At 66.0% G+C, this 57,352-nt stretch carries 53 protein-coding genes (1 of these 53 cut by a window edge); 34 read left to right on the top strand and 19 right to left on the bottom strand.

What is annotated here, in order from left to right:
- The 3 genes from ACIBG0_RS37430 to ACIBG0_RS37420 all read right to left on the bottom strand — a co-directional run.
- Positions 1-422, bottom strand: the 5' portion of a protein-coding gene (locus ACIBG0_RS37430; protein ID WP_397039553.1) for a Cmx/CmrA family chloramphenicol efflux MFS transporter. 778 nt of this gene lie to the left of the window's left edge; the window shows 422 of its 1,200 coding nt (coding positions 1-422); it begins with the start codon at positions 420-422; the stop codon falls past the left edge of the window.
- A 193-nt stretch (positions 423-615) separates the two neighbouring features.
- Complete coding sequence (locus ACIBG0_RS37425; protein ID WP_397039550.1) at positions 616-1,188, bottom strand: TetR/AcrR family transcriptional regulator; 573 nt, start codon at positions 1,186-1,188, stop codon at positions 616-618.
- A 48-nt stretch (positions 1,189-1,236) separates the two neighbouring features.
- The gene (locus ACIBG0_RS37420; protein WP_397039548.1) at positions 1,237-1,851 is read right to left on the bottom strand and encodes a class I SAM-dependent methyltransferase; all 615 of its coding nucleotides are present in this window, start codon (positions 1,849-1,851) and stop codon (positions 1,237-1,239) included.
- A 109-nt stretch (positions 1,852-1,960) separates the two neighbouring features.
- On the opposite strand from ACIBG0_RS37420, the gene treZ reads away from it, so the two are divergent.
- Entirely contained in the window at positions 1,961-3,685 is a 1,725-nt protein-coding gene (treZ, locus tag ACIBG0_RS37415) for a malto-oligosyltrehalose trehalohydrolase (RefSeq protein WP_397039546.1), read from the top strand.
- 99 nt (positions 3,686-3,784) lie between these two features.
- A complete protein-coding gene (locus ACIBG0_RS37410) occupies positions 3,785-5,035 on the top strand; it encodes a serine hydrolase domain-containing protein (protein ID WP_397039544.1) in 1,251 nt (416 codons plus the stop codon).
- A gap of 185 nt (positions 5,036-5,220) precedes the next feature.
- Here the strand turns inward: ACIBG0_RS37410 and ilvA are convergent, their stop codons facing one another.
- The gene (ilvA, locus tag ACIBG0_RS37405; protein ID WP_397039542.1) at positions 5,221-6,579 is read right to left on the bottom strand and encodes a threonine ammonia-lyase IlvA; all 1,359 of its coding nucleotides are present in this window, start codon (positions 6,577-6,579) and stop codon (positions 5,221-5,223) included.
- Between the two features lie 75 nt (positions 6,580-6,654).
- A complete protein-coding gene (locus ACIBG0_RS37400) occupies positions 6,655-7,089 on the bottom strand; it encodes a nitroreductase family deazaflavin-dependent oxidoreductase (RefSeq protein WP_397039540.1) in 435 nt (144 codons plus the stop codon).
- 85 nt (positions 7,090-7,174) lie between these two features.
- Here ACIBG0_RS37400 and ACIBG0_RS37395 point away from each other — a divergent pair, with 85 nt between their 5' ends.
- A complete protein-coding gene (locus ACIBG0_RS37395; protein WP_397039539.1) occupies positions 7,175-7,417 on the top strand; it encodes a hypothetical protein in 243 nt (80 codons plus the stop codon).
- A 377-nt stretch (positions 7,418-7,794) separates the two neighbouring features.
- Here the strand turns inward: ACIBG0_RS37395 and ACIBG0_RS37390 are convergent, their stop codons facing one another.
- A complete protein-coding gene (locus ACIBG0_RS37390; RefSeq protein ID WP_397039537.1) occupies positions 7,795-10,488 on the bottom strand; it encodes a helix-turn-helix transcriptional regulator in 2,694 nt (897 codons plus the stop codon).
- 342 nt (positions 10,489-10,830) lie between these two features.
- Here ACIBG0_RS37390 and ACIBG0_RS37385 point away from each other — a divergent pair, with 342 nt between their 5' ends.
- Entirely contained in the window at positions 10,831-12,015 is a 1,185-nt protein-coding gene (locus ACIBG0_RS37385) for a DUF2235 domain-containing protein (RefSeq protein WP_397039535.1), read from the top strand.
- Here ACIBG0_RS37385 and treY read toward each other — a convergent pair.
- The 4 genes from treY to ACIBG0_RS37365 form a co-directional block, all read right to left on the bottom strand.
- Entirely contained in the window at positions 12,001-14,415 is a 2,415-nt protein-coding gene (gene treY, locus ACIBG0_RS37380; RefSeq protein WP_397039599.1) for a malto-oligosyltrehalose synthase, read from the bottom strand. The genes ACIBG0_RS37385 and treY overlap by 15 nt on opposite strands.
- Before the next feature lie 51 nt (positions 14,416-14,466).
- Positions 14,467-16,587, bottom strand: coding sequence for a glycogen debranching protein GlgX (gene glgX, locus ACIBG0_RS37375; protein WP_397039533.1), 2,121 nt, complete (start codon positions 16,585-16,587; stop codon positions 14,467-14,469).
- A gap of 59 nt (positions 16,588-16,646) precedes the next feature.
- Complete coding sequence (locus ACIBG0_RS37370; protein ID WP_397039531.1) at positions 16,647-16,814, bottom strand: hypothetical protein; 168 nt, start codon at positions 16,812-16,814, stop codon at positions 16,647-16,649.
- A gap of 277 nt (positions 16,815-17,091) precedes the next feature.
- Complete coding sequence (locus ACIBG0_RS37365) at positions 17,092-18,018, bottom strand: GNAT family N-acetyltransferase (RefSeq protein WP_397039529.1); 927 nt, start codon at positions 18,016-18,018, stop codon at positions 17,092-17,094.
- A 151-nt stretch (positions 18,019-18,169) separates the two neighbouring features.
- On the opposite strand from ACIBG0_RS37365, the gene ACIBG0_RS37360 reads away from it, so the two are divergent.
- On the top strand, positions 18,170-19,438 hold the full coding sequence (locus ACIBG0_RS37360; protein ID WP_397039527.1) for an adenosylmethionine--8-amino-7-oxononanoate transaminase: 1,269 nt from the start codon (positions 18,170-18,172) through the stop codon (positions 19,436-19,438).
- A gap of 4 nt (positions 19,439-19,442) precedes the next feature.
- On the opposite strand, the gene ACIBG0_RS37355 is transcribed toward ACIBG0_RS37360, so the two are convergent.
- Positions 19,443-19,763 (bottom strand): hypothetical protein, encoded by a 321-nt coding sequence (locus ACIBG0_RS37355; RefSeq protein WP_397039525.1) that lies wholly within the window; start codon positions 19,761-19,763, stop codon positions 19,443-19,445.
- Between the two features lie 134 nt (positions 19,764-19,897).
- Between ACIBG0_RS37355 and ACIBG0_RS37350 the strand changes: the two genes are divergently transcribed.
- From ACIBG0_RS37350 to ACIBG0_RS37310, 9 genes are all read left to right on the top strand, one after another.
- Positions 19,898-21,046: an 8-amino-7-oxononanoate synthase gene (locus tag ACIBG0_RS37350; RefSeq protein WP_397039522.1), complete on the top strand. Its 1,149-nt coding sequence runs from the start codon at positions 19,898-19,900 to the stop codon at positions 21,044-21,046.
- The gene (bioD, locus tag ACIBG0_RS37345) at positions 21,043-21,720 is read left to right on the top strand and encodes a dethiobiotin synthase (protein WP_397039520.1); all 678 of its coding nucleotides are present in this window, start codon (positions 21,043-21,045) and stop codon (positions 21,718-21,720) included. Before ACIBG0_RS37350 ends, bioD begins: the two co-directional genes overlap by 4 nt.
- 60 nt (positions 21,721-21,780) lie before the next feature.
- Positions 21,781-22,092 carry a hypothetical protein gene (locus ACIBG0_RS37340; RefSeq protein WP_397039518.1) on the top strand — a complete coding sequence of 104 codons (312 nt, stop codon included), beginning with the start codon at positions 21,781-21,783 and terminating at the stop codon, positions 22,090-22,092.
- A 4-nt stretch (positions 22,093-22,096) separates the two neighbouring features.
- Positions 22,097-23,263 (top strand): alpha/beta fold hydrolase, encoded by a 1,167-nt coding sequence (locus tag ACIBG0_RS37335; RefSeq protein WP_397039516.1) that lies wholly within the window; start codon positions 22,097-22,099, stop codon positions 23,261-23,263.
- 80 nt (positions 23,264-23,343) lie between these two features.
- Positions 23,344-24,432 carry an ABC transporter substrate-binding protein gene (locus ACIBG0_RS37330; protein WP_397039515.1) on the top strand — a complete coding sequence of 363 codons (1,089 nt, stop codon included), beginning with the start codon at positions 23,344-23,346 and terminating at the stop codon, positions 24,430-24,432.
- Between the two features lie 2 nt (positions 24,433-24,434).
- On the top strand, positions 24,435-25,301 hold the full coding sequence (locus ACIBG0_RS37325; protein WP_397039512.1) for an ABC transporter permease: 867 nt from the start codon (positions 24,435-24,437) through the stop codon (positions 25,299-25,301).
- On the top strand, positions 25,277-26,026 hold the full coding sequence (locus ACIBG0_RS37320; RefSeq protein WP_397039509.1) for an ABC transporter ATP-binding protein: 750 nt from the start codon (positions 25,277-25,279) through the stop codon (positions 26,024-26,026). The genes ACIBG0_RS37325 and ACIBG0_RS37320 overlap by 25 nt, the downstream gene beginning before the upstream one ends.
- The gene (locus ACIBG0_RS37315; protein WP_397039508.1) at positions 26,023-27,363 is read left to right on the top strand and encodes an LLM class flavin-dependent oxidoreductase; all 1,341 of its coding nucleotides are present in this window, start codon (positions 26,023-26,025) and stop codon (positions 27,361-27,363) included. Before ACIBG0_RS37320 ends, ACIBG0_RS37315 begins: the two co-directional genes overlap by 4 nt.
- A gap of 360 nt (positions 27,364-27,723) precedes the next feature.
- Entirely contained in the window at positions 27,724-28,935 is a 1,212-nt protein-coding gene (locus ACIBG0_RS37310; protein ID WP_397039506.1) for an MFS transporter, read from the top strand.
- Positions 28,936-29,047: 112 nt separating this feature from the next.
- Here the strand turns inward: ACIBG0_RS37310 and ACIBG0_RS37305 are convergent, their stop codons facing one another.
- Together ACIBG0_RS37305 and ACIBG0_RS37300 are read right to left on the bottom strand one after the other, a co-directional pair.
- Entirely contained in the window at positions 29,048-29,596 is a 549-nt protein-coding gene (locus ACIBG0_RS37305; protein WP_397039503.1) for a maleylpyruvate isomerase family mycothiol-dependent enzyme, read from the bottom strand.
- Entirely contained in the window at positions 29,593-30,567 is a 975-nt protein-coding gene (locus ACIBG0_RS37300; RefSeq protein WP_397039501.1) for a sigma-70 family RNA polymerase sigma factor, read from the bottom strand. The genes ACIBG0_RS37305 and ACIBG0_RS37300 overlap by 4 nt, the downstream gene beginning before the upstream one ends.
- 155 nt (positions 30,568-30,722) lie before the next feature.
- On the opposite strand from ACIBG0_RS37300, the gene ACIBG0_RS37295 reads away from it, so the two are divergent.
- On the top strand, positions 30,723-32,144 hold the full coding sequence (locus ACIBG0_RS37295) for a DHA2 family efflux MFS transporter permease subunit (protein WP_397039499.1): 1,422 nt from the start codon (positions 30,723-30,725) through the stop codon (positions 32,142-32,144).
- Positions 32,145-32,252: 108 nt separating this feature from the next.
- Here the strand turns inward: ACIBG0_RS37295 and ACIBG0_RS37290 are convergent, their stop codons facing one another.
- Together ACIBG0_RS37290 and ACIBG0_RS37285 are read right to left on the bottom strand one after the other, a co-directional pair.
- Positions 32,253-32,900, bottom strand: a complete 648-nt coding sequence (locus ACIBG0_RS37290; RefSeq protein WP_397039497.1) for a nucleotidyltransferase domain-containing protein — start codon at positions 32,898-32,900, stop codon at positions 32,253-32,255.
- A gap of 38 nt (positions 32,901-32,938) precedes the next feature.
- Complete coding sequence (locus tag ACIBG0_RS37285; protein WP_397039494.1) at positions 32,939-33,523, bottom strand: TetR/AcrR family transcriptional regulator C-terminal domain-containing protein; 585 nt, start codon at positions 33,521-33,523, stop codon at positions 32,939-32,941.
- 179 nt (positions 33,524-33,702) lie between these two features.
- Between ACIBG0_RS37285 and bioB the strand changes: the two genes are divergently transcribed.
- From bioB to ACIBG0_RS37260, 5 genes are all read left to right on the top strand, one after another.
- Complete coding sequence (gene bioB / locus ACIBG0_RS37280; RefSeq protein WP_397039492.1) at positions 33,703-34,716, top strand: biotin synthase BioB; 1,014 nt, start codon at positions 33,703-33,705, stop codon at positions 34,714-34,716.
- A 37-nt stretch (positions 34,717-34,753) separates the two neighbouring features.
- Positions 34,754-34,969: a hypothetical protein gene (locus tag ACIBG0_RS37275; RefSeq protein ID WP_397039596.1), complete on the top strand. Its 216-nt coding sequence runs from the start codon at positions 34,754-34,756 to the stop codon at positions 34,967-34,969.
- Positions 34,970-34,971: 2 nt separating this feature from the next.
- On the top strand, positions 34,972-35,694 hold the full coding sequence (locus tag ACIBG0_RS37270; protein ID WP_397039490.1) for a DUF2567 domain-containing protein: 723 nt from the start codon (positions 34,972-34,974) through the stop codon (positions 35,692-35,694).
- Positions 35,695-35,786: 92 nt separating this feature from the next.
- The gene (locus ACIBG0_RS37265) at positions 35,787-36,320 is read left to right on the top strand and encodes a DUF1353 domain-containing protein (protein WP_397039488.1); all 534 of its coding nucleotides are present in this window, start codon (positions 35,787-35,789) and stop codon (positions 36,318-36,320) included.
- A gap of 158 nt (positions 36,321-36,478) precedes the next feature.
- Positions 36,479-36,670 carry a hypothetical protein gene (locus ACIBG0_RS37260; protein ID WP_397039486.1) on the top strand — a complete coding sequence of 64 codons (192 nt, stop codon included), beginning with the start codon at positions 36,479-36,481 and terminating at the stop codon, positions 36,668-36,670.
- 884 nt (positions 36,671-37,554) lie between these two features.
- Here the strand turns inward: ACIBG0_RS37260 and ACIBG0_RS37255 are convergent.
- On the bottom strand, positions 37,555-38,313 hold the full coding sequence (locus ACIBG0_RS37255) for an NUDIX hydrolase (protein WP_397039483.1): 759 nt from the start codon (positions 38,311-38,313) through the stop codon (positions 37,555-37,557).
- Between the two features lie 94 nt (positions 38,314-38,407).
- Between ACIBG0_RS37255 and nadA the strand changes: the two genes are divergently transcribed.
- From nadA to nadC, 3 genes are all read left to right on the top strand, one after another.
- Entirely contained in the window at positions 38,408-39,451 is a 1,044-nt protein-coding gene (gene nadA, locus ACIBG0_RS37250) for a quinolinate synthase NadA (RefSeq protein ID WP_397039480.1), read from the top strand.
- Positions 39,452-39,553: 102 nt separating this feature from the next.
- The gene (locus ACIBG0_RS37245; protein ID WP_397039478.1) at positions 39,554-41,299 is read left to right on the top strand and encodes an L-aspartate oxidase; all 1,746 of its coding nucleotides are present in this window, start codon (positions 39,554-39,556) and stop codon (positions 41,297-41,299) included.
- Between the two features lie 37 nt (positions 41,300-41,336).
- Positions 41,337-42,197: a carboxylating nicotinate-nucleotide diphosphorylase gene (gene nadC, locus ACIBG0_RS37240; protein WP_397039475.1), complete on the top strand. Its 861-nt coding sequence runs from the start codon at positions 41,337-41,339 to the stop codon at positions 42,195-42,197.
- Positions 42,198-42,200: 3 nt separating this feature from the next.
- Here nadC and ACIBG0_RS37235 read toward each other — a convergent pair whose 3' ends face one another.
- Entirely contained in the window at positions 42,201-43,379 is a 1,179-nt protein-coding gene (locus ACIBG0_RS37235) for a winged helix DNA-binding domain-containing protein (RefSeq protein ID WP_397039473.1), read from the bottom strand.
- A gap of 103 nt (positions 43,380-43,482) precedes the next feature.
- Positions 43,483-43,818, bottom strand: coding sequence for an ArsR/SmtB family transcription factor (locus ACIBG0_RS37230; RefSeq protein WP_397039471.1), 336 nt, complete (start codon positions 43,816-43,818; stop codon positions 43,483-43,485).
- Between the two features lie 106 nt (positions 43,819-43,924).
- On the opposite strand from ACIBG0_RS37230, the gene ACIBG0_RS37225 reads away from it, so the two are divergent.
- The 5 genes from ACIBG0_RS37225 (at position 43,925) to ACIBG0_RS37205 (ending at position 50,703) form a co-directional block, all read left to right on the top strand.
- On the top strand, positions 43,925-45,136 hold the full coding sequence (locus ACIBG0_RS37225; RefSeq protein ID WP_397039469.1) for an MFS transporter: 1,212 nt from the start codon (positions 43,925-43,927) through the stop codon (positions 45,134-45,136).
- Between the two features lie 20 nt (positions 45,137-45,156).
- Positions 45,157-46,152 carry an alpha/beta hydrolase family protein gene (locus ACIBG0_RS37220; RefSeq protein ID WP_397039467.1) on the top strand — a complete coding sequence of 332 codons (996 nt, stop codon included), beginning with the start codon at positions 45,157-45,159 and terminating at the stop codon, positions 46,150-46,152.
- Between the two features lie 60 nt (positions 46,153-46,212).
- Entirely contained in the window at positions 46,213-47,070 is an 858-nt protein-coding gene (locus ACIBG0_RS37215) for an arylamine N-acetyltransferase (RefSeq protein WP_397039465.1), read from the top strand.
- Between the two features lie 108 nt (positions 47,071-47,178).
- Complete coding sequence (locus ACIBG0_RS37210) at positions 47,179-48,927, top strand: penicillin-binding transpeptidase domain-containing protein (RefSeq protein ID WP_397039463.1); 1,749 nt, start codon at positions 47,179-47,181, stop codon at positions 48,925-48,927.
- 117 nt (positions 48,928-49,044) lie between these two features.
- Entirely contained in the window at positions 49,045-50,703 is a 1,659-nt protein-coding gene (locus tag ACIBG0_RS37205) for a serine/threonine-protein kinase (protein WP_397039461.1), read from the top strand.
- A gap of 27 nt (positions 50,704-50,730) precedes the next feature.
- Here the strand turns inward: ACIBG0_RS37205 and ACIBG0_RS37200 are convergent, their stop codons facing one another.
- A complete protein-coding gene (locus ACIBG0_RS37200) occupies positions 50,731-51,588 on the bottom strand; it encodes a helix-turn-helix transcriptional regulator (protein WP_397039458.1) in 858 nt (285 codons plus the stop codon).
- Positions 51,589-51,731: 143 nt separating this feature from the next.
- On the opposite strand from ACIBG0_RS37200, the gene ACIBG0_RS37195 reads away from it, so the two are divergent.
- The 6 genes from ACIBG0_RS37195 (at position 51,732) to hisH (ending at position 57,003) form a co-directional block, all read left to right on the top strand.
- Positions 51,732-52,772, top strand: coding sequence for an aldo/keto reductase (locus ACIBG0_RS37195; protein WP_397039456.1), 1,041 nt, complete (start codon positions 51,732-51,734; stop codon positions 52,770-52,772).
- 16 nt (positions 52,773-52,788) lie between these two features.
- Positions 52,789-53,076: a putative quinol monooxygenase gene (locus tag ACIBG0_RS37190; protein WP_397039453.1), complete on the top strand. Its 288-nt coding sequence runs from the start codon at positions 52,789-52,791 to the stop codon at positions 53,074-53,076.
- A gap of 189 nt (positions 53,077-53,265) precedes the next feature.
- The gene (gene hisD / locus ACIBG0_RS37185; protein WP_397039451.1) at positions 53,266-54,603 is read left to right on the top strand and encodes a histidinol dehydrogenase; all 1,338 of its coding nucleotides are present in this window, start codon (positions 53,266-53,268) and stop codon (positions 54,601-54,603) included.
- Complete coding sequence (locus ACIBG0_RS37180; protein ID WP_397039449.1) at positions 54,600-55,733, top strand: histidinol-phosphate transaminase; 1,134 nt, start codon at positions 54,600-54,602, stop codon at positions 55,731-55,733. The genes hisD and ACIBG0_RS37180 overlap by 4 nt, the downstream gene beginning before the upstream one ends.
- A 23-nt stretch (positions 55,734-55,756) precedes the next feature.
- On the top strand, positions 55,757-56,371 hold the full coding sequence (gene hisB / locus ACIBG0_RS37175) for an imidazoleglycerol-phosphate dehydratase HisB (protein WP_397039446.1): 615 nt from the start codon (positions 55,757-55,759) through the stop codon (positions 56,369-56,371).
- Positions 56,368-57,003 carry an imidazole glycerol phosphate synthase subunit HisH gene (hisH, locus tag ACIBG0_RS37170; protein ID WP_397039444.1) on the top strand — a complete coding sequence of 212 codons (636 nt, stop codon included), beginning with the start codon at positions 56,368-56,370 and terminating at the stop codon, positions 57,001-57,003. The genes hisB and hisH overlap by 4 nt, the downstream gene beginning before the upstream one ends.
- Positions 57,004-57,352 lie beyond the last annotated feature (349 nt).

The raw sequence follows: 57,352 nt of genomic DNA, 5'->3' as shown, positions 1-57,352 counted from the left end.
ATAGTGGCCACGGTCAGCCCGCCCGCGACAATACTCATTGCCCGACCGCGCGTGTTCTCCGCTACCAGACTCAGCGCCGTGGTCGCGGCGACCGCCCAGAATCCCGCGTAGACGAATGCGCCGATCACCCTTGTTCCGAAGAGCACCCAGTAGCCCGGGGTCAGCGCGGCCACCACATGCGCGGCGATGAACACCCCGAGGAAGGTCAGCAGTGCGGTGCGGCGTGGCCAGCGCAGGGTGATTACGGCCAGCGCTGGCGCGCCCACCAGCATGCCCAGTGCGAATGCCGAAATCAGTAGGCCCGCTTGCGGGATCGAGACGCCGAGGTCGGCGGCCATTTGGGTGAGCAGGCCGGAGAGCATCAGCTCCGAGGTGCCCTGGGCGAATATCGATAGCCCGAGTACGTAGACGGCGAGCGGCATGAGACCCTCTCTTGTTTTGGATTGATCAGTTCAAAATTGCGGCATGGAAATGCGGCGCTTGCGTCGGCGTGCTGGAAACATCGGGGTCCGTGCTATTGCCCCACGTTCGCGCGAAAGAGTACGTTGCGGCGGTAGCGCTAGTGGGCGGCTACCTCACCAGATCTGTGAATGTCGGTGGTGGCCGATATTGGTGTCAGAGCACGCACAATGCGGTCGTGGCGATGGCCTCCAGAGTGTCCTTATCGGCTCCCCCGCGCGCTGCGACGCGCATACCGCTGATCGTGGTGATCACGAAATGGGCCAGCGTGCGAGCGTCTTTGCCCGCATCGATCTCGCCGGACCGCTGACCCGCTCGGATAACCGCGGTCAATGCTTCGAGCCTGCGCTCCAAGTCGGCGCGCAATGTCGCCGCCACAGCTGGATCGCGCGGTGCCAACTCGACCGTCGAGTTGACCACCAGGCAGCCGATGGGGTCGTCGGCCGGTGCGTCGATGGCCTGACGTAATAGCGTCCGGATCTTCGCCCGTGCGGGCAGGTCGCCGTCGAGCACTTCGAAGATCGAGGCGTTCTTGCTGTTCATGTACCGCCGCAGTGCCCGGTCGAACAGTTCGTGCTTGCTAGTGAAGGTATTGTAGATACTGCTGCGGCCCAAACCTGTTGCATCGCAGAGGTCTTGGGTCGAGGTGCCCTCGTAGCCCGTGGACCAGAAGGTACGCATGGCCGCGTCCACCGCCCGGTCCTCGTCGAATGCCCTGGGTCGTGCCATGGGTTCACGCTAGCATGTTATGAACTAATCAGTCCAATATCGGCTTGGCTACGGCGAGACCGCTGTTCCGAGCGAAAGCGCCGCGAGAAACTTGGGTCCGTCCGCGTAGAACTCGTCGAGTTCGCGGATCTCGAATCCGGCGCTCTCGACCGTGCCGCGGATATCGCGATCGAGATTGCAGCCGCCCGCGATCGCCTTCTCGATGGGATTCAACCGGTGCTGCCACGCCTGGACGCCCGGATCCGGCGCGAGCCCGTGTTCGACGAAATGCAGGGTCCCGCCGGGGACGAGCACCCTGCGCACCTCGGCCAGCGCGGCCGCGATATTCGGAATGGTGCACATCGTCCAAGTCGAGAGTGCGGAGTCGAAGCTGTTATCGGCGAATGGCAGCGACTGACCGTCGAGCCCGGCGCGTTCGATCGGCACGGTGGCCTCGGCCAAGCGCTTACCCGCCATACGCCAGCCGAGGTCGGCGGGCTCTACGGCGCTGACCGACTCGACCGCGGCCGGATAGAAGGGGATATTCAGGCCCGATCCGAAGCCGATTTCCATTACACGCCCGTGCAGCCCCGCGCACGCGCGTTCACGCTGCGGATTGTTCATTTTGGCCCCGCAGACCAGATTCACCAGCCGCGGCACGACCTGATCGTTGTAGATGCCCATCCCATCACTCTGTCAGGGGCCGCGCGCCACAGGCAATGGCCAGCTGGTCGAAAAGGGCGCCTTCCGATGTCGACGGGCCGCATGACCGGCGACATGCGATGCTGGCTCGGTGACCTTGTTCGAGGTGTGGGCCCCGAGACCGGAACGGGTGCGTATCGAGGTCGATGGCGCCGTACATCCGATGACCAGTTCCGGCGACGGTTGGTGGCGGGCCGAAGTGCTCGCCGTACCTGGCACGCGCTACGGCTTCCTGCTCGACGACGATCCGACCGTCTTGCCCGACCCGCGCTCGGCGCGCCAGCCCGACGGCGTGCACGGCCGCTCGGCGGTACACGCCCTCGATCCGGCCGGATGGACCGATGCGCACTGGACCGGTCGCCCGCTGGCGGGTGCGATCATCTACGAACTGCATCTGGGCACCTTCACCCCCGAGGGCACCTTCGACGCGGCCGTCGAGCGCCTGGACCACCTCGTCGAACTCGGCATAACCATGGTCGAGTTGATGCCGGTCAATGCCTTCGACGGCAGTCACAATTGGGGTTACGACGGTGTGCTCTGGTATGCGGTGCACGAGCCCTACGGCGGACCCGATGGTTTGCAGCGCTTCGTGAATGCCTGCCACGCAAAGGGTTTGGCGGTCGCCCTCGATGTCGTCTACAACCATCTCGGCCCTTCCGGCAACTACCTGCCGCGGTTCGCGCCCTACCTGACCGAGGGGCGCAATACCTGGGGGCAGAGTCTCAATCTCGACGGGCCCGCCTCGGATCCGGTGCGCCGCTTCATCATCGAGAACGCCCTGCGCTGGCTGCGCGATTTCCATATCGACGCACTGCGCCTGGATGCGGTGCACGCACTCGTCGATCGCACCGCTACCCATCTGCTCGCCGAATTGGCCGCCGACACCGAATCCCTCGCCGCACATGTGCGTAGGCCGCTGACGTTGATCGCGGAGAGTGACCTCAACGATCCGCGGCTCATCACTGCGCGCGCGGCGGGTGGTTACGGCCTGACCGGCCAATGGAACGACGACCTGCACCACGCGGTGCACACCGCGGTGTCCGGTGAACGTCAGGGCTACTATGCCGATTTCGGTTCGCTGCGCTGTCTTGCCCAGACACTGACGCGCGGATTCTTCCACGCCGGAACGTATTCCAGCTTCCGTGGTCGTATCCACGGCCGTCCGATCGACACTCGACTCATCCCGGCGAGCGCCTTGCTCGCCTACACCTGCACCCACGATCAGATCGGCAACAGGGCGATCGGTGACCGTCCCAGCGCCTACCTAACCGACGGACAGCTGGCGATCAAGGCCGCGTTGGTGCTGTTCTCGGCGTACACGCCCATGCTGTTCATGGGAGAGGAGTGGGGCGCGCGCACCCCGTTCCAGTTCTTCACCTCGCATACCGATCCGGTGATCGCGGCCGCGACCGCCACCGGCCGCAAGGAGGAATTCGCCGAACACGGCTGGGACAGTGACGAGATTCCGGACCCGCAGGACCCCGAAACGTTCCTCCGATCCCAGCTGGATTGGTCGGAACTCGAAGTGGATCGCCACGCGCGGCTGCTGTCCTGTTATAGAAAGCTGATCGGTTTGCGACGCGAGCGGCCCGAAATAACGGACCCGTGGCTCACCCATCTTTCTGTCGACTTCGACGAGAATGCCCGCTGGATCGCGGTGCGCCGCGGCTCGCTGATTTTGCTGTGTAATCTCGCCGAAGACCAGGTCAGCGTGCCGATTGTTGGTCTTTCGCTGCTGTCGTGGGAACCCGCGACCGAAGGCGTTTCCGCGACGCAGATACCCGGCCATTCGTTCGTGATACTCGCGGGCGCATAGTCGAACCCCAGGTCGGACCGCGGTGGCCGAAAACCCGCCGAATGTTACTGTCCGAGACACAATATTGCCGAGTGTGACCAGCGCCATTACCTTGGGAATATGAGCAACGTGGCTTCACCCGGGGATCTAGCGAATCTCCCCGATGGGATGGGTGGCAGCGCCGCCGCCGAATTCGCACCATTGGTACGCGCATTCGCGAAGGTTTTCGGGCGCCGTCGGGGGGCGGGCGGCGCGTTGGCCGTACATCTGCATGGTGAGCCGCTGGTCGATATCTGGACCGGCAGCGCGGGTGACAAGCCATGGAGCCACGACACCGGCGCGATCATCTTCTCCGCCACCAAGGGCATCACCGCGACGGTCATCCACCGGCTGGCCGATCGCGGTCTGCTCGACTATGAAGCGCCGATGGCCGAGTACTGGCCGGAGTTCGGCCAGAACGGCAAGGGCGGCATCACCATTCGTCAAGTGATGACGCACAGTGCCGGACTCGGTGGCCTCAATCCGATCGCGGCCGGACTGGAGGATGTGCTCGACCACCAGTTGATGGAGCAGCGGCTAGCCGCCGCGAAACCCGATCGTCTGCTCGGCACCCCGGCCTATCACGCACTCACCTTCGGTTGGCTGCTGGCCGGATTGGCCCGCGCGATTACCGGACAGGGGATGGCGGAGCTGTTCCGCACCGAGGTCGCCGAGCCGCTCGGCATCGACGGACTGCACCTGGGCAGGCCGTCAGCGCAATCGTCGACCGCCTATGCGCCACTGGCTGGTTCCCAGCTCAGTCTGATCGGAAAGCCGGTCAGCACAAGGGTTTTGGGGCGCAGCTATGGCCTGCCCGGTGCGTTAGGTGCGGCCGCGCGCTGCCTTTTCCTGCCCGGACTGGAGACCATACTGGAGGGCGAACTCCCGCGGATCCTCGATACCGAACTCGGTGCGGGCAATGGCGTCTGCACCGCGCCCGCCCTGGCCACCATGTACGGTGCGCTGGCCAACGGCGGTGTGGCGGGCGGCGTACCGTACCTGTCGCCACAAACCATCAAGGCACTCAGTCGAATTCGGAGCTACCGGCTCGACCGCGCCCTGTTCTATGCCCCTATGCTCTGGCGCCTCGGTTACCATTCCCTGCCGATGCCGGGTGCATACGGCGGCTTCGGTCATATCGGCCTCGGCGGCTGCTTCGGCTGGGCCGAGCCTCGCCTCGGCCTCTCCGTCGGATTCGTGCACAATCGCCTATCGGCCGCGCAGCTGAGCTTCGACCAGGCCGCGGCGGGTTGGCTGTTGCCAATGGTCATGACGGGCCTGCGCGCTACCCGCCGGATGGCTCCCGTGATCGAGACGCCTGAAGCCGCGTAATCCACGATCCGCCAGCACTTGCCAGCGCCGGGATTTCGGCGGCTGGCACTGGCTATTCTCTCGGCACTGTGATTCTGCCTATGTGGCGATTCCGGCGGTTGTTCGAGGGTTCCGGATGGCTGGAATTCTGCACAAACCGGCCGCGCGGACAGCGTCCGCGCGGCCGGTTCGGATCAAGGTGGCGCTCAGGTGAGGTAGCGGTAGGCCGGGGAATCGGGTTCCAACCGCTCGCACTGGATCGGCGACTCTTCCATCCGCTGCAGCAGTGCGCCGAGTCCCTCCCGCGCACCGAGTTCGATACCGACCAGCGCGGCGCCGGTTTCCCGGTTATTGCGCTTGACGTATTCGAACAGGGTGATGTCGTCGTCGGGACCGAGCACCTCGTTGAGGAAGCGCCGCAGTGCGCCCGGCTCCTGCGGGAAATCCACCAGGAAGTAGTGCTTGAGACCGCGGTGCACCAGCGAGCGCTCGATGATCTCGCCGTAGCGGGAGACATCGTTATTGCCACCGGATACCAGGCACACCACCGTCGAACCGGGTTCGATGGCGATTTCGGCCAGAGCCGTCGCCGACAGCGCGCCCGCGGGTTCGGCGATGATGCCCTCGTTCTGGTACAGCTCGAGCATCGTGGTGCAGATCGCGCCCTCGTCGACCTGCATCATGCGGAAAGCGCCCGCGCCCCTTGGTGATTCGGTCGCGGTCAGCAGCGGCAGCGAGCCGTGTGAGACCACCCGGCTGCCGAATCCGGCGACCGCCGCATAGGGCAGCTGGCCGATCCGGCGCACCGCGGCGCCGTCGACGAAGGGATCGATCTCCGGCAGCGTCACCGGGCCGCCTGCGACCAGTGCGGCGGTCATGGAGGCCGCACCCGCCGGTTCCACACCGAGGATGCCGGTGCTCGGCGAGCGCTCGCGCAGGTAGGTGCCGATGCCCGCTAGACAACCACCGCCGCCGACCGGGATCACCACCAGATCGGGGGTCCTGCCGCCGAGCTGTTCCAGGAATTCGGGCGCGATGGTGCCCTGTCCCGCCGCGGTGCGCGGATCGTCGAACGGCGCCACCATGGTCGCGCCGGTGCGCTCGACGTCCTCGACGGCGGCCGCGGCGGCGGCGTCATAGGTTTCCCCGATCGCGATCAGCTCGACGAACTCGCCGCCGTGCACCCGGATGCGGTCGCGCTTCTGCTTCGGCGTGGTGGTCGGTACGTAGATGCGGCCCTTGATCCCCATCGCATTGCAGGCGAAGGCCACGCCCTGGGCATGATTGCCGGCGCTGGCCGCGACCACGCCTGCGGCCCGCTCGGAATCGTTGAGCTGCACGATCAGGTTATAGGCGCCGCGCAGCTTGTAGGAGCGCACGGCGGTGAGGTCTTCGCGCTTGAGGTAGACCTGCGCTCCGGTCAGCGCGGATAGCCGGGGACTGTGCTGCAGCGGGGTGGGCTCGATAATGTCGGCAATTCGCTTGGCGGCGGCGTCGATCTCGTCCGCGGTCAGCGCGGGACGAGAGGTGGACTGATCGTCGAGAAGCTCGAGCGGCTTGGACACGCGAGTTATGGTGCCACCCGCCGCGTCGGGCGGACGCGTCGGGTGGGCTTCGGACGAGCGATTTCCCGGCCGGAGCTACCGCGGAGTCAGGACGAAAACCGGAATCTCACGGGTCGTCTTGGTCTGGTAGTTCGCGTAATCGGGCCAGACCTCGACCGCCCGCGCCCACCACAGGGCCTTCTCCTCGCCGAAGACCTCGCGCGCGGTGTAGTCCTTGGTCACGGTGCCGTCACGCAGCTCGACATGCGGCTCCGCCTTGATATTCCAGTACCAGACGGGATGCTTCGGCGCGCCGCCCAGTGAGGCGACGACCGCGTATTCCCCGTCGTGCTCGACCCGCATGAGCGCGGTCTTGCGCAGCAGCCCGGTCTTCGCGCCCTTGGTGGTCAGGACGATGACGGGCTTGCCCTGCAAGGTAAGGCCCTCGGTGCCGCCGGAATTCTCGATCAGTTCGGCCTGCTCACGGGCCCAATCGGATGTGCTCGGTGCGTACTCACCTGTCAATGGCATGACAACCGCAACAACGCGAAGCCCGCCTCTGTTCCCGCGCAAGTGTTAGGTACTCCGAACTTCGTGATCCGTGTACCCTGACAACATGGCAGTGGTCCCCCTTCCGGCCCGCCGCACGGTGATAGATATCGCTGGCAGCGCGTGGCCGATATACAAACTCGAGGCGATCGCCCTCGCTCTGGTCATCTGCCTGCTCCTCGCGCTGATCATCGGGTCGCTGCAGATCGCGGTCCTGGTCGCCGCCGGGGTCGGAACCGGCCGCTGGGTTTTCGGGCAAGTCGGCGCGCACCACCGGGCGCAGACAGTGCGCACTTTGCCGTCGAGCTGAGGTGAGTGGCACTTGGCGGCCGAGCTGAGTGAGGTGAGGTGAGTGGCTCTTACCCAAATAGTTGCTCGAAACCAATTCGACTCCCCTCGACAAAGTACGCCCAAACGCAACCACAGCCAGTCCACACGCTGGAAGCCGCAGGCCAGTCCACCTGACCGCGGAAGGTAAGCCGGGTACGGCACTCAACGCACCCACCATCACCCCGGCGAAATCACAGGCCGCCAAACCACCCCAGGCACCGAACCCGATGAGTCGGTGCCCAACCACACGCCCCAGCGTGGGCCACGGACGGCGCCCCCATTTCAAGATCAGGTGGAATCTATGGCGGCATCGACTGAGAAGCCCCGCCACCAGCGCCACCTGATCTTGATCGAGGTCTAGGCGATGTCGAGGGGGAGGGTGGGGAGTTCGGTGCGGGAGAGGACGCCGAGCTTGGGGTAGGCCTTGTAGAGGTGGTGGCCTACGGTGCGGGGGCTGAGGAAGAGTTGGGCGGCGATGTCGCGGTTGGACATGCCCTGTGCGGCGAGGCGGACGATCTGGAGTTCCTGCGGGGTGAGGCGGGCGAGAACACCGGTGGTGGGGCGGCTTGTGGTGCCGACGCCGAGAGCGGCCAGTTCGGTGCGGGTGCGGTCGGCCCATGGCGTTGCGTCGAGGCGGTCGAAGGTTTCCATGGCGGGTTGGAGTTGGTTGCGTGCCTCGGACTTTCGACGGTTGCGGCGTAGCCATTCACCGAAAAGCAATTGGGTTCTGGCCTGTTCGAAGGGACGTCCGCCGCGGTCGAGTGCGGCTTGAAAATGGGCCTGCGCCTTGGCTTCCGGGCCGGTCAATGCCAGACAGCGCTCGACGAGCGCGCTGACCCAATCCTGTTGCGAGGCCGTGGCCCAGCCGCGAAGTCGGTCCAGTGCGTCACCCGCTCGCTCCGGGCTGCCTATGCGCACCGCCGCCTCGATCAGGTCCGGTAGCGCGCGCAGACCGATTACGTGGTGGCGGGCGGGTTCCACGGTCAGCGGTTCCAACCGGGACAGTGCGCTGTCCACCTTGCCGAGCCCGAGATCGAGCACGCCGAGCGCCGCCAGCGTCCACGGTGCTCCTGGCGCGGCCGCACCACCGAGTTCTTCGGCAAGAGCACGGTCGACCAACTCCCGGCATTCCTGTTCGCGCCCCTCCAATGCCGCCAGATAGGCGAGGTAGCTCGACATCTGGCTGATCCAATGCTGCTGCCCGATATCCTCGGCGATCCGCAGCCCTTCGAGCGCGGCGATGCGACCCTCGCGTGGTCGGCCGAGGAACAGTTCGGTCTCGGCGCGGAAGAACAGCAGTGTCGGCAGCAACCCGATGCGGCCCTGGTCGCGGCATTCGGCAATGAGGGTCTGCGCCAGTTCCGCGGCCTGCTCGTCCTGCCCGACGACCAGCCCGACGCCGCACATCTGCACTAGATCGCGTGGGCTATCCGCACCGTTGCGGCGAGCGGCGGCGGCCGCATCGCGCAGGTGGATGCTGAACCGCCCGTCGATGCCCGCGACCGTGTAGCGAGCGATGGGTGTCATCGGTTCGGCGTCGGGTAGGTCCAAAGCATTGATATGCGCGGCGATCTCCGCCAGTTCCGATGCGCCGAGATACCAGGCCGTGTGCACCGCCTGCATGAGGATGCGCGCGGCACGCGCCGGATCGTCGGTGCGCACCAGCTCGGCTCCCGCGAGCAGCAGCTGGTGCGCCGAGAGTGGTTTGCCAGCACCGAACTCCGCGGTGGCGCGAACCAGATCCAGTCGTGCCGCGAGCATTCGGTCGGTGCTCAATCCGGCTGCGCGGTCGGCCAGTCGGCTCGCATGTTCCAATTGTCCGGCCTCACTGGCGGTTTCGGCAGCCGCCACCAGCCGCCGGACACGGGCGATGGCGTCGGTACTCAAGCCCGCGGCGCGCTCGTAGGCGGCCACGGCACCGGAATAGCCGCTGCGCCGCCGCGCCCGATCGGCGGTGTCCTCGAGCGCTGCGGCAATGGTCTCATCCGGTCCGGTCGCCGCCGAGGCCAGATGCCAGGCGCGCAGGTCGGCCTTCTCGGGCTCGGTCAGTGCCGCGGCGAGGGCGGCATGCGCGGCGAGCCGCTGTGTCAGCGGCGCACCCTGGTAGACGGCCGAGCGCAGCAGGGGGTGCCGGAAATTCACGCTCACGCCATCGCTACCGACCAACCCGGCATCCGCGGCGGCTTGCAAGTCCGGCAGTCGCGCCCCGAGCTCGTCGGCGGCGCGCAGCACCGTGGTGAGGTCGTTGGTGCCCGCCGCGGCGGCAATCAGGAGCAATGTCCTGGTCGCCGCGGGCAGCCTGGTCACTTGGCCGTGAAATGCCACCTGGAGCCGCTGGGTCAGCGGCAGTGGATTCGGCCCGCTGGACTCCGTGCGCTCGGCCGCCAATACCGCGGGCAACTCCAGCAGCGCGAGCGGATTGCCACCCGCCTCGGCGAGCAACCGGTACCGGACGGCGGGCGAAAGATCCGGACCACGACTGTCCACCAGCGCGGCCGCCGACTCTGGCGCCAAGCCGGTCAGCGTGAGTTCGGGCAGGCCGGGTGCGGGAAAATCCTGCGCGCCGGTGCGCGTCGCGAAGATGATCACCACGCCCTCGGCATCGAGGCGCCGCGCCGCGAACAGCAGCGTTTCCGCCGTCGCCCGATCCAGCCAGTGCGCGTCATCGATCAAACACAGCAGCGGTCCCTCGGCGCTCTCCTCGGCCAGCAGTGACAGCACCGCCAAACCGATCAACATCCGATCCGCCGGATTGTGCTGCGCCAGACCGAACGCCCCGCGCAGCGCATCCCGCTGTGGTGCGGGCAACCCGTCCACCAGCGCCATCCCCGGCTTGATCAGCAGGTGCAGCCCCGCGAACGGCAACTCCGCCTCGGACTCGATTCCAGCACTGCGCACCGCCGGAATCCCCTGCGCCGCCGCATAATCCAACAGCGCCGTCTTTCCGATCCCCGGCTCTCCGCGCACTACGAGCGACCCGCTGCGGCCCGCACGAGCCGCCTCGAGAAGCCGATCGATCCGAGCTTGTTCGACTTCTCTTCCGTGCAGCATCTGCTCACCGTAACCGCCGACCGAACCCGAGGGACCGACACCCGTTTCGTCGACGTTGCGATGGGATCCGCACCGGCTGGGGTCATCGTGGTTGCACCGCCTGAGGACTTCGCTTCGCAATCGGCGGCAACATCATCGGCAACAGGGATGAGACCATCGAGCGCACTCCGCTGGTGAATATGGTCGGCGGTTGTAGCTGCGACAAGTACGCGCGAAAATCCCGCTCGGCGCTGCCTTTCCGTTGAAAGACAACATTTTCATTAACATTTCCCGCCGACGCCTCGATGATTCGAGTAGTCGAGTACGCAGGTTTCGACGGTAATCGGGGCGGAGGATTTACCCATGAAACGACTGGTGGTCTGCTGCGACGGCACCTGGAAGGCCGAATCCAGCAGCACGGTATCGAATATCATCAAGATCGCGCAGACGATCCGGTACGAGGCGTCGAAACCGTCGGGGGAACCGATCCAGCAGTGGGTCAGCTATGTATCGGGGCCGGGTGCCCGCGGCTTCCTGGCCGACCGCCTGATGGGTGGTGCGTTCGGACTCGGCCTCGAGGCGAATCTGTCCTCGGCGTACTGGCATCTGGCGCTGAATTGGCAACCGGGGGATGAGATCTACATCTTCGGTTTCAGCCGTGGTGCGTTCACCGCGCGTAGTCTGGCCGGTCTGATCGGGCGCATCGGGATCATGACGCCCGATGCGATGATCGAGGGCAAGTACCCGGACGCCTTGCGGATTCACCATCAGCCCGCGCCGCCGCGGACACCGGAGAATCCGGATCCGAAGGAGCCGCAGGAGTGGATCGACTTCCGCAAGCGGAACTGCTGGGATGCTCCGGCCAAGATCGACTTCATCGGCGTCTTCGACACCGTTGGCGCACTCGGCGTGCCCGGACTGACTTCCCTGCGGCACCGGTTCCACGATGTGAAGCTCGGACGCAATGTCTACTGCGCGCGACAGGCACTGGCCCTCGATGAGCGGCGTCGCAATTTCGAACCGTGCCTCTGGGAGGTGCCGATCGAGCCGGATGTGAAGTATTCCCGCGTCTACGACCGGGTGAAGCAGGTCTGGTTCGAGGGCGTGCACAGCGATATCGGCGGCGGCTACCAGGAGTGCGGACTCTCCGATATCACGCTGCGCTGGATGGTCGAACAGGCCGAGGCGGTCGGGCTCGTCTTCGACCGCGACCGGCTGGAGGGGCTGTCTCAGCGGTGCGCGGCCTCGGGCGCGAAGCATATGGAATTGCATCGCTCGCTCGGCCTCGGATACCGAATCCTCAATGTGCTGCGCACCATTCGCCAGCCGCGCAACCCGCGGTTCTACTGGGACTCCTGGCGGCGGCTGTACACCGATGGGGACCGCGGCGTGCGCCTGGCCTCCACCGTGCACGACGCCACCGACTACCGACCCGCGAATCTCGTGCGCTGGCTGAAGGACAACGACGGAATAGTGCCCGAGACGCTGATCGAGAAAACCGGCACGGTCACGGTCCTGACATCGGAGGAGCCCTCAGCGCACCAGTAGCGCCACCGGCAGCCGGGCGAAGAGCTTTTCCAATCGGGCCCGGCCCTGGAAGGTGTGGCCGGTCAGCCGGTCGGTCCAGTTGCCCTGCGGCAGTTCCAAAGTGGTATCGCCCCATCCGGTTTCGGCCAATCCGAGGCTGTGCCGGGTGGCGGCCACGATCACCTCGGGCGTCTCACCGGCCCGGCCGCGCGCATAGGCGACCAGTCTGCTCTCCTGCTCGCCCGTGGCGAACAGCGGCAGGTAGGTGCCGCCGACGAAACAGTCCGGACGTTCGCGACGCAACCACAGCGCGTAGGCGACAATCCACATCTTCGCCGCGCCGGTGGTATCCAGAGCCGGTGTGCCGGTCAGTGATTGCAGCAGTCCCGCGCGGGCCGCGAAGTCCACCGGGCGGCGGTTGTCCGGATCGACGAGTGTGTCCTCCCAGAGCTCGCAGCCCTGATAGATATCGGGAATTCCGGGACCGCACAGCTGCAGCAACTTCTGTGACAGCGAATCCGACCAGGCGTGCGGAGCGAGTTCGTGTACCAGATCACCGATTTCGGAGCCGACCGGGCCGTCGATCACCGCATCCAGCCACCCGTGCACCTTCGTCTCGAATTCGGCATCCGGCTCCTCCCAAGAGGTATGGACACCGGCCTCGCGAATCGCCTTCTCGGCGAATAGATGCAGTCGCTCGCGCAGTCCGGGCACCGAGGAGGCCGGACGGCCGTCGGCGGGCCAGACGCCGAACATGTTCTGCAACAGGAACAAGGTCGTCGCACCGTCGGGACCCGGGGTGATTTCCTGCCAGGATTCGACGGCACGCGCCCAGGTCTCCGCGGCCTGGGACAGCACGCCGATCCGAGCTCGCACATCCTCACCGCGTTTGGTGTCGTGTGTCGACAGTGTGGTCATGGTGGCGGGCCAGCGTTGTGCGCGTTCGCTATTGGAGAGGTGGAATTCGTTGAGCGAATGGCCGAATCGGGCCGGATTGCCGCCCACCTCCTGCAGCGATACCAGTCGAGCGGCCTGATAGAACATGGTGTCCTCGACGGCCTTGGCGGTGATCGCACCGCAGACCTGACTGAATCGAACCGCCGCCTCGCCGTCGGATGCCAGCGCCGCCACCAGCACGCTCAACGGCACGGTCAGTTCGCTATTGCGTTTCTCCACCTCGGCGACCACTGCGCCGGTCATACCGGCCAGCGGCGTGTAATCCACTCGGTACACCGGCATGAAGGCAAGCACCTCGATGGTGGCATTGGTCAATGCCATGGTGTCGAAGCTTTCGGCATGCGCGTCGCGTTTGATCGCGGCGACCAGGCGCCGGATCTCCGGGGCCAGAATGTTCTCCGCCACCGCGCGTTTGATGCGGTGTTCGGTCTCGCCGATCCAGGCGCGGTCGCTGCCGTGTCCGGCGAGTTTGCGCGACAGTTCGGTCAGCGTCTGTTCGCCGTCCGGGTCGATCAGTACGCCGCCGTAGTCGGACAGGGCGTCGTAGCCGGTGGTGCCGTCGACCGGCAGCGTCGCATCCAGCGGTTCGCGGTTGGCGAGGATCTTTTCCACAAGTAGAAGCCGGTGCGGGCCGATGAGCCGACGCAGCTTCGTCAAATACGCGGTGGGATAGGACAATCCGTCCGGATGGTCGACTCGCACGCCGTCGATCAGATCGTGTTCGCACCACGCGGCCAGCTCGCGGTGGGTGATCTCGAAGACCTCGGGATCCTCCTGGCGCACCGCGGCCAGGCTGCTGACCGCGAAAAATCGCCGGTAGGTGCACAGCCCGGCCTTCCAGCTGACCAGCCGGTAGTGCTGTTTATCGTGGATGCGAAGCGCATTGTCGCCGTCGGTGCCCGCCGCGATGGGAAAGCGCAGATCGTGCAGTGCCAGCATCGGTTCCGCACCGGACCGGTCCACCGTCAGTGCGGCCGGATCGTTTTCGCTCTGCAGCACCGGCAGTGCCAGCCGACCGCCCGCGCCATTGCCCGCGCTCCAGTCGATATCGAAGAAATGCGCGAACTGCGATTCGCGGCCGTTGCGCAGCACATCCCACCACCACGGGTTCTGCCGCGGATCGGCCACACCGACGTGGTTGGGCACCAGATCGACGATCAAACCCATACCGCGGCTGCGTACTTCGTCCGCGAGCGCTTTGAGTCCGGCCGGGCCGCCGAGGCCCGCCGAAACCGTGGTGGGATCGGTGACGTCGTAACCGTGCGTCGAACCGATCGTCGCGGTGAGAATCGGTGACAGGTACAGATGCGAAATCCCCAGCTGCTGTAGGTATTCCGCGATCGCGCGGGCATCGGTGAAGGTCAACGCGTCCGGGCGCAGCTGGAGTCGGTAGGTGCTGCGGACCGTTGTCTGCCTGGCTGGGGTGCGGCCGCGGGAGATGGGATCGGTGTGGTGGGTCTGCATATCGGACTTGCGCGTCTCGATCTTCGGTATATCGGTCATGGGCGGTTTCGGTTATGCGGGGCAGTTGAGGACTAGCAGACAGCGGGCGGGGACGGCGATGGTGCTCCCCGCCGGATAGGTGGCATCGGCGCCGCCGTCGGGTACCGAACAATCCAGTGCGACAGTCCATTGCGCGCCGTAGTCGGAGTTCGGCAGCGCGAAGTCCAAGCCGCTGTCGTGGGCGTTGAAGCACAGCAGAAATGAATCGTCGGTAATGCGCTCGCCGCGCGGGCCGGGTTCGTTGATGCCGAGGCCGTTGAGGTATACCGTCAGCGACTTGCCGAAACCGCTGTCCCAGTCCGCGGGGGTCATTTCCTCACCCGCAGGCGTGAGCCATGCGATATCGCGGGCATGATCTTTCGAGCGGATCGGCCGACCCGCGAGGAAGCGGCGGCGTCGGAATATCGGGTGCGCGGTGCGCAGCGCGATCACCCGCTTGGTGAATTCGAACAGGTCCGCATTCGTCTGCATCAGCGACCAGTCCATCCAGGCCAGCGGTGAATCCTGGCAGTAGACATTGTTATTGCCGTGCTGGGTGCGGCCCATCTCGTCACCGTGCGCGAGCATCGGGGTGCCCTGACTGAGCACCAGCGTGGCCAGCAGATTGCGACTCTGCTTGGCGCGCAATGCGAGTATGTCGGGATCGTCGGTAGGTCCCTCCACCCCGCAGTTCCACGAGCGGTTGTAGCTCTCGCCGTCGCGATTGCCCTCCCCGTTGGCCTGGTTGTGTTTGTCGTTGTAGGACACCAGATCCCGCAGGGTGAAGCCGTCGTGCGCGGTGATGAAGTTGATGCTCGCGCTCGGCCTGCGCCCAGTGGCCTCGTACAGATCCGAGGATCCGGTGAGCCGGGAGGCGAATTCGCCGAGGGTGGCTGGTTCACCGCGCCAGTAGTCGCGCACGGTGTCGCGGTACTTACCATTCCATTCGGTCCACTGGCCAGGGAAGTTGCCGACCTGGTAGCCGCCCTCGCCGACATCCCACGGCTCCGCGATGAGTTTCACCTGGCTGACCACCGGATCCTGTTGCACCAGATCGAAGAAGGTGGAGAGCCGGTCCACATCGTGCAGTTCCCGGGCCAGCGTGGCGGCGAGGTCGAAGCGGAAGCCGTCGACGTGCATGTCCAGGATCCAGTACCGCAGCGAGTCCATGATCAGCTGCAGCGTATGCGGATGGCGCACGTTCAGGCTGTTACCGGTGCCGGTGTAGTCCATGTAGTGCGATGGGTCCTCGTCGACCAGGCGATAGTAGGCGGCATTGTCGATACCGCGGAAGGCCAGGGTCGGCCCGAGGTGATTGCCCTCGCCGGTGTGGTTGTAGACGACATCGAGGATCACCTCGATGCCCTCGGCATGCAATGCCCGCACCATGGCCTTGAATTCGGTCACCGCGGCACCGCCGCGCGGACTGGCCGCGTATTCGTTGTGTGGGGCGAGATAGCCGAAGCTGTTGTAGCCCCAGTAGTTTCGCAGGCCCTGATCCAAAAGGACACGGTCGTGCAGGAATTGGTGTACCGGCATCAGCTCGATCGCGGTGATGCCGAGTTCCTTCAGATGTTCCACGATCGCCGGATGCGCGATCCCCGCGTAGGTGCCGCGCAATTCCTCCGGAATACCCGGGTGGGTCATCGTCATGCCCTTGACATGCGCCTCGTAGATGACTGTTTCGTGGTAGGGCCGATTCGGTGGACGGTCGGCGCCCCAGTCGAAGAACGGGTTGATCACCACACCGGACATGGTGTGCCCCAGCGAATCCTGGCCGTAGGTGTAGAGCGAGGAGTCGTTGTCGAATTCGCCGTCGAAGGCCTTGCCGTAGGGATCGAGCAGCAATTTACTTGGATCGCAACGCAAGCCGTGCTCGGGATCGTAGGGTCCGTGTACCCGGAAGCCGTAGCGCTGGCCCGGTCCGATGGTCGGGAGATAGGCGTGCCAGACGTAGGTGTCGACCTCTTCCAGCGGCACTCTGGTTTCGGTGCCGTCCCTGGCGATAAGGCACAACTCGACCGCGTCGGCAACCTCGGAGAACACCGAGAAATTGGTGCCTGCGCCGTCGTAGGTCGCGCCCAGTGGGTAGGCGGTTCCGGGCCAGACACCGAGGGGTGTCACCTCACCGGGCGCTGCGTCGGGCTGAGCCATGTCAACGACACTAGCGCCAGCCGTGACGCGCTCGGTGCGGGTGGTTGCGGCCGGGCGAGTCAGCCCTGGTCGGCGCCGGTTTCGAGCCAGCGCCGCCGGTAGCCGATCTGGGTGGCCAGCCGCGCGAGTGCGCCGAATACCGCATGCGGCAGCCAGACCGCGATGCCCGCGATACAGCCGTCCTGGTAATCCCACAGCAATGCCAGCGCCAGTGGGTCGCGTGGCATCCGGGAGCATGCGCGGCGTCGAGGTTGTGCCAGGGCTGGAACATTTCTCAGTCCGCGGCGGTGGGCGGATTTCGTGATCGAAGACGGTGTCGGGCGGCTGCGGGGTCGGCGGCCACGGCTCGTCGTGCTGACGGCCGAGGGACGTGCGGCGCTCGACGTGGCGGCGGAGCGGATCAGCCGGATCGAGCGGAAGCTCGTGGACAGTCTGGGCGAGCCGGGGTTGACCGAGCTGCGGCAATGGCTGAGTCGAGTGCACGAGGTGCTGATCGACCGAGTTTCACCGCTGCAGCGTCAGTCGCCAGGTCTGGCCCACCAGATCGTGGCCGAAGCTGTGATGCGGATTCGACTCCACGAGTTCGAAACCCGCGCGCTGATAGATATGCCGCGCCGAGGTGAGGATGTCATTGGTCCACAGCACCATGTCGCGGTAGCCGACCTCGGTGGCGAATCGCACGCAGCGCTCGACCAGTGCGGAGCCGACGCCTAGGCCGCGCGCGGTCGGCTCGACGAGCAGTAGCCGCAGTCGGGCCGTGGTCTCGCTCTCCGCGACACAGAAGACGCAGCCCACCGGCTCGCCGTCGTATTCGGCGATCCAGGCGTGTTCGCGGCTCTCGTCGTGGTCGTCCAGATAGGCCGCGACAATGCGGGCTACGAGTGCCTCGTAGCTGGCGTCCCACCCATATTCGGCGGCGTAGAGCGCGGCATTGCGCTGGATGACCCAGCCGTAGTCGCCGGGTTTCGGGGCGCGCAGCACCAATTCGCCGGGGACTTGTCCGTCGAGAATGCGCTGGATGGTGCGCATGGAGGTGATCAGGCGCGCGCGGTCGGCCGGTTTGTGCGCATTGAGCAGATAGCCGATTTCGGCACTGGAGCGCTGATTGAGCACGGCGAAGACCTCCTTGCCGCGTTCGGTCAGTCGGACCTCTTGGCGGCGACCGTCGCTTTCGCAGCGATTGCGCTGGACCAGTCCGTCCTTTTCGAAGCGGGCCAGAATGCGGCTCAGATAGCCGGGGTCGAGGTCGAGTTTGCGTCGCAGCGTGACGACCTCGCTCGCGCCGGAATTGGCCAATTCGAACATGATTCGCGCTTCGGTGAGTGAGTATTCGCTGTCCAGCAGGCCTTCGCGCAGTACCCCGATGACCCGGGTGTAGCGGCGGTTGAATTCGCGCACGGCGTCGATATCGGCGGCGGCAACGGTGGTCACGGCGGCTCCCAATCTTTGACTGAGTCAAAGGATACGTCGGAACGGTCGCACTGGTGCGGAATTTCACGGGATATCGTGGGTGCGCAGCTCGAGTGGTAACTTGAACACCGTTCAAGCCCTACTGGGCTGTCACGCGACCGCGAGGAATCCTGTGGCATTGAGTTCCGACGAGATCACCGCCATCGACGCCGAACATGTCTGGCATCCCTATGGCGGCTTTCCCGCGACGACCGAACCGCTGGTGGTTTCGGGTGCTTCCGGTACCAGGCTCACGCTCGCCGACGGTCGGGAATTGGTCGACGGAATGAGTTCATGGTGGGCCGCAATCCACGGCTATCGGCATCCGGTTCTGGATGCCGCGCTGGTGGCGCAGTCGCAGCGGATGAGTCATGTGATGTTCGGCGGACTCACCCATGAACCGGCGGCTCGGCTGGCCGCATTGCTCGTCGAACTGACGCCCGCAGGTCTGGACAAGGTATTCCTGTGCGACTCCGGCTCGGTATCGGTCGAGGTCGCGGTCAAGATGTGCCTGCAGTACTGGCGCGCGACGGGTAAGCCGGACAAGCGGCGGCTGCTCACCTGGCGCGGCGGGTATCACGGCGATACCTTCACGCCGATGAGCGTGTGCGATCCACAGGGCGGCATGCACGCACTGTGGACCGATGTGCTCGCCGAGCAGATCTTCGCCCCGGCGCCGCCGCCCGAGTATTCAGCCGAGTATGTCGCCGAATTCGAGCAGTTGCTGGCCGCCCATGCCGACGAACTCGCGGCCGTCATCGTTGAGCCGGTCGTGCAAGGGGCTGGTGGGATGTGCTGGCACGATCCGCGGTATCTGATCGATCTGCGTCGCCTGAGCGATGAGTACGGGGTGCTGTTGGTCTTCGATGAGATCGCGACCGGATTCGGGCGCACCGGAGCGCTTTTCGCGGCCGATCACGTTGGGGTGAGTCCGGATGTGATGTGTGTCGGCAAGTCGCTCACCGGCGGGTATCTGACCTTGGCTGCCGCGTTGTGCACGTCCCGGATCGCGGAGACCATCAGCGCCGAGCACGGCGGGCTGATGCATGGTCCGACCTTCATGGGTAACCCGCTGGCCTGTGCGGTTGCCGTCGCCTCGATCGAACTACTGCTGCGACGGGATTGGCGCGCCGAGGTGACTCGGATCGAATCGGAACTGGAAACTGGTCTGGCCCCGGCGCGTTCGCTTCCCGGGGTTGCGGATGTGCGGGTGCTCGGAGCGATCGGGGTTGTGCAACTCGACCATCCGGTGGATATGCGCAAGGCCACTCATGCCGCCGTAGAAGCGGGTGTCTGGCTGCGTCCCTTCCGCGATCTGATCTACACCATGCCGCCCTTCATCAGCTCGACCGAGGACATCGAACGCATTACCGCCGGTATGGTCGCCGCCGCTCAGGCCTGATGCGTCACGCGCGTTTGCGGGTGCTGTGTTCGGTTCCCGCGCTCTCGGGACGGTCTGTGTCGGAGACGATCTCCCAGACTCGGAAGACGCAGTGGTAGTCGTCAGCCCAACCGCGGGCGATCAACAGATAGTTATCGCCGTCGCGCAGCAGAACCCTTCGACCCGGAAGGCGCGGATGCTGCGGGGTGAATGTGGGCACGAGGGAATGCAATTTGGTCATGGCATGTTCGCGAGTGCCGACCACCTCCGCCAGTACCCGCGGCGACCAGCGTTTGTTATCGCCGGAACCTGTTGTCTCTTCGACGACTATCGCCCACCGTGGCATTCGGCCCTACTCCCTTTTGGCGGAAATGCCGCGCCACCGTTGGTCGGTGGCGACCTTCAACGATTGGCTCCTACGGTACCAGTACCCGACCCGGAGCAGGCGCCCTGAACGGTGTTCAAGTATGCTGCGGAGCTGTGACTACCGATCCGTTGGGCTGGCTTGACGAACGCGCCGCCGAGCGCGTGCGCGTCGGGTTGCGCCGTGAGTTGCGACCGCGTGCGGCACAGTCGCCGTCGATCGACCTCGCCTCCAATGACTACCTGGGGCTGGTGCGTCATCCGGAGGTGATCGAGGGCGCGATCGATGCCGTGCGCCGCTGGGGTACCGGGTCGACCGGATCCCGGCTCGTCACCGGCACCACCGCCGAACACGAGCAGCTCGAGACCGAACTCGCCGAATTCGTCGGTGCCGAGGCCGGTTTGGTCTTCGCCTCCGGCTACGCCGCCAATCTCGGGGCAGTGACCGCGCTCGCCGGGCGGGGTGCGCTGGTCGTCTCCGATGCGGGCAGTCACGCTTCGCTCGTGGATGCCTGCCGACTCTCGCGCTCGCGCGTGGAGATCGCCGCGCATTGCGATGTCGAGGCGGTCGAGCGGTTGCTGGCCGAGCGGAGCGAGGAAAGGGCACTGGTACTTACCGATTCGGTATTCAGCGCCGACGGGGATCTGGCGCCGCTGGCCGAGTTGCATCGCGTTACCCGCGCGAATGGCGCGGTTCTGATCGTGGATGAGGCACATGGGCTCGGTGTGCGCGGCACTGGTGGGCGCGGGCTGGTGCACGAGGTCGGATTGGCCGGGGAGCCGGATCTCGTGGTCACCGCGACGCTGTCGAAAGCCCTTGCGGCACAAGGTGGCGTGGTCTTGGCGAGCGAGCGGGTGCGTGCGCACCTGATCGATGCGGCGCGCACGTTCATTTTCGATACCGGGCTCGCACCGGCGGCGGTCGGTGCGGCGCGTGCGGCGCTGCGGTTATTGCGTGGGGATCCCGAGCTGGCTGGTCGGGTGTTGCAGCGGGCCGCCGATATCGCACGCATTGCCGGTGTGGCGGAACCGGATTCTGCGGTTGTCTCGGTGGTGCTCGGCCAGGCGCAGGTCGCCTATGACGCCGCGCAGGCATGCCGCGCACGTGGGCTCGACGTCGGATGCTTCCGTCCACCGACGGTGCCCGAGGGAACATCGCGGCTGCGGCTCACCGCGCGGGCGAATCTGAGCTCCGATGAACTCGACACCATCGCAACGGTTCTCGGCGAGGTGCTGGCGCAGGCGCGTGGATTGGTGAGCGCATGAGTGTGCTGTTCGTGACCGGTACCTCGACGGAGGTCGGCAAGACCGTAGTGACCGCCGCGATTGCCGCGGCCGCGCTGGCCGCCGATCGATCGGTGGCAGTGTGCAAACCGGCCCAAACCGGTGTGGCACCGGGCGAACCCGGCGACCTCGCCGAGGTCGAACGCCTCACCGGTGTGACGAGAACGGTCGAGATTGCCCGCTATCCCGATCCGCTGGCGCCGGATACCGCCGCGCGTCGATGCGGGCAGCCGTTGTTGACGCTGAGTGAAACCGCCGCCGCCATCGACTCACTCGCCGATGCGGATCTGACCTTGGTGGAAGGGGCAGGCGGGTTGCTGGTCCGGCTCGGCGAATTCACGTTGCTCGAGTTGGCGCAGAAGCTCGATGCCCCGGTGCTCGTTGTCGCCGCGGCAGGGCTGGGGACCCTCAACCACAGCGAATTGACCACGCGCGCGCTTTCCTCCGCCGGAGTGCGCTGTGCGGGGCTGGTAGTCGGCTCATGGCCCGGTTCGCCGGGACTTGCCGAAGAGTGCAATCGCACTGATCTGCCCCGGGTTACCGGAGTCGACTTGGTCGGTGCGGTGCCTGCGGGGGCGGGTGCTTGGGATCGCGCGCGCTTCTCCGCCGCGGCACCCGGTTGGTTCACTCCCGGCTGGTCTGTGCTCAGCCGGTAGGTCTGCGCGACGGCCCACTGTCTCGGGAGGTGCATCGACCGGCAGCCGAGCGTATCGGCGGTGCGGTGGCCCGTGACCTGCGTCGACGACGGCACCCGAACCACCGCCGGCCCCGACGGCGTCCCCCTCTACCAGAACGAACTCGGCTGGAGCAGCTCACTCGCCGAAACCGGCGAACTCCCGGATCGCAACGACCGTCACCGGCACGGCTCAATGCTGGACGCAGGCACCGAATTCCAGCGCTCGAGCTGTGTGCGGTCCGCGCCAGCTCGACCTGCTGGTCGCGATTTCTCGGCGAACATGATCGGCTCCGGCTCGGCGATGGCCATGCGCACTCGCCTGGCAGCACTCGCGAACCGTACCTACAGTTGAATAGATGTCGCCGTTGGACGATCGGCACCCGTCCACCGTCTCGGACTGGGATGACGCGCGACGGAGGGCTCGGCTTCGGGAGACTCGTCTCGGGCACGGGTGGCAGACGTTGCGCCGAACCAGCTTGGCGCTGCTGCGGGTCGCCTCGATATTGCTAGCCGGGCTCATCGTGTTCGCCCAGTACTGGGTGCACGATGTCACCCCGGAACGCGATCGGCTCGCGCGCACCGAACCCGCCGTGTTGCCGATCGCCACCCCCGCGCACGATCGCGACTGGGACACCGTCGTCGTCGATATGGTCGGACTGGGCGGCCTCAACGCCAGCAATACCGCGGCCGCACTGCCCGCCCTCAGTGATATGGGCGTGGTATGGGCCATCAAATATGACAATCAAGGTATCGACACCAAGGTGATCGCGGATCTGATCATCCGCGCCGCTCAGATGTCGGGGCTGAAGAATATTGTGCTGGTGGGACACAGTATGGGCGGGGTCATCGCGCTGGAGGTCGCACGGCATATCCACCTCGACAGCGATCTGCGCCTGGCGGGAGTGATCCTGGACTGCACACCGGTGGATTTGAACGCGGTGCGTCCGGAAAGTCGCGGGGCCGGCGAGGATATGGTGCGCTGGATGGGCTGGCTGCCGGGGGCTCGGGAGAGCCGAACGTTGCGGTTGGCGGTCGAAACGTATGCGCGCCGTGACCGGTTCGTCGATCGCGGTGCCACCGGGTTGCCCGGGGTCCGGCTCGAGCCATTGCGCGATGTCATCGAAGAAGTGTTGCGCGAGAAGGTCTTCTCCACTGACGCGGCCAGCAACGGCCTGATCGAAACACAGTTCCTCGCCATCGTGGCGGGAGGTGCGATCAACGATCTGCGCGCGCTGTCACGGCCAGCCGAGGGTAAACCGCGCCCGGCCATCGTCTTCATCCGCCCACGCAATCCGGATAACGACACGGTGGTCGACGTCGAGTACTCCCATCAGGTGCTCATCGAACGGGCCGGTGGCGTCGACGGCTCGCTGCTGGTCGTTATGCCGCGAAATACCGGGCACGCCAATCCGATGCAGCGCCCCGAGGAGTACAACAAGGTCATCGACCAGCAGATCCTGCCGTTCATCCAGCGGTATCAGGAGCAGATGCGCGCGACAGTGTCCGCAGCGGCGCCGCGCTGACGGGATGGCAGGCCGCGGGGGTTGGAATCACGTCAAGGCAAACCGTGTTCGTGTCGGTTTCGCCTTGATTCAATCACCACATGTTCCGACCACGTACGTTCCTGACCGGCCTGCGCGGCCGCACAATCGCCGCCTTGCTCGCTGCGGCGACCGTTGCGAGCTTGGGTGTGACCGGCTGCGTGAGCGACGATACGCCGGTCGGTAAGACCGATGCGCCGCTGCCCACCGACATCCCAGCTGGCACCAAACTCGTACTCGCCGACCAGCAGGAGCGCTTCAAGTCGGTACTCCAGTTCTCCGGTGAGCTCGACAAGCTGCCGTTCAAGGTGGAATTCGCCAATTTCGTCGGCGGACCGGCCATTCTGGAGGCATTCCGTGCTGGCGCCGCCGATGTCGCGACCGTCGGTGATGTTCCGCCGATCCATGCGCAGGTCGCCGGGCAGGACGTGCCGATCATCGCGGCTTACCAATCCAATCCCAGCGCATTGAAACTCGCGGTGGCGCCAGGCAAGACGGCCACCACGCTGGCCGATCTCAAAGGGAAGAAGATCGCCTACGCGGAGGGCACTGCCCAACAGGCCGCGGTGCTGCGCGCGATCGCCAAGGCCGGGCTGAAACCCACTGATGTCCAGCTGGTTCGGCTGCAGCTCGCGGAATTCCTGGACGCGGTGCGCACGGGTCAGGTGGATATCGCACCGCTGGCCGAGCCGAATGTCACTCGGCTGCTGCGCACACCGGGTGCGTCACTGATCCCGGATTCGGAAACCACCGGCATCTACGGTGGTGTCGGCTATCTTTACGCGCGCCGCGCCGCAGTGACCGATCCGGCCAAGGCGGCCGCGACCAGGGCGGTGGTCGCCGCCTATATTCGCGCCTACCAGTGGGTCAATTCCCACCAGGAGGAGTGGGCGCGCAAGTACTACGTCGAGAACCAGAAGGTCAGCGCCGATGATGCCAAACGCATCGTCGACTCGCTCGGTACCTACACCTTCCCTCATCTGGATCAGCAGCTCATCGATCGCCAGCAGGGCACCATCGATGCGATCGCCAAGGCGGGCGAACTGCCCAAGAAGGTGCGCGCCGCGGACGGCTTCGATCTGCGCTTCGATGCCGTCGTCACCCAGGCCGTCACCGAGAGTGGCGCCGCATTCGAACCGAAGGCGAAATAACCATGGCCACCCTGGATGTCGGCGTACTCGGCCGGATCGGACAGAATTCGCGGACCACCGCGGAGCCGGTATTGGCCCGCCGCAAGTCGACTCGTCCGAGGCTCGGACCGGGCCGTCCGATTCCGCTGGGCGTCGCCATCGGACCCGTGCTGCTGATCGCGGCATGGGTGATCGGTTCCGCCACGGGCGCACTGGATGAGCAGACACTGCCCGCGCCGTGGACGGTCGCCGAGACCGCACGCGATCTGCTGGCCGACGGCAGATTGCAGTCGAATCTGCTCACCTCGCTGAAACGCGCGGCCTGGGGTCTCGGCCTCGGCGTGGTGATCGGGGTTCTGCTCGCCTTGATCGCCGGATTGAGCCGCGTCGGTGAGGCTCTGCTGGACGGGCCGATTCAAATCAAACGCTCGATCCCCACGCTCGCGCTGATCCCGCTGTTCATCGTGTGGTTCGGCATCGGTGAGGAAATGAAGCTCATCGTCATCACGACCAGTGTGGCGATTCCGATCTACATCAATACCCACGCGCAACTGCGCGGTGTCGACAGCCGGTATGTGGAATTGGCCGCGACGGTAGGGCTTTCGCGGTGGGGTTTCATTCGCCGTATCGCGCTGCCCGCTTCGCTGCCCGGTTTCTTCACCGGCTTGCGCTTGGCGGTCACTATCTCCTGGCTCGCATTGGTCGTGGTCGAACAGGTGAATGCCACCAGCGGCATCGGGTATCTGATGACGCAGGCGCGCACCTACGGCCAGATCGACGTCATCGTCGTCGGCCTGGTGATCTACGGCCTACTCGGACTGTTCGGCGATCTCGCCGTGCGCGCGACGGAACGGAGGGCGCTGTCATGGCGGCAGACGATCGCGGACTGAATGTGGTCCGTACCCGCGGGCTGCGCAGGGGTTTCGGCGATCGCGTTGTGTTGCACGGTATCGATCTCGATATCGCGCGCGGTGAATTCGTCGCCCTTCTCGGTCGCAGTGGTTCGGGTAAGAGCACCTTGCTGCGCGCGTTGGCCGAGCTGGATCGCGATGTGCTCGGCTCGGGTGAGTTGCGGGTGCCGACGGAACGTGCGGTGGTATTCCAGGATTCGCGGCTGCTGCCGTGGAATCGGGTGCTGGACAATGTCACTCTCGGTTTGAAGGGTGCCGATGCGGCAGAGCGCGGTCGGACGGCTTTGGCCGAGGTTGGACTCGCTGGGCGAGAATCCGCCTGGCCTAAGGAACTTTCCGGAGGTGAGCAGCAGCGTGTCGCCTTGGCGCGATCGCTGGTCAGGGAGCCGGAGTTGCTGCTGGCCGATGAGCCCTTCGGCGCGTTGGACGCGCTGACCCGCCTCAAAATGCATGTGCTGCTGCAGGATCTGTGCGCCAGGCATAAACCAGCGGTTTTGTTGGTAACTCACGATGTCGATGAGGCGGTGCTGCTCGCCGACCGCGTGCTCGTCCTCGACGAGGGACGCATCGCCGTCGATCAGCGCATCGACCTGGAACGTCCACGCCGCCATATCGATCCGGACTTCAACCACCTGCGTGAACTGCTGCTCGCCAGCCTCGGCGTCGATGTCGCGGCCCTGCACGATGAGAAGAAAGCCTCATGACCCGCCAACTCAGCCTCAATGCGTTCATCTACCCCTCCGGACATCATGAGGCGGCTTGGCGGCATCCGCAGAGCCGACCCGACCGGATCTACGATGTCGGCTACTACCAGGAGATCGGTCGCACGGCCGAAGCCGCGAAACTCGACGCGGTGTTCTTCGCCGACGGGCCAGCGCTGCGCACCAATGTCAAACATAATGCGGCCTCCGGTCTGGAACCGATCACTCTGCTCACCGCGATCGCGACGGCCACCACCCATCTCGGTCTGATCGCCACCGCATCGACCACCTACTACGAGCCATACAACCTGGCCAGGCTGTTCTCCACGCTGGATCACATCTCCGGTGGGCGGGCGGGCTGGAATATCGTCACCACCGGAACCGACCTCGCGGCAGCGAATTTCGGGCTCGACAAACATCCCGATCATGCGACGCGGTATGCGCGGGCGCGGGAATTCGTCGACGCGGTCGTCGCGCTGTGGGGCAGCTGGGAGGACGACGCCATCCTGTTGGACCAGCAGGCGGGCATCTACGCCGATCCGGACAAGATCCATCCGATCGACTTCGTCGGCGAATACCTCAGTGTGCGTGGTCCGTTCAACGCGCCGCGTACCCCGCAGGGGCATCCGGTGCTGGTACAGGCCGGTGCGTCGAATGACGGCCGGGCGTTCGCGGGCCGGTACGCCGAGGCGATCTTCACCGCGCACCAGCGCCTGGAGGATGCGCAAGCGTTCTATGCCGATATCAAGGCCAAGGCCGCCGAATTCGGCCGGGACGCCGAACAGATCAAGATCCTGCCCGGCATCAGCCCATTCATCGGTGACACCGAAGCGGCAGCGAAACAGTTGGAGCGGGAGTTCAACGAGCTCACCGTGCCGGAGTACGGGCTGAAACAATTGGAGGGCATCGCGGGTGAGAGCCTGCGGCATCTGCCGCTGGATGAACCGGTGCCGCTCGAGTTGTTCAGCGACGCGGGCGATGTGACCGATAACGAGCGCAGCCGTCGGCAGGTGGTCGCCGGGATCGTGCAGCGGGAACGGCCCACTGTGCGCGGACTGCTGCACCGTCTCGCCGGTGCCCGCGGCCATCGGGTCTTCGCCGGTACACCGGAGCAGGTCGCCGACACCATCGAGGAATGGTTCCGCAACGGCGCCGCCGACGGTTTCAACATAATGCCGCCCTACTACCCGGGTGGGCTGGAGGTCTTCGCCGAGCAGGTTGTCCCGATTCTGCAGCGGCGCGGGCTGTTCCGCACCGAATACACCGGAACCACATTGCGTGACCACTTCGGTCTGCCACGACCGCAGAGCCGGTACGCCCGGCGACCGGCACTCGCGTAGTGAGCGGCTGTATCTGGCCGTATCGAGACCGGATCGGCATCGTCGGGCCCGAGCGCACCGGGCAAGACGGCGCAGCCGGGGGTGTCGGCCGGAATACGACGGCGGATCGTAGTGCTGCATGAGCTTTCGGAGTGAGCGACCTGACCTATGCCCTCTGGCGCAGTTCGAGCTCACCTATGTCGACATCACTCTCGTCGTCGGTCACTCGCATCTCGAACCGCTGCCGCTCGGTGCCCAGCGGCAGAGACATGTGCGGAATCCACGCATCGATGATCACGATCAGCTCGGTGAACCGCTCGGGCAGCGGCTTGTCGCTCCTGTCGGAGTTCAGCCGCCGCGGTGCCCACCGGCGCGGGCACTGTGAGCGAGCGGGTCCGCGCCACAGCGGAATCCATTGGGCTGCGCTCGCTGTTGTGGACGGTGTTCATACCTGTGGTGCTCTACGGCATCGGATCCGGCGCGGCCGCACCGATGTACGCGCTGCGGGCACTCGATCTCGGTGCGTCGGCAAGTGTTGCCGGAATTGTCGTCGCACTGAGCGGGCTGGGGATGGTGCTGGCGGACCTGCCTGCCGGGCGGATCGTCGCGCGCATCGGGGAGCGCTGGGCGATCGCCGTCGGTTCGGGGCTCGGTCTGGTCGGGGTGCTGTGCGCGATCTTTGCCCCCGATACCTGGGTGCTGGCGGTCGGTGTGCTGCTCAATGGAACCGCCAGTGCGGTATGGGGTTTGGCGCGACAGTCCTACATCGTGGCCGTGGTAGCGCCGGACGAACGAGGTAGGGCGTTCTCGGCGTTGGCCGGTGCCTCGCGCCTCGGATCGTTCTGCGGGCCGTTCGTCGGGGCCGGAATGGTCTACCTGATGGGGCCGAGCGGTGCCCTGTGGTTGCAGTTCGGCACGACCGTCGTAGCGGGCGCGGCGATGCTCGCCATCGGTTCGGCCGACGGTGACGATATGGACGCCGCTGGTCACACTCTGCGCTCGGTGGTCGTCGAAAACCGCGGGGTGCTGGGCACGCTCGGGCTGGCGGCGCTGCTGATGGGCGGTGCCCGCGCGACCCGCACCGCGCTGCTACCGCTGTGGGCCGCGCACATCGGCGTGAGTGCCGCCGCCACGAGCCTGATATTCGGCGTAGCCGGAGCTATGGACGTGCTGCTGTCCTATCCGGGCGGCATCCTGCTCGATCGGTTCGGCAGCCGCGCCACCGGGGTGCCGTCGATGTTGCTGTTCGGGGTCGGCTTCGCGGCGCTTCCGTTCACCTCGACGGCACTCGAACTCACCGGTGCCGCAGTACTGCTCGGGCTGGCCAATGGTGTCAGCAACGGCCTTATCATGACCGTCGGCGCCGACGTCGCACCGCCGGGTCAACGCGCGGAATTCCTCGGTGCCTGGCGGCTGACCCACGACGTAGGCATGTTCACCGGTCCCATCGCGGTCGGCTTGATCAGCGCCGCAACAGTTCTCGGTGCCTCCGCGCTCGTCATCGCCGCAGCGGTATTCGCAGGCGCCGTCGCCGTGCACCGCTGGTTCCCCGGCACCTACCCCGTCCTTGCTCGGAGACGCACCCCGGACTGACTGAGCGCCTGCACCGCTCATGGCACACACTCAGTGCATGCCTCGCAGAGGTTGCACGTTCTGCGAGGATTTCGCTCGATATGCGAGGCCCTGCACCGATGGGCGGGGTAGCTCAGGTCGCTCGGCGAGTTCGGCCCAGGTAGGCGAGGAGACGGTCGGCCGGGGCAGTGGTCGGCGGTTCGATCGGCGGTGCGAATAGTGGCCACCGATCGGCTATCGGGACGAGTTCCGGTGCCACCGTGAGTAGTTCGTGGGCCAGGTCCTCAGGTATCGGCGGGGTACCCGGTGAGCTGGCAGCGAGATCCCAAGCGTGGACTGTCAATTCGAGAGCACCCACGGTCCCGAGAATGCGGGCGGGCACCGGCCTCCCGAAGATGACCACCGAGCCAGGGTGCTCATTCGCCCAGTCATCGAGCAAGGCCAGCGCTCGACTCCGAATATGCAAGGTTCCCGCACAGTTCGGCAGCGGCGCGCCTGCTATGACACGAACCTGTCCGCCCGCCAAACCTTCCCGCAGCGCGGCAATCGACTCGTCGACATGCGCGAGCAGCATGCGCGTATTCCAGCCCCGACACGGTGTCGGCGCCGACAGATCGGAACCGGGGTCGGGCAGCACCGACAGCAGATACGCGACCGCCCGCTCGAGCAGATCATCGCTCATGGCAATACCGGCTCGGGCCACTCGGCCGCCACCAATGACGTGGGCAGTCCGAACGCCGCGAACATCGAGCTGTCGTGATAGGAGACGACATGTGCGACCCCGGTCGGGGTCACCGTGAGGATCTGCAGCGATTGCGCCTGACCGCGCAGGTAGAACGCGAATCCGGGCTGACCGTTCGCGGCGATCGGCATCATCCGGACCTCGCCCGCGCTATACGGACACTTCGACCGAACCAGTTCCACGATCGTGGTGTTGCCGCGGAACCACTCCTCGATCGGTGGCATCTCCCACACCGCATCCGACCGCAACAGCGTGACGAGCGTATCCATATCGGCGGCTTCGAACGCGGCGGCATAGCGATCGAGCAGCGCGCGGATTTCGGGGTCGTTCGGTTCGGCCACCGGCGTGTCCGGCTCCAGCTCCGCGAGCGCGGCATGCGCGCGCTGCAGCATGCTGTTCACTGCGGCCGCGCTGGTCCCGAGCAGATCGGCGACCTCGGCGGCCTTCCAGTGCAGCACATCTCGCAATATCAGTACCGCACGCTGACGCGGCGGCAGATGCTGCCAGGCGGCGATCAATGCCAGCCGCATACCCTCGCGTGCCGCGACGATGGCCGCCGGATCCGAAGTCTCCGGTGTGACCAGTACATCCGGCATCGGTTGCAGCCACGGGGTTTCCGGCGCGAAGTGAACCGCCTGCGTGGGATCCGCGGTCGGCTCGGACAATCCGGTGGGCAGTACGCGGCGTCGGTGCTCGAGCGCATTGAGGCAGGCATTGGTGGCGATCCGGTACAGCCAGGTCCGCATCGAAGCGCGCCCCTCGAAGTCGCCGTATCCGCGCCAGGCCCGCAGCATCGTCTCCTGCACCAGGTCCTCGGCATCGTCGACCGAACCGAGCATCCGATAGCAGTGGGCGAGCAGCTCGCGCCGATACGGAGTGGTACGTGCGGCGAATTCATCGCTGTCGGTCATGTGCTGTCCTTCCGGGCGTCCGAATGGCAGCCCCTCTGAATATCGACCGCCGTACCGCCCAGAACTCATCGGTGCGATGAGTTTCGAGCCGCGGCCGGTCGGTATCTGTGCGTGGCCGAACCATCGGGCACGCCGAAACCACAGGAAGGACCATCGTGAGCACACCGATCGTTTCGGCGGTGACACAGCGCTGGGTGCTGGTACTCGGCGCGGTCGCGTCGCTGATGGCGGCACTGGACACCCTGGTCGTCGCCACCGCACTGAGCACTATCCGGACCGACCTCGGGGCGTCGCTGCAGACCCTCGAATGGACCGTCAACGGCTACAACCTCAGCTTCGCCGTCCTGCTGATGACCGCGGCGGTACTCGGCGACCGCTTCGGACGTAAGCGGATGTTCATGGTCGGGCTCGGCATCTTCGTCGCCGCTTCCGCGCTCTGCGCGATATCGACCTCTGTCGCGCTCCTGATCGCCGCGCGCGTGCTGCAGGGCATCGGCGCGGCATTGCTCATGAGTCTGGCTTTGGCGCTGGTCAGTGCGGCATTTCCGCCGGAGCGGCGGGGTATGGCCATGGGGCTGCTGCAGGGCATCACCGGGCTCGCGGTCGCGTGTGGTCCGCTGGTCGGCGGGGCCGTCGCGCAGGGGTTGTCCTGGCAATGGATCTTCTGGCTGAATGTGCCGATCGGGCTGCTCGCGTTGCCGCTGGTGGCGGCTCGGGTTCCGGAAGGCTTCGGCCCCGATACCGCGGTGGACGGCACCGGATTGGCACTGGTCACCGGCGGCGCATTCGGCGTCGTGTGGGGTTTGGTGCGTGGCAATATCGCGGGCTGGTCGAGTTCGGAGGTGCTGATCGCGTTGCTCGGCGGTGTCGCACTACTGATCGCCTTCGCGGTCTGGGAGGCGCGCACACGCGAGCCGATGTTCCCGATGCGGCTTTTCGTGAATCGAGGTTTCGCGGCGGGCAATACCGCCATCTTCCTGACCTTCGCGGCTCTGTTCGGCGAGGTGTTCTTCTATGCACAGTTCCTGCAGGCGGTGCTGCACTACGACCCGCTCGGCGCCGGTTTGCGGCTGCTGCCATGGACTCTCACACTCTTCTTCTGCGCGCCGGTCGCTGGTGCGCTGGCCGATCGGGTCGGGGAGCGGCCGTTGATGGTGAGTGGGCTGGCCTTGATGGCAGGCGGCATGTTCTGGATCGCCGTCATCGCCGATCCGGCAATGACCTACGGTTCCTTCGTCGTGCCGTTCATCGTCTCCGGCGTCGGCACCTCGATGGTGCTGCCGTCGGCGCAGAGTTCGGTGGTCGGCGCGGTCGAACACGCGATGCTGGGCAAGGCGGCAGGGGCCAACAGCATGATGCGTGAGCTCGGCGGTGTCTTCGGAATCGCCATCGCGGCAGCGGTTTTCGCCGCGACCGGTGGATATGGTTCGGTGGACGAATTCACCGCCGGATTCGGCCCGGCAATAAAAGTCGGTGCGGCACTTGCTCTACTGGGCGCGGTGGTCGCACTCGCACTGCCTGGACGCAGGGCGGGTGTGGCAGCTGCCGATCTCGAGGCGGCAGCGGTGTCCGTCTGATCGAACGTGGGGCCACGATGCACACCCCTTGTGTCAGCCGCACAGCCGGTACCGACACTGTGCGACTCGCCAAGGGTGTGCACGCATTCGGCCGCGGATTGAGGGGCGTTAATCCCTATGGAGCGTAATACTTTCGAGCCATGGATGATCGGGGTGGACTCGACACAGCCACTCGAACAGCCGGACCCGTTGGGACCGATCCATCATGGGTAGCGCACGACGGAAGTCGGCTTCATCCTTGTCGCGGCGCGCCTTCGCCTTGAACAGGAGTGCGACCTCCGGAGTCGCGTACGGAATGCCCTCGCTGGTATGACGAATCAGATCTTCGTAGGGCAGGGTGATCGATGGGTCACGGCGACACACCCATCGATCACCGTCGTGCGGTTCCCGGAACACGTCGAGCCGATAGCGCCCGGTCGCGGGTTCACGTAGCCAGGTCTGATGGAACTGCGCCGCTCTCGCCGGGAACGGCCGGATCCGATCGTCACCGATCACGTCCCATTCGAAGCCGGGAAAAGCGGCGACGACTTCGCTGAATCTGCCTCGTGGGACACCGATTTCGAGGTCGCTGTGTTCCCGAGCCCGGCCGCCGGTGAACAGATCCAGTGCCCATCCCGCGGTTACGCACCACGGAACCGTGACACCCGCCAACCGCTGCGTGACTTCGGCAGGCGTCCACGCCGCCCACAGCTTGTCGCATTCCTCGGCCGAAACCACGCGCCCATCGGATGACTCTCCAACATCCGGATCAGGCATCTGGACGTTCCTTCCAGGCGAGCGCACCGTTGCGGGATTCAGCGTACGCGGGTACCGAGCAGATGCCGGACGCCGCCGACGAACAATTGCAGACCGAAGTCGAAACGTGCTGTCGCGTCGGGGGTTTCGTTCAGCGGTGAGGCGTCCTCGGTCAGCGCGCCGGCCGAATCCATTTGCATTCTTGACTGCTCGTCCACAGTTTGTCCCAGCACGTAATACAGCAGCGTGTACGCCGCGAGTTCGGCTTCAGGCCGCGGCATCCCGCCGCGGATCGCCGCACTCACGAGTCGTTCCCGACCCTTGCTCGTGGTGAGTCGGGAGGCATAGGTCGCCGAGACCAATTCCGCGCCGTCGCGATAGGCGAGCAGACAACTGCGCAAGCGATGCGCCAGTTCGGTGATCTGGCCCGACCAGTCCTCGGCCTCGATCGGATCCTCCATCGGGGCCAGAATCCGGTCGGCGACCGCGCCGAGCAACGCCTGTTTATTGGGAAAGTGCCAGTACAGCGCACCGGGCTGGACCTGGAGTGAACCGGCGAGCCTGCGCATCGTCAGGTCGGCGAGACCGTACTGGTCGAGAATGGCGATGGCGCCATCGACCACGTCCGCACGGTGCAGCTGCACGGTGTTTCCTTCCGCTGTATTCGATTGCGGCATTCCCCAGGCCCTCCATGGCTACGCTCGCTGCCACCTCCGGGCCCGTCGCTCATGCCGCGCGTGTTTTGACTCACTGTTACCGCTACCCTAGCCTGAACACCGTTCAAGTTGCACGGCCACCTCGGCCGGACGAAGGGATTCGTGCAGTGACCCAGGCACCCGTCCAAACCGATATTCTGGCGACCGCCCGCGAGCAGGTGCTCGAGCGCGGCGAAGGCCTGACCCAGGAGCAGACCCTCGAGGTGCTCCGGCTCGGCGACGACCGGCTGGAGCAACTGCTCGCTCTCGCACACGAGGTGCGCATGAAGTGGTGCGGTCCAGAGGTCGAGGTCGAGGGCATTATCAGCCTCAAGACCGGCGGCTGCCCGGAGGACTGCCACTTCTGCTCGCAGTCGGGTCTGTTCCAGTCGCCCGTGCGTGCCGCCTGGCTCGATATTCCCAGCCTGGTTGAGGCCGCCAAGCAGACCGCCAAGACCGGCGCCACCGAATTCTGCATCGTCGCCGCCGTACGCGGTCCGGACGAGCGGCTGATGGCGCAGGTCGCGGCCGGTGTCGAGGCCATTCGCAACGAGGTCGACATCCAGGTCGCGTGTTCGCTCGGCATGCTCACCCAGGAGCAGGTCGACCAACTCGCCGCCATGGGCGTGCACCGCTACAACCACAACCTGGAAACCTCCCGTTCGCACTTTCCGAATGTCGTCACCACGCACACTTGGGAAGAGCGCTGGGACACCCTGCGCATGGTGCGCGAAGCCGGTATGGAGGTCTGCTGCGGCGGCATCCTCGGCATGGGTGAAACCCTGGAGCAGCGTGCCGAATTCGCGGCGAATCTGGCCGAACTCGAACCGGACGAGGTGCCGTTGAACTTCCTCAACCCGCGTCCGGGTACCCCATTCGGCGATCTCGAGGTGCTGCCCGCCGCCGACGCGCTGCGTGCCGTCGCCGCATTCCGGCTCGCGTTGCCGCGCACCATGCTGCGCTTTGCGGGCGGTCGCGAGATCACCCTCGGCGACCTGGGCGCCAAACAGGGCATCCTCGGCGGTATCAACGCCGTCATCGTGGGCAACTACCTGACCACCCTCGGTCGACCCGCCGAAGCGGACCTGGATCTGCTCGGCGAGCTGAAGATGCCGATCAAGGCGCTCAACGAAACACTCTGAATCGGTCACGAAAGAGGCTGGCGCCGTGAGTACTGTCATGGATATGGACGAGCGCTACAACCCGTTCACCGGAAAACGCATCGTTGCGGGACTCGACGATCCGGTCCCGGCCGCCGCTGCACTGGGACTGGAACCGCCGCGCTTCTGTGAGCAGTGCGGACGGCGCATGATCGTGCAGGTCAGCCCCGACGGCTGGTGGGCGAAGTGCTCGCGCCACGGTGTGCTGGATTCGAAGAATCTGGAACACCGCTAGTGGTGGCCGAATATGGCGACACCGCGCCGCCCGCATCGGCTCGGCCGGTGGGCGTGCGGCGCGAGCTGCGGGCGGCCGCACTGATCGCGGTCGGGGTGATACTGCTCAGCGTGCTCGGCGGTGTGGTGTGGGCCTTCGTGGCACCCACCGAGCAGTATCTGGTCGTCAAGGCGCGCGCCGGTGCGGTGCCGGCCAAGGGCGCGGCACTGACCGGAGAGAGTGTGCACCAGTTCGACGCGCTCGCGATCTTCGTCTGCATCAGCGCGGTGCTGGGCGTGGTGACGGCGATCGGCGTGTGGCGTTGGCGTCGCGTGCGCGGACCGCTGTTGCAATTGGGACTGCTGATCGGTTCCGGCGCAGGGGCTTACGTGATGTCGAAGGTCGGCGAGCAGATCATGCAGTGGCAGCATCCGATGCCCTACGACCCCGCGGTCGGCCAGATCGTGCGGCTGCCGGTTGAGGTCGGCAGTTGGCTGGCGCTGATCATTCAACCGCTGCTCGCCTCGCTGATCGTGCTGTTTCTCGCGGCACTCAGTCCGACAGAGGATCTCGGCTCCGGCTTCAGCGGCCCGTTCGGCGATGCGCGGCCATACGTCACTGCCGCAAGCGGATTCGCGGCCGTCGACAATGCCGATTCGTATCGTGGCGCTGCGAACGGCGGGCCAGTGCCCTACGGTGTGCCTTATGGCGGCTTCGGACCTTCCGGTTCGGATCGCGCGCGCTGACGTTATCCGAACCGTTGCCCACGCGACGGCGCAGACGTACCAAAACGGCCTAGAATTGTGGGACACGCTGTGCGTTCAGAGAGGAACGGATCATGGCGTTCGTCGGTAGCGGACCGGTGGTCGAAGAACTCGACGCGAAATTCTGGCGGGTCGTCGAGCCGCTTGTCTATCACGGTGCCACACAGGAATTCATCATCCCAGCGGGCTTCCGCACCGACTTCGCTTCGGTGCCACGGGCATTGGTCTGGCTGATACCCCGCTACGGCGCCTACACCCGCGCCGCCATCCTGCACGACTATTTGCGGAGCTCGCACGAGGTGAGCACCGCTGACGCGGACGGCCTTTTTCGCCGCTGCCTGCACGAGTTCAAGGTCTCGGTACCGCGCCGGTGGATGATGTGGGCCGCAGTGCGTTTGGGCAGCCGACTGCGCGGAGCCACACTCGGCGATATCGCACGCTTTCTGCTCGTCGCGGTCCCCTCGATTCTTTTCCTGGCGATCCCGGTCGTCGTAGTGCAGGTATTCCTGTGGCTGTTCTGGGTGCTGGAGTTGGTGTTCTGGGCCGTGGCACGCGTCGGACAGCGCACCGCCGCACCACCGCCACAACCTCAGATGAAGACCGCCTGACTGCCCGGTCCGGAACCGCTTTCTCCCATCCCACCCGCGTATTCGTATGTCCTGATCGAGGTTCGCCTTCGCAGCCGTCTGAAAATCGGTGGCCGCATGTGTGGTCGGGTGGATACCGTTGACGCACACGTTGAGCCGCGAGTGGGAAGGAGGTGGCGATGAGCGAGGACATGTTGACCCGGCATGGGCAGGCAGTGCTTGTTCCGGAAGCATCCGGCGCGCAGGAGCGGCAGGATTTGGTGGCTTGGCGGCGGCGGGAAGCGTTGCGGCGGTCCAGTGCCGCGCAGCCGATTCCCAGTGCGCGGCGGTATCGGCGGAAGGTGAAACACAAGGGGCGCGAGCGGGATTGAGGTTCCCGTGATTCGTGGATGACCCCGTGTTCGCGTGCGATTGCATGTGAAGGCGGGGTCTTTGTTGTTGGCGGGGGACGAGTCGTTGTTTCTCTGGGTCGACGGTGTGCTCAGTCGGGCCCGAACACGCCGCAGCACTACGTGAATGCGTCGGCGAACACGTGCGAATGCTGGCGCGCTTGTCTGTCCGGCCCTTCCGAAAGTGCTGCGTTGCCCTCGGGTCGCATGCGGTGAGCAACCGGTCTGCGGCGAATGTGGTGACGAAATCAGAAAGTGTTCTGCCACAGGGCTTCACCGACTCATGGTCGCCGTGTAGCCCGTCCGGTCCGGAACCGGCGAACGGACGACCGGTTCCGGTCCGGATAACTCGTATCCGACTGTGACCAGCCATATTCGGCGACGCTGCGCAACATGGCGTATCGCCGGATGCGATCGATCCCTACCGTCTGAGTCGTTCGATCAATGCGAACCGCGGAGCCAGATTTCGGTCTCGACTCCACGAAAACCGGAGGGATTCAGCGATTCAGAGGGGGAGAGCAGTGTCCTGGAAATCTGTGGTTACGGGAGCCGTGCTGGCGATCGGAGTGATTTCCGGCGCAGCGCAAGCGGCCGCCGAACCGCCGTGCGAGGTGACGGTCACACGGGTCGATGCTCCGGCCGCGTTCCCGTGCATCTGGCCGGTGTGCATTTTGAGCTCCGGGCACCTAGGTGTGCCCGGCGGGCTGTCCGAGTAGAAGGGGAGTGCCCTGGTCGATGGTGACGAGGGCACGCTCGGATGCCGTGGCCCCTACGGCAGTGGCCACGGCACAGTCCATTTCGGGCTCGGCGACCGGTTTCGGGGCGCCGAACCAGGGGGCGATCGTGGGGCAGGCGATCGCGGGAGGTCAGGTGGGTGGGCGCAATGCGGCGAATTCGTCGGTGACTCGTAGTTCGGAGTCGGTGAACCGATAGACCGCTGCGGGGCGTCCACCCGCCCGGCCGGGGGATGCGGTCGCGCCGGTCGGCGTGATCACCTTGCGGCGGGCGAGGACTCGTTGCAGGTTCGTTGTGTCGACGTCGTAACCAAGTGCGGCGCAATAGATTTCGCGCAGCGTGGACATGGTGAAGCGCTCCGGTGCCAGTGCGAAGGCGATATTGGTGTAGGAGAGCTTCGCGGCGAGCCGGGTGCGCGCGTGTTCGACGACCGTGCCGTGATCGAACGACATGCGCGGCAGCTGGGAAACCGGATGCCAGGTGGTATCCGAGGGCAGCTGCGGGTCCGCGGTCAGCGGCACCAGACCTAAATAGGCCGACGCGATCCGGCGCGGCGCGGGCACCCGGTCCGGATTGCTGAATACCGACAGCTGTTCCAGATGCGCCAGCTCACGCACATCGACCTTCTCGGCGAGCTGGCGACGGGCGGAGACAGTGAGGTCTTCGTCATCGCGCAGTCGCCCGCCGGGCAACGACCAGGTGCCCTTTTGTGGGTCGAGTGCGCGCTCCCACAGCAGCACCGCGAGTTCGGTCCGCTGACCGGGCGGACATGGTCGAATCAGCTCATCTGTCATGCGCGCAGGGCTGCTACCTGCGGTGATGTCCTCGGAGAAGCGCCGAACCTGGAACACCGCGGTAAGGGTTTCGTGGATGGTGCTACTATGGGCCACGTTTTCGATTATAAGTCGAAAACCTGGTTTGGTGTGAATCGGCTGGCATGTGAATAGGCACAAGGGGCCGAGCGCACGAGGAGAGGAGCCATCCATGGCGACCATGGGTGTGAAGCTGGCGCCCCCGCTGATGGGGCAGGTAGTCGATGGCCCGACCGGATTCTCCGGTGTCGAGGCCACACCGGAGTGGGCGGCCGAGGTCAAACGCCTCGCCAGGGAACGCAACGCGACGATTCTCGCGCACAACTACCAATTGCCCGCGATCCAGGACGTGGCCGACCACGTCGGTGACTCACTGGCGCTGTCGCGCATCGCGGCCGAGGCGCCCGAGGACACCATCGTGTTCTGCGGTGTGCACTTCATGGCTGAGACGGCCAAGATCCTCAGCCCCGAGAAGACCGTGCTCATTCCGGACCAGCGGGCGGGCTGTTCGCTGGCCGATTCCATCACCGCCGACGAATTGCGGGCCTGGAAGGCCGAATTCCCGAACGCGGTGGTCGTCTCGTATGTGAACACCACCGCCGCGGTGAAGGCGCTTACCGATATCTGCTGCACCTCTTCGAATGCCGTCGACGTCGTCGCCTCCATCGATCCCGACCGCGAGGTGCTGTTCCTGCCGGATCAGTTCCTCGGCGCGCACGTCAAGCGGGTCACCGGCCGGGAAAACATGCACATCTGGGCGGGCGAATGCCACGTGCACGCCGGGATCAACGGCGACGAGCTGACCGAACAGGCCCGCACCCACCCGGATGCCGAACTATTCGTGCACCCCGAATGCGGTTGCGCCACTTCGGCTTTGTACCTCGCGGGCGAGGGCTCGTTCCCGGCCGATCGGGTGCACATTCTCTCGACCGGCGGGATGATCGACGCCGCAAAGGCCGCGAAGTCGAATCAGGTCCTGGTCGCCACCGAGGTCGGCATGCTGCATCAGCTGCGCAAGGCCGCCCCCGGCATCGACTTCCAGGCCGTGAACGATCGTGCGTCCTGCAAGTACATGAAGATGATCACCCCGGCGGCGCTGCTGCGCTCGCTTGTCGAGAACACCGATGAGGTGCACGTCGACTTGGAAACCGCCGCGCTGGCCCGCAATTCGGTGCAGCGCATGATCGAAATCGGCAATCCGGGCGGCGGCGAATGAACGGCTGCGATCGGAGCGCGGTGTGCGCGCTCGTCCGGAGTGGCGGTGCGCAATGATCGCCGGGGCCGTGGGTAGCGGTCACGCTGCCAGCGAGGCGGAGGCATGAGCACCGCGCCGCGGATCGACTGGGAAGCCGCCGCCGATCTGGTCGTGATCGGCGGTGGCGTCGCCGGGTTGACCGCGGCACGCACGGCGTCGCTGCGCGGTCTGCGAGTGCTCATCCTCAGCAAGGGCGGCCCGACCGATACCGCGACCCAATACGCCCAGGGTGGTATCGCTGTCGTCGCGCCGCATGAGGATTCGGTGGAATCGCATGTGCGCGACACGGTCGAGGCCGGTGCCGGACTGTGTGACGAGGCCGCGGTGCGCTCGATCGTCGAGGGCGGTCAGGCCGCCGTCGCCGCATTGACCGATCTGGGCGCGGTCTTCGATCTCGCGCGGGACGGTCAGATCTCGCGCACCCGCGAGGGCGGGCACAGCACGCGACGGATCATCCATGCTGGAGGTGACGCCACGGGTGCCGAGGTGCAGCGCGCGCTGAACGCGGCGGGACTGCCGGTTCTGTTCGGCGCCGCGGCGCTGGAAGTCGTCACCGGGCGGTCCGGCGTCCAGGGCGTGATCGCGGTGTCCGAGAACGGCTTCGGGGTCGTGCACACACCGGCGGTGCTGCTGGCCACGGGCGGGCTCGGTCAGCTGTACGCGCTGAGCACAAATCCGCCGGGCGCGACCGCCGACGGTATCGCGCTTGCGCTGTGGGCCGGTGCGACGGTGGCCGATCTGGAATTCGTGCAGTTCCATCCGACGGTGCTCTACACCCCCGGTGGGCTCGGTAGACGCCCGTTGATCAGCGAGGCGGTCCGCGGCGAGGGAGCGATACTGGTTGATTCCGAAGGGCATTCGGTCACCGCGGGCGTACACCCGCGTGGTGATCTGGCACCGCGCGATGTGGTGTCACGGGCGATCGCCGCGCGGATGCGCGCCCTCGGCGCCGATCACGTCTATCTCGACGCCCGCGCGATCGACAGCTTCCCGCAACGCTTTCCTACGATCACCGCATCCTGCCTGGCCGCCGGGATCGACCCGCATACCGATCTCATTCCGGTCGCACCCGCCGCGCACTACCAATGCGGCGGTGTCGTGACCGACACCCACGGCCGGACCGCGGTGCCCGGTCTCTATGCCGCGGGTGAGGTGGCGCGGACCGGGCTGCACGGTGCCAACCGGCTGGCCTCCAACAGTCTGCTCGAAGGACTGGTGGTCGGTGAGCGCGCCGGAGTGGCCGCCGCCGAACGTGTCGATGTGGAAGCGCATGTCACCGACGTGTCCTTCCACACCATTCCGCGCGCGGCCCGCGCCCTGGTGCAGCAGTCGATGACATCGCATGCCTCGGTGGTTCGCGATGCCGCTGGGCTTGCGGAGGCGGCCGCGCGGTTGCGTGATGCGGTGTCGCACAGTGCGGCAAGTCGGTTGCGTGCCGAGTTGACCAGTGCCAATCAGCGATTCGCGGGCGGTGCTGCGAGCGAACTCTCGGTGGTGAGCGACCTCTCGGCGCTGAGCAGTAACGTGGCGGTGCAGGAGACCGCACAGCTCAACGGTGCGGCCGCGGCGCAGCGCATCACCGCATTCGAGGACGCCGCGCTCACCCTCACCGCCCAGGTCCTGTTGCTCTCGGCAGCGGCGCGCACCGAAAGCCGCGGCTCGCACACCCGCTCCGACCACCCGATCCCCGACGATCACCAACACCACAGTCGTGCAGTGCGTCTGGGCCCAGAAGGCCACCCCGTCCCCGCCCCCGACGGCCTCGACCTCACCACGTGGACTCAGGACGCCATCCCCAGCGCCTCATGACCGAGGCAATGTACGAGATAGGACGAGGAGCGCACTGATGGAACTGGATACCGGCCTGGATCGTGACGAGGTGCTGGCCCTGATCCGCACCGCACTGGATGAGGATCTGCGCTACGGTCCCGATATCACCACTGTGGCAACGGTTCCCGCGGACGCGGTGGTGAAGGCGTCGGTGGTTTCGCGCCAGCCGGGCACCGTGGCCGGACTCGATGTCGGCCTGCTCGTGCTCGACGAGGTGATCGGTGCGGGCAATTACGAAATCACCGATCGGGTCGCCGACAGCACCCGGGTCGAGCCGGGACAGTCCGTGCTCGGGCTGGTCGCGCCGACCCGCGGCCTGCTCACCGCCGAACGCACCATGCTCAACCTGCTCTGCCACCTGTCCGGTATCGCGACTGCCACCGCCGCGTGGGTGGATGCGGTCGCGGGCACCAACTGCCGCATCCGCGACAGCCGCAAAACCCTGCCCGGCCTGCGTGCCCTGCAGAAGTACGCGGTCCGCGTCGGCGGTGGCGTCAACCACCGTATGGGCCTCGGCGATGCGGCACTGATCAAGGACAACCACGTGGTAGCCGCGGGTTCGGTGGTCGCGGCCCTGCGCGCCGTGCGCGACCTGGCCCCCGATATCGCCTGCGAGGTCGAAGTGGACAGCCTCGAACAACTCGAGGCCGTCCTGGCCGAAAACGTCGAACTGGTCCTGCTCGACAACTTCCCGCTCTGGCAAACCCAAGCCGCCGTCCAACGTCGCAACGCCCAGGCCCCCGAGACCAAACTCGAATCCTCCGGTGGCCTGACCCTCGCCGACGCCGCCGACTATGCCCGAACCGGCGTCGACTATTTAGCGGTAGGCGCCTTGACCCACTCGGTGCGCGTCCTCGACCTCGGCTTGGACATGTAGCGGTCAGGCGGTGAGTTCGCGTTCCAACGGGGTTCGGAATCGAGGAATGGCGCGAACGTCGCCGTACCAGGTGGCGATGCGGGCGGCTTCGGCTTCGATGAGCGATTCTGCCTCGGAGCCGATGTCTTCCAATAGGCGATGGGCGATTGCGCCGTCTTTGCGTTGGGCCCAGCCGCCGACAATGCGGCCGTTCCACCAGATGGTCGGCCCGACGTTTCCGTTGCGGTCGAAGAGCATCGGGCCGTGTGGGCCGAGGTACCAGTCGCGGGACTGCCAGCCCATGGGAGTGGGGTCGAGTGCGGGGAGTAGTGCGGCCCATGGTTCGGGTTCGGGGGCCGGTTCCTGGTCGTCGGCCAGTAGTAGCCCGGTGGTGCCGTCGAGATCGACCTCCACCACATCGAGTTGGGCCAGGGCCTTGCGGACTTCGGTGAGTGTCCAGCCGGTCCACCACTTGATATCGGTGACGGGGGCGGGGCCGAATGCGTAGAGCCACTGCCGGACGAGTTCGGCGCGAGCCGCATCGGCGGACACGGTCGCAACGCCTTGCGGCAGCCAGGTTTCTATCGGCGACCAGGTGTATTGGCTGCTTGTCCAACTGCCGTTCGGTCGACCGCGCACAATGCGTCCCTCGACACCGAGAATTACCAGCACCCATGTGGTGATGCTGGTGGGCCGCGAATACGCCTTGCCCGGAGCGGCATCGACCTGCGTGCGCAGCCGAGGTACGTCCTTGCTCAGCTGCGCGCCGGTCGCCGCCCCGCGTGCCAAAAGCGCCTTGTGCGTTTCGTCTTCGACATCGGCGAGCCACGCGCGCACATCCCCGTCGACAACTCCGGCCTGCTCGATGAACCTGCTGTAGGTGCGACGTTGCTTGTCCGCCAACGCATCCGCGCACGACGCCTGCAATACCGGCAGCAATTCGATCGGGGCGATGAACATCGTGCGCCGCATCGCGAGCAGGCGCAGCAATGTCCGATCGTCGTACAGCGCCTTTTCGACATGAGCTGGTTCGGCGGTGAGACTACGCGCGCCCACCGATAGATACACCGTCGCAGGATCGGTCGCATGCAGTACAACCAGGGACCGGACAATCTCGGCCACGTCGTCGGTGCGACACGTCGGCGTGAGCCGATGCCGTCGCGCCAGCCGGGCCCGCCGTTCCGCCGCATCAATCGAACGCATATGCGAATACTAGCGGTCAGATGCCGAACTGCTGCGGGTCCACCCGCAGCGTCTGGCACGTCCGCACCGCCGCGATCTCGTCCTGATCGAAATTCCAGGCCAATTACGTCGGCTGCCAGGCACGCACGAGATCGAGCAGGCCCGGAAAACGCGCATCGAGATCCTCGATCCGCACCCGGCTGCGGCGCTCCAATCCGTACTGCCGCTGACGGGTGACACCGGCCTCGCGCAACACCCGGAAATGATGTGTCAGTGTCGATTTCGGCCGATCGATGTCGAACCAGCCGCAGGAGCGATCGGTCTCGGGAGATTCGAGCAGCAATTTCTGCACCATGCTCAGCCGTAGCGGATCGCTGAGCACGCCGAGTACATCCTCGAGCCGCAGTTCGGCGCGCGTCGGCTCGGGCAGCGTGGTCGCGACGGTGTCGGTCGATGGCATCGGCTCTCCTGTGGATCGCGATTTCTTAGTTCGACTTCTATCGTACTAGGTGTTAAGTTCGACCTTCGTCGTACCAGTACGAGAAATTTCGAAATAGGAGGTCGGGATGACGACGCTCATGGCGAAACCGGAAACCGAGGGGCGGCGCGACGGCGCGGTATGGCTGGCGGCATGGCCGGTGCTCGCGGTTTTCGTGCTCTCGAATGCGCCGACTCCGCTCTATGTCGTGTGGCAGCACCGGCTCGGCTTCTCCTCGGGCACGTTGACCGCCGTATTCGCCTGTTACATCGTTGGTTTGCTCGGTGCGCTGCTGATCGCGGGTGTGGTCTCCGACCGCATCGGCCGCAAACCCGTGCTGCTGCCCGCAGTGCTCCTCGCGATGCTCGCCTGCGTCCTGTTCGCCACCGCGAATTCGGTCGCGATGCTGGCGATCGCGCGCCTGCTCACCGGAATAGCGGTCGGCGCGGCCGTCTCGGCGGGGATGGCGGCGGTGACCGATATCGGCGGCCCGCAGCGCAAACGTGCTGCCGCACTGGCGGCCTCATCGGCCATGGTGCTCGGCGCTGGCTTCGGCCCGTTGCTGGCGGGTCTGCTCGCAGAGCTCGTTCCGGGCCCGACCATCGCCATCTTCGTGGTCGAAATCATGTTGCTTGCTTCGGCTTTCGCGGTCGTAGCGCGGCTCGACTTGCCCCGCGGCGCTCGCGGACGCGGCCCATGGATCCGCATCCCCGCGGTCGCACCCGGCGGACGCACCGCCGTGCTGCTCGGCATCGCGGTGTTCGCGCCCGGCATCACCGCGACATCATTCGTGCTCTCGCTCGGCCCCTCGATCCTGTCGAATCTCTTGGGCGCCACCAACCGAGTGCTCGCGGGTGGCCTGGCCTTCGTCATGTTCCTCGGCGCCACCGGCATCCAATTCGCGGTGCGGCGGCTGCGCGTGCGCACGATCCTGCTCGGCGGCACGGCGGCGACACTGCTCAGCATGATCAGCCTGCTCGCGGCGCTGCGGCTGTCATCGCTCACGTTCTTCACCGCCGCCGCGATCCTCGCGGGCATCGGCCAGGGCATGGGCCAGTTCGGCGGTCTCACGGCCATCAGCGCGAGCGTGCCCGCAGAGCGGCTCGCCGAGGCCAATGCCGCCCAGAACGCCGGTGGCTATCTGCCCGCCGCACTGCTCCCGCTGTCGGCTGGATTCCTCAGTGACGCAGTCGGTTTGCCTGCGGGCGCGACGACCTTCGGCGGCATTGTGGCTGCGGCCGCGGTGCTCGGCGCGGTATTCGTCGTGACGCGCCCCTTTGCCGCGACCGGACAGCGATAACCGCATGTCATCATTCCAGGATGAGGCACCTACTGCTGATGCTCGGCTGTGCGCTGTTCGCCGCGGTTTCGACGACAAGTCTTGTCGCACCGTCTGTTTCGGCCGATCCGGAATGTGCGGTCCAAGTCGACGTGCGGCCGGTGACCCTGACGGTGGACGGCGAGGACGCCACCGGCCGGGTATACGAACCGTATCGCTGTGCGGCGGACGATCTGCCGCGGCGCGATCTGGTCGTCGCGGTCCACGGCCACGACGGCACCTCCGCCGATTACGCCGAATATCTGACCGCGATCGCCCGCCGCACCGCGACCCCCATCCTGTCCATGGACGCCCGCAGCGCGGCTAGCGTCTGGCGCACCGGCGACTGGAATCTGTGGGCGGGCTGGCGCGATATCGTCACCGCCACCCAGTGGTACAAGAACGAACATCCGACGATCGGCCGCACCGTGCTGTGGGGCTGGAGCCAGGGCGGCACCATGAGCGGACTCGCGGTGGCGCACGGTCCGCAGGGACTGTTCGACTATTGGGTCGACAACTACGGCCCCGCAGACGATTTCACCATGTGGCTCGCCTCGGCGGGCGTCGATCCCGCACTGCCCGCCCAGATCGAACGCGATGCGGGCGGCTGCGCCCCGATCGTCTGCCCGCAAGCCTATGCCGAACGTTCGCCCGCTCTCCTTGCCGCCAGGATGAGCATGAAACGCGCCTTCCTCATCCACGGCACCGGTGACGATGTGGTGCCGTACCCGGCCACGCTGGAAATGCGAACCGGACTACTCGCCGCGGGCAAGCCCACATCGATGTACACCATCGTCACCGGCCGCGATCTGAACGGCGCTGTGGTGCCCGGCGATCACAGCATCGGTCCCGCGTACTTCGAAGGTGGCTGCGTCGTCGAGCGTCTGCTGTTGGGCACTGAACCCGTCGACGGCTCCGATCGCGACTATATGGTCGATGTCGCCCGCGACATCGTGACCGCTCCTGCGCCGCCGCCGAACGCCAAATGCGCTGCCTAGGGAACACCTGCCGGTGCGGTGTGGTTCATTCGGGCAGAACCGAATCCAAGGAGAGGTGCAATGCAGCCGAATGACCCCGCGTACTACTGGAACGGCGCGGAATTGGATCTCGACGCGTACTTGGTGCGCATCGGCTACACCGGCGACCGAACCCCGACGTTGGCCACCCTGCGAGCCCTCGTCCACGCGCACACCACCACGATCCCGTTCGAGAATCTGGAGTCCATCCTCGGCCGCCCCGTCCCGCTGGATCTGGAATCGTTGCAGGACAAGATGGTCCGGCACCGACGTGGCGGCTACTGCTACGAGAACGTCGGCCTGTTCGCCGCCGCACTGGAACGGCTCGGCTTCGGCGTGACCGGTCTCAGCGGCCGGGTCACCATGGGCGTATCCGACGGTCTGCGCCCGGCCACCCACGCCCTGCTGCGCGTCACCACCGGCGATGACGATCGTGTCTGGATCTGCGATGTCGGGTTCGGCTCCGGACCACTCGCGCCCTATGAATTGGTCGAGGGTGGCGAATTCGCACTTGGCGACTGGCGCTTCCGGCTCGAACACACCACCGGCGAACTCGACAGCGACCTGTGGGTGCTGCACCAATTCGGCCGCGACGGCTGGATCGACCGCTACACCTTCACGCTCAATCCGCAGTACCGCATCGATTTCGCGGTCGGCAACCACTTCGTCTCCACCTCACCGCGCTCACCGTTCACCGCCCGACCGTTCGTGCAGCGCTTCCTCCCGGACGTCCACCATGTACTGGACAACCTCACCCTCATCACCGAATATCCAGACGGCTCCAGCGAAACCCGCGAACTCGAACTCGCCGAACTTCCGAAAGTCCTCACCGAGGTCTTCGATATCGACCTGTCCGAACCCGACGCCACAGCGCTCGCCCAGGGGCCTTGGCTCGCCTGAAGTCCGCACATTCGCACCTGTCGCGGTCCACCCGGATCGCGACAGAAGTGCGGCATCCTCCGTGCGGGCTACCCGAGTTGGTCTCGATCGGCGATTAGAGTCGGCGGGGTGCGTGCCAACCGGAATCTTCTCGTTCTGTTCGCAGCCACCGTCCTGGCCCTAGGTTGCAGTTCTGGGCCGGACCAGCCCGACACCGTCGCCGGGCAGTTCGCCGATGCGCTCACCCGCGACGATGTCGCCGCGGCCGCCGCACTCACCGACGATCCCGCCAAGGCCTCGGATGCGCTGGGCAAGCTCTACGACGGGCTCGGCAAGGATGTGAAATTCGAGCTCCGCAGCGCGGATAAGAACTCGTTCACCCTTGCCGCCACCTGGAAGTTCGGCAAGGACGGCAAGAAGGCATGGAGCTACACCACCAACGGGTCGGCCAGTGAGTCCGGCGGCGCCTGGAAGATCAAATGGGATCCCGATACCGTCGCACCCGGTCTCGCGCGCGGCCCGCTGAACTACGCCACCACCTATCCGAAGCCCGCACGTGTGCTCGAGGCATCGGGCGGTGAGTTGATGACCGAGCAGGTGGTCACCGTGGTGAACGTCGCCCCAGGTGCCGACACCGCCGCGCTCGCGGCCCTGCTCACTCCCATCGCCCCCGATATCACGGCACAGTCATTGCAATCGGATCTGGCTGCGGCCCAGGGCAAGCCGATCACCGCGGTCACCTTGCGCGACGCCGATATCGCCCCGATCCAGACGGCGCTGGCCGCCGTTCCTGGCGTCACCCTGGCACCGCAGACCCGCCTGCTCGCGACCGATAAATCTCTCGCATCACCGGTGCTGTCCGGCCTCGCCGAACTCTGGCAGAGTTCCGCCGACGCGGCGGCAGGCTGGGCGGTGCGGGCCCAGACCGCGGACGGCACCGAACGCGTCGCCGGTCAGGATCCCGAACCCACGGCGGATATCGTGACCACGCTCGACACCGATCTGCTGCGTTACGCGGAGAGCGCGTTGACGCCGATCAGCCAGCCCGCCGCGATCGTCGCACTGCAACCCTCCACCGGCAAGGTGCTCGCCGTCGCGCAGAACGCCGCCGCCGACGCCCAGGGACCGATCGCACTCACCGGCCTGTATCCGCCGGGTTCGACTTTCAAGACCGTCACGGTCTCGGCCGCACTGCAATCGGGGGCGGTGACGCCCGACACCGTGCTGCCCTGCCCGGCGACCGCGAATATCGAGGGCCGGCGCATCCCCAACGACAACAACTTCGACCTCGGCAACGTGCCTCTGCACACCGCCTTCGCTCAGTCCTGCAACACCACCATGGGGCAACTCGCGGTGAATCTCGCACCGAACGGCCTGACCGATGCCGCGGCCCAACTCGGCCTCGGCATCGACTTCGTCACACCCGGCCTGACCACCGTCACCGGCAAGGTGCCGACCGCGGACACCCCGGCGCTGCGTGTGGAGTCCGGTATCGGTCAAGGCAAGGTGACAGCCTCACCATTCGGAATGGCACTGGTCGCCGCATCCATCGCGCGCGGATCGATGCCGCTGCCGATGGTCGTCGACGCAGCGCCCGGCGTGGCGGATCACACCCCGCCGCCACTGCCGCCGACGACCGATGACCAGCTGAAAACCATGATGCGCGAAACCATTACCGGCGGCACCGCCACCGCCCTGCGCGATATTCCCGGCCTGATCGGCAAGACCGGCACCGCCGAATACATCGATGACAAGCACGCGCACGGCTGGTTCGTCGGCATCGACGGTGACCTGGCCTTTGCCGTATTCGTCAGCGACGCGAACAGCTCGGGTCCGGCTGTGGAGGCCGCAGGCCGTATGCTGCGTGCACGGCATTGAGCAACACTGTCGAATCCGCACTGCATTAGCATTCGGCGCGTTGTGGGCGGGCGAATATACCCCCGCAGGCGCGTGCTGAGGATTGCGCCCCGCTACACTCATCGGCGGAACGCGTTGATGGTCAATACGCGTGATGTCACGATCTCGAGAAGGTTCGGAGTAGGCGCCATCGATACCGGTCAATTGATCGCGGAGCACTACCGCCTGGTCGAGCGGATTGGTAGCGGCGGCACGGGTGTTGTTTGGCGTGCCGTCGATGAACGCCTGCAGCGCTCGGTCGCGGTGAAGCAGATCCACATCAAGCCCAGCCTGCCCGAAGCCGAGCGCGACGTGGTGCGTCAGCGCGCGTTCCGCGAGGCCCGCAATGCGGCGCGGTTCCAGCATCCGAATGCGATCGTGGTCTTCGATATCACCGAGCACAACGGCGATCCGTGCCTGGTGATGGAGTATCTGAAGTCGAAGAGTCTGGCCGGAGTGATTTCCGCGCAGGGCATGCTGCCGCTGACCCAGGTCGCGCGGATCGGTGAGCAGGTCGCTTCGGCGCTCATCGCCGCGCATCACGCCGGCATCGTGCACCGCGATGTCAAACCGGGCAATATCCTGCTCGACGACACCGGCACCGTGAAGATCACCGACTTCGGCATCTCCCGCGCGACCGGTGACGTAACCCTCACCGAGACCGGCCTGATCTGCGGTACCGCCGCCTATCTCGCCCCGGAGGTGGCGCGCGGTGCCGATCCGACGCCCGCCGCCGATGTATTCGCCTTGGGTGCAACCCTTTTCCACGCACTAGAGGGCGAACCGCCGTACGGTTCCAGCGCCAACCCGCTCGCCGTGCTCTACGCCGCGGCGAACGGCCAGGTGAGCGAACCGCGACACGCGGGTCCCGCGACCGACTTCCTGCTGGATCTGCTGAGCCCGGACCCTACCGAGCGGCCGACCATGCGTGCGGCCCGCGAACATCTTTCCGCGCTCGCGGATGCCGGTTCCGCACCCGTGCACGCCGGATTCGTGCCCGCCAGTGAGGCTTTCGGTCGCCGCGGCGAATCCGCGACCCGTGCGCTGCGGCCGCCCACGAATCCGACGCCGGAGCATCAGCCGACCGCGCGGCAGCCACGTCCGGCACCGCCGCCGCGAAATTCCGCTCGTCCCAACAACTCGGCTGCGTCGCACCCGCGGACCGCCGCGCATCCGCAGACCGCGACGCAGCCGCGTCCGGCCCTGCGCAAGTCCGGTGGCAAGCGCAAGGCCGTATTGGTGGGTGCGACCGTCGGTGCGGTGGTAGCCGTCGTGGCCATCCTGATCGGTGCGTTGAATCAGTCGGGCACCAATACGCCGTCGGTGCAAGCGAGTCCGCCTTCATCGTCGGTGTCCAAGGGGACCAGTTCCACGGCTGCCGCTGGTGCGCCGGGGCAGACGAAGAGCGTCGGCCCGGCGGATTCGCGGCAATCCATCGATCAGGTGGTGGACTTCTACAACAACCTCATCTATCTGAGATTCCCTGCTGCGTGGAAACAGTTGACTCCCGCTGCCCAGCGGGTCTACGGCACGCAGTCGGCCTTCCAGGATTACTGGACGCAGAATCGTGTCACGGGCTTCAACACTGTTGATGCGGCCGGTGGTGGTACGGGCACCAGCTCAGACGGTTCGGTGGATGTCAATGTGGCCAGCGTGACCTATGCGGGCCAGAACAGGTCGGTGACGCTGCGGTTGATCAACCCTGGCAGCGGTGCCCCACTCATCGACAGCGACACCCGCGGCGCCGACGCTCGCTGAAATGAGTTGTCCCGCAACGAATAGTGCCTAGCGCGATCCGGATCGTGCCGACGTCCGCGCCCATGTCGCCAGCAACTGCAACGCTGTCGCGCTCGGCGAATCCGGTTCGGTGGTGTGCATGATGAGCGCCTGATCCGGATCGTCGGGCAGGCGCAGGGTTTCGAAGCCGAGATCGAGTCGCCCGACCACCGGGTGCAGGTATATGTACCGCCCGTGCGTCTTGTCCTTGAGTTCGTGACGCTGCCACATGGTGGCGAAATCGGCGGAGTTCGTGCTCAATTCTTCAATGCGTGCGGCGATTGCGGCATCGCCGGGACTGCGCGCCATATCCAGGCGCAGATACGCCACGACATCAGCGGCCTTGGCCGTCCAGTCTTCGTAGAGTTCGCGCATCCCCTCGTCGAGGAAGACCAGTCGAGCGAGATTGCGTTCGCGCGGCGGTAGTGCACCGAAATCGGTAATGAGCGCGGCGGCAAGGGAATTCCAGGCGAGCACATTGGTGCCACGGCCCACGATGTATGCGGGCACGTCGGCGGCGGCGTCGAGCAGTCTGCGCAGTCCGGGGCGGACTTCCTGTTCGGCCGGTGGCTCCTCGCCGGACCACGGCCGCGCCAGCCGATACAAATGCTCGCGCTCCACCGGATTCAGGCGCAGCGCCTGCGCGACGGCATCCAGCACCGACTCCGAAAAGTGCAGGGTGCGGCCCTGTTCCAGCCGGACATAGTGATCGACGCTGACCCCGGCGACCATGGCCAACTCCTCGCGGCGCAGACCGGGCACCCGTCGTCGGCTGCCGTAGTCGGGCAATCCGACCTCCTCAGGGCTGAGCCGCGCCCGCCGGGAACGTAGGAATTCGCCGAGTTCGGCACGTCGATCCAGACTCATGTCGTCCAGTATCCCGGCGGTTGCCCGGCCGCATCCTGGTCATGGTGTGCCCAGGCTCGTGCGGCGCTGTTTACCGCCGCTGTCCGCGCCGAAAGTAGTGGTCATCGCCGGAACGGTTCCGGCGGTGAACGGAGACGGACACAATGAGCAACACCCGCCCTCTCGGCGACACCGGCATGGACATCACCCCCCTCGGATTCGGCACCTGGGTCTTCGGCGGATCCGGTTGGGAGTACTCGTGGGGCGCCATCGACGACGCCGACTCGATCGCCGCAATTCGGCACGCGGTGCACTCCGGAATCAACTGGATCGATACCGCGGCCGCCTACGGAGTCGGGCATGCCGAGGATGTGGTCGGCCGCGCACTCGCCGACATCCCGGAGGCCGAGCGGCCCTACCTGGTCACCAAAACCGGTTTGATCTGGGAAGAAAACGACGACCGCTCCGGCCCGCCGCGCCGGATCATGCGGCCCGAGGTAGTGCGCAAGGAAATCGAGGATTCGCTGCGTCGGCTGCGGACCGACCACATCGATCTGTATCTGGTGCACTGGCCGGACACCGGCGCGGTCTTCGTCTACGGCGCCGAGGGCGAGGCCAACGACCAGGCGACTCCGCTCGAGGAGTACTGGCAGGTCATGGCCGATCTGAAAAAGGAAGGCAAGGTCCGCGCGATCGGTTTGTCCAACCATGACGCGGCCCAACTGGCGATCGCCGAATCCATCGCCCATGTCGACGCGATCCAGCCGCCGTTCTCCGCGATCAATCGCTCGGCCGCGGCCGATATCGCCTGGGCGCACCAGAACGGAACCGGCGTGATCGTCTACTCACCCTTGCAATCGGGCCTGCTCACCGGCACATTCACCGAGGAGCGCCTGCGCAACCTGTCCGACGAGGACTGGCGTGGTTCGCATCCGGATTTCACCACCGGCCTGTCGGCCAAGCTCGCCCTCGTCGAAGCCATGCGCCCGATCGCGGCCCGCCATGGTGTGAGCGTCGCCGAGGTGGCCCTGGCCTGGGCGACCGCATGGCCGGGCATCACCGGCGCGATCGTCGGCGCGCGTAACGCCACTCAGATCGACGGCTGGCTCGGCGCCCGTGACCTGGCGCTCACTACCGACGACCTCGCCGCAATCGAGACCGCCATCACCACCACCGGCGCGGGCACCGGCCCTGCTCGCCCGTAATTTCTGAGGAACTGTCATGACACTGCATGTTGTCGCCGAATTCCGTGCGGCCTCGGGTCGCGAAGACCGCCTGCGCACGGCACTGGAAGCAATGATCGAACCGTCACTTGCCGAGCCAGGCTGCTTGACCTACCACCCATACAGCGACCCCAACGACCCATCCCACATGGTCCTCGTGGAGGAGTGGACCACCCCCGAAGCCCTGGACGAACATTTCACGACGCCACATTTCTTCCACGTGCGCGACGTACTCGACCAGATCCTCGCCGAACCGATGATCATCAAGCGTCTCGTCGCGGCATGACATCCGCCGCGCCCCGGTCCACTATCGGACCGGGGCGGGCGGCCGTACTTCCCGACACATCCGGGCACCGCAGCGGATAACGGGTGGCGCCGGACCGATAGGCTGGTAGCTGGAGCGGAGCGGAAGATACCCACCGCTCGGCGTCGGGCACGGCGTCCACGGATCAGGACAGACAGGATCGCAGACCTCATGACATCCCGCCTCGAGCTCGCCCGCGTTGATCTGCGCGGCCGTACTCCCTCCGCTGCCGAGCTGCGCACCGCGCTGCCGCGCGGGGGAGTCGACGTGGACTCGGTGCTGCATCAGGTGCGACCGGTGGTCGAGGCGATCCGAGACCGCGGGGTCGCGGCGGCGCTGGAGTTCAGCGAGCAATTCGACGGCGTGATTCCGGCGAGCGTGCGGGTGCCCGCGGCCGAACTCGATGCCGCATTGGAGAAGTTGGATCCAGCCGTGCGCACCGCGCTCGAGGTCGCGATCGAACGGACCCGCAAGGTGCACGCTGATCAGCGACGCACCGATACCACCACCGAGGTCGTCCCGGGTGGCACGGTCACCGAGCGGTGGGTGCCGGTCGAGCGGGTGGGGCTCTACGTGCCCGGCGGCAATGCCGTTTACCCGTCCAGCGTCGTGATGAATGTGGTGCCCGCGCAGGCGGCCGGTGTCGACTCGCTGGTGGTGGCCTCGCCGCCGCAGGCGCAGCACGACGGGCTGCCGCACCCGACCATCCTGGCGGCCGCGAAGCTGCTCGGGGTCGAGGAAGTGTGGGCCGTCGGCGGTGCACAGGCCATCGCGCTGCTGTCCTATGGCGGTATCGACACCGATGGCGCGCAGCTCGAGCCGGTAGACCTGATCACCGGTCCCGGCAATATCTTCGTGACCGCCGCCAAGCGTCTGTGCCGCGGCCTGGTCGGGATCGATGCCGAAGCGGGCCCCACCGAGATCGCGATCCTGGCCGATGCCACCGCCGATCCGGTCCACGTCGCCGCCGATCTGATCAGCCAGGCCGAACACGATGTGCTCGCCGCCAGCGTGCTCGTCACCGACAGCGTCGAACTCGCCGATGCGGTGGATGCCGCGCTCACCACCCAGATGACGGTGGTCAAGCACGCACACCGGGTACGAGAGGCATTGTCCGGCAAGCAATCCGGCACCGTGCTGGTCGACGATATCGAGCAGGGTCTGCGTGTGGTGAATGCCTACGCCGCCGAACACCTGGAGATCCAGACCACCGACGCACCGGGCGTCGCGGCCCGGGTGCGCAGTGCCGGCGCGATCTTTGTCGGTGCTTACGCACCGGTCAGCCTGGGCGACTACTGCGCTGGATCCAATCACGTACTCCCGACGGCGGGTTGCGCGCGGCACTCCTCGGGCTTGAGCGTGCAGACCTTCCTGCGCGGTATCCACGTCGTCGAATACACCGAGGCCGCACTCAAAGACGTCGCCGGTCACGTGGTCGCGCTGGCCAACGCCGAGGATCTGCCCGCACACGGCCAAGCCGTACAAGCACGATTCGAGGCACTGGCATGATCCCCGAGATCACCGTGCCCGGCTCCGATATCAGCCTGGACGACCTGCCGCTGCGGGAGAATCTGCGCGGCAAGAAGCCATACGGCGCACCACAATTGACGGTGCCCGTGCAGCTGAACACCAATGAGAACCCGCACCCGCCGAGCCGGGCCCTCATCGATGACGTCGCCGAATCCATTCGCGCCGCCGCCACCGACCTGCATCGCTACCCGGACCGCGACGCCGTTGCGCTGCGCAGCGACCTGGCCGAATACCTGACCCGCCAAACCGGCATCGCGGTGCACACGGCCAACGTGTGGGCGGCCAACGGCTCCAACGAAATCCTGCAGCAGCTATTGCAAGCCTTCGGCGGACCCGGCCGCAGCGCACTGGGTTTCGTGCCGTCGTATTCGATGCATCCGATCATCTCCGAGGGCATCGATACCGAATGGGTCGAGGCCAAGCGCAATGCCGATTTCTCTCTCGATATCGACTACGCGCTCACCATCATCGCCGAGCGCCGACCCGATGTGGTCTTCGTGACCAGCCCCAATAATCCGACCGGACACAGCATCGCGCAGGCCGATCTGGCCCGGATCCTGGCCGCCGCGCCCGGCATCGTGGTCGTCGACGAGGCGTACGGCGAATTCTCCGCCGAGCCCAGCGCGATCGCCCTGATCGATCGGTACCCGACGAAACTCGTGGTCAGTCGCACCATGAGCAAGGCTTTCGCCTTCGCGGGCGGCCGCCTCGGCTATCTGGTCGCCGCCCCCGCGGTGATCGAGGCGATGTTGCTGGTGCGGCTGCCGTACCACCTGTCGGTGGTCACCCAGGCCGCCGCCCGCGCGGCCCTGCGCCACGCCGATGAAACCCTCGCCAGCGTCGCCGAACTGGCGGCACAGCGCGACCGGGTCGCGGAAGAACTTGCCATCATGGGTTTCGAGGTAATCCCCAGCGATGCCAACTTCCTGCTCTTCGGTCGTTTCAGCGACGCCGCCCTGGCCTGGCAGCACTACCTGGACCGCGGCGTGCTGATCCGCGACGTCGGTATTCCGGGATATCTGCGCGCCACCATCGGTCTGGCCGCCGAGAACGACGAATTCCTGCGCGTCAGCGGCACTTTGGCCGATACCGACCTCACCATTCGATGAATCCGCCTGTGGAGGAAGCAAAGATGAATCGCACCGCGCGGGTGGAGCGCGTCACCAAGGAATCGAATATCGTTGTCGAACTGGACCTCGACGGCACCGGCAAGACCGATATCACCACCGGCGTCCCGTTCTACGACCACATGCTGACCGCGCTCGGCGCCCACGCGAGCTTCGATCTGACGGTGCGCGCCGAGGGCGATATCGAGATCGAGGCGCACCACACCGTCGAGGACACCGCCATCGTCTTCGGCCAGGCGCTGGGTAAGGCACTGGGCGACAAGTCCGGCATCCGTCGCTTCGGGGATGCGTTCATTCCGATGGACGAGACCATGGCGCACGCCGCGGTCGACGTCTCCGGTCGCCCGTACTGCGTGCACACCGGCGAACCCGATCACCTGCTGCACGCGGTGATTCCCGGTTCGGGGCCCGGCGCGCCGTATTCCACCGTGCTCAACCGGCACGTATTCGAATCGATCGCGCTGAACGCCCGCATCGCCCTGCATGTGCGCGTGCTGTACGGCCGCGACCAGCATCACATCACCGAGGCCGAATTCAAGGCGGTGGCGCGGGCACTGCGCGCTGCCGTCGAGCTGGATCCGCGGGTGAGCGGTGTGCCGTCGACGAAGGGGACACTGTGACAACGAAATCCGTCGCGCTGCTCGATTACGGCTCCGGCAATCTGCACTCCGCGCACCGCGCGCTGATCCGCGCCGGGGCGAACGTCGAGGTGACCGCCGATGCCGATATCGCGCTGGCCGCCGATGGACTCGTCGTGCCCGGCGTCGGCGCGTTCGCCGCGTGCATGGCGGGGCTGCGGGAGGTGAAAGGGGAGCGCATCATCGGTCAGCGGTTGGCCGGTGGTCGTCCGGTGCTCGGTATCTGCGTCGGCATGCAGATCCTGTTCGAGCGCGGCGTGGAGTTCGGTGTCGAAACCGAAGGATGTGCGGAATGGCCGGGCGTAGTCGAGCGTCTGTCCGCACCTGTGCTCCCGCATATGGGCTGGAACACGGTGTCGGCTCCTACCGACAGTGTCTTGTTCGCGGGAATGGCCAGCGATACCCGTTTCTATTTCGTGCACTCCTATGCCGCACAGACTTGGGACCTGCCGCCGAGCGAACACTTCGCCGCGCCGAAGCTCACTTGGGCCGAACACGGCGTCCCATTCCTGGCGGCCGTCGAGAACGGTCCGCTCTCGGCGACGCAGTTTCATCCCGAAAAGTCCGGTGATGCGGGGGCACTGCTGCTTCGCAATTGGGTGAACTCGCTGTAAACACCCACTGGCCAGGCGATTTGACATCGTGCACGGTGGTAAGTAACTTTATTCGAGTCAGAGCGACACGGACACCGACCCGGAGCCCAAAGCGCAGCGGAAACGTTGAGCACAGCGGCCTGGGAAACGAGGTAGGACGAGGAGCGCCTGACGATCACACTGGTTCGGAAGGTTCCTGATTTTGTGTCGGGAGTCGACTGAGCTAAGCTTCACCAAGTTGCCTCACTGAAGCCCGGATTTACTCCGAAGTGAATGTGTGTGCGTGTGTTCTTTGAGAACTCAATAGTGTGTCGATGAATGTCAGTGCCAAATATTTTTTGGTTCCGATTCTATTCATACCCCCGTGTGG

This window comes from Nocardia sp. NPDC050630 (assembly GCF_044457245.1).
GTDB lineage: Bacteria > Actinomycetota > Actinomycetes > Mycobacteriales > Mycobacteriaceae > Nocardia.
The sequence above is the reverse complement of the archived record's forward strand: the minus strand, read 5'-3'. Positions and strand labels throughout refer to the sequence as shown.

Excerpts from the sequence above, each read along its gene's own strand:
- ACIBG0_RS37230 (WP_397039471.1), bottom strand. The coding sequence starts at position 43,818 with ATGCCATCGACCGACACCGTCGCGACCACGCTGCCCGAGCCGACGCGC.
- ACIBG0_RS37305 (WP_397039503.1), bottom strand. The coding sequence starts at position 29,596 with ATGAGCGATGATCTGCTCGAGCGGGCGGTCGCGTATCTGCTGTCGGTG.
- ACIBG0_RS37300 (WP_397039501.1), bottom strand. The coding sequence starts at position 30,567 with ATGACCGACAGCGATGAATTCGCCGCACGTACCACTCCGTATCGGCGC.
- nadC (WP_397039475.1), top strand. The coding sequence starts at position 41,337 with ATGGAACTGGATACCGGCCTGGATCGTGACGAGGTGCTGGCCCTGATC.
- ACIBG0_RS37235 (WP_397039473.1), bottom strand. The coding sequence starts at position 43,379 with ATGCGTTCGATTGATGCGGCGGAACGGCGGGCCCGGCTGGCGCGACGG.
- ACIBG0_RS37425 (WP_397039550.1), bottom strand. The coding sequence starts at position 1,188 with ATGGCACGACCCAGGGCATTCGACGAGGACCGGGCGGTGGACGCGGCC.
- ACIBG0_RS37275 (WP_397039596.1), top strand. The coding sequence starts at position 34,754 with ATGGATATGGACGAGCGCTACAACCCGTTCACCGGAAAACGCATCGTT.
- ACIBG0_RS37400 (WP_397039540.1), bottom strand. The coding sequence starts at position 7,089 with ATGCCATTGACAGGTGAGTACGCACCGAGCACATCCGATTGGGCCCGT.
- ACIBG0_RS37225 (WP_397039469.1), top strand. The coding sequence starts at position 43,925 with ATGACGACGCTCATGGCGAAACCGGAAACCGAGGGGCGGCGCGACGGC.
- treY (WP_397039599.1), bottom strand. The coding sequence starts at position 14,415 with ATGCAGACCCACCACACCGATCCCATCTCCCGCGGCCGCACCCCAGCC.
- ACIBG0_RS37330 (WP_397039515.1), top strand. The coding sequence starts at position 23,344 with ATGTTCCGACCACGTACGTTCCTGACCGGCCTGCGCGGCCGCACAATC.
- ACIBG0_RS37335 (WP_397039516.1), top strand. The coding sequence starts at position 22,097 with ATGTCGCCGTTGGACGATCGGCACCCGTCCACCGTCTCGGACTGGGAT.
- ACIBG0_RS37260 (WP_397039486.1), top strand. The coding sequence starts at position 36,479 with ATGAGCGAGGACATGTTGACCCGGCATGGGCAGGCAGTGCTTGTTCCG.
- ACIBG0_RS37385 (WP_397039535.1), top strand. The coding sequence starts at position 10,831 with ATGAAACGACTGGTGGTCTGCTGCGACGGCACCTGGAAGGCCGAATCC.
- ACIBG0_RS37195 (WP_397039456.1), top strand. The coding sequence starts at position 51,732 with ATGAGCAACACCCGCCCTCTCGGCGACACCGGCATGGACATCACCCCC.
- hisD (WP_397039451.1), top strand. The coding sequence starts at position 53,266 with ATGACATCCCGCCTCGAGCTCGCCCGCGTTGATCTGCGCGGCCGTACT.
- ACIBG0_RS37370 (WP_397039531.1), bottom strand. The coding sequence starts at position 16,814 with ATGCCACGCGACCCACTGGCGCTGGCATTGCTGTGGGATTACCAGGAC.
- nadA (WP_397039480.1), top strand. The coding sequence starts at position 38,408 with ATGGCGACCATGGGTGTGAAGCTGGCGCCCCCGCTGATGGGGCAGGTA.
- ACIBG0_RS37220 (WP_397039467.1), top strand. The coding sequence starts at position 45,157 with ATGAGGCACCTACTGCTGATGCTCGGCTGTGCGCTGTTCGCCGCGGTT.
- ACIBG0_RS37320 (WP_397039509.1), top strand. The coding sequence starts at position 25,277 with ATGGCGGCAGACGATCGCGGACTGAATGTGGTCCGTACCCGCGGGCTG.
- hisB (WP_397039446.1), top strand. The coding sequence starts at position 55,757 with ATGAATCGCACCGCGCGGGTGGAGCGCGTCACCAAGGAATCGAATATC.
- ACIBG0_RS37265 (WP_397039488.1), top strand. The coding sequence starts at position 35,787 with ATGGCGTTCGTCGGTAGCGGACCGGTGGTCGAAGAACTCGACGCGAAA.
- ACIBG0_RS37315 (WP_397039508.1), top strand. The coding sequence starts at position 26,023 with ATGACCCGCCAACTCAGCCTCAATGCGTTCATCTACCCCTCCGGACAT.
- ACIBG0_RS37355 (WP_397039525.1), bottom strand. The coding sequence starts at position 19,763 with ATGCCACGGTGGGCGATAGTCGTCGAAGAGACAACAGGTTCCGGCGAT.
- ACIBG0_RS37390 (WP_397039537.1), bottom strand. The coding sequence starts at position 10,488 with ATGCTGCACGGAAGAGAAGTCGAACAAGCTCGGATCGATCGGCTTCTC.
- ACIBG0_RS37190 (WP_397039453.1), top strand. The coding sequence starts at position 52,789 with ATGACACTGCATGTTGTCGCCGAATTCCGTGCGGCCTCGGGTCGCGAA.
- ACIBG0_RS37410 (WP_397039544.1), top strand. The coding sequence starts at position 3,785 with ATGAGCAACGTGGCTTCACCCGGGGATCTAGCGAATCTCCCCGATGGG.
- ACIBG0_RS37215 (WP_397039465.1), top strand. The coding sequence starts at position 46,213 with ATGCAGCCGAATGACCCCGCGTACTACTGGAACGGCGCGGAATTGGAT.
- ACIBG0_RS37395 (WP_397039539.1), top strand. The coding sequence starts at position 7,175 with ATGGCAGTGGTCCCCCTTCCGGCCCGCCGCACGGTGATAGATATCGCT.
- ACIBG0_RS37325 (WP_397039512.1), top strand. The coding sequence starts at position 24,435 with ATGGCCACCCTGGATGTCGGCGTACTCGGCCGGATCGGACAGAATTCG.
- ACIBG0_RS37245 (WP_397039478.1), top strand. The coding sequence starts at position 39,554 with ATGAGCACCGCGCCGCGGATCGACTGGGAAGCCGCCGCCGATCTGGTC.
- ACIBG0_RS37290 (WP_397039497.1), bottom strand. The coding sequence starts at position 32,900 with ATGCCTGATCCGGATGTTGGAGAGTCATCCGATGGGCGCGTGGTTTCG.
- ACIBG0_RS37205 (WP_397039461.1), top strand. The coding sequence starts at position 49,045 with ATGGTCAATACGCGTGATGTCACGATCTCGAGAAGGTTCGGAGTAGGC.
- glgX (WP_397039533.1), bottom strand. The coding sequence starts at position 16,587 with ATGGCTCAGCCCGACGCAGCGCCCGGTGAGGTGACACCCCTCGGTGTC.
- ACIBG0_RS37180 (WP_397039449.1), top strand. The coding sequence starts at position 54,600 with ATGATCCCCGAGATCACCGTGCCCGGCTCCGATATCAGCCTGGACGAC.
- ACIBG0_RS37420 (WP_397039548.1), bottom strand. The coding sequence starts at position 1,851 with ATGGGCATCTACAACGATCAGGTCGTGCCGCGGCTGGTGAATCTGGTC.
- ACIBG0_RS37200 (WP_397039458.1), bottom strand. The coding sequence starts at position 51,588 with ATGAGTCTGGATCGACGTGCCGAACTCGGCGAATTCCTACGTTCCCGG.
- bioD (WP_397039520.1), top strand. The coding sequence starts at position 21,043 with ATGAGTGTGCTGTTCGTGACCGGTACCTCGACGGAGGTCGGCAAGACC.